The following is a 57,671-nucleotide window of genomic DNA, read 5'->3' as shown; positions in this document are numbered from 1 at the left end:
GTTGCGCGCCAGATCGTCGGACAGCTGCGGAATGCGCCAGGACGGGCGTCCCGTGCTCAACAAGGCGCGGCCAATGCCGGCGATGCCCGCCGACACGAAGATCGCCAGCACGAAACTGTGCAGCAGGTTGCCCAGGTCGTCGGACAGCGAATCGTTCCAGTCGAGGCCGCTGTAGATCAGGCGCGCGGCCAGGCCGTAGGTGACCATCGTGCTCAGTGCGATGAACACGGCCAGTGCGCTGCGCCGCAGGTGCCCGGCGGGCATGCGGTTGCTGGTCATCATCAGCAGGGCGCGCTCCAGCCAGCGCCGGCCGACCACGACCAGGGCGACCGCCACGACCAGACAGATGATCAACGGCATCCGCTGGCCTGGCTGCCACGCCGCGACGACTGCACTGCGGAACTCCGTGGCGAGTCCGCCGAGCCGACGCATGTCATCGGGCACGTTCTGCGCCAGTGATTTCCAGAAGGCGCTGCTGAGTGGCGACGCCGTGCGCTGGCTGATCTGCGCCTCGAACATCTGGCGTCGCAGCGCGGCGATCTGGGTCAGGATTTGCTGGGTTTCCAGGCTGATCGTCTGCGCCTGCTTCACCTGCGCGTCGACGTCGGCCTTGTCCTTGTTCAGCTGCTTGCGCTGCGCGGCGACTTCCGGCGCTTCGGCGGGCTGGCCTTTTTCCGGCACGGGACCCAGGACATCGAGCTTGGCCTTGAGTCCATCGGCCTGTGGCGTGAGGCTGGCGACGAACTGGTCGGCATCCTGTTGCAGGGACTGCGTCTTGCCGCGCAGGTTGACCAGGTCGGCATCGCCGAGCTTGTCCGTATTGGTCAGCCCTTGCTTGATCTGATCGAGGCGCCCATTGAGCTGGTCAAGGGTGACGGCAGGCTGCGTGGCCGGTGCGGCGGGGAGATTGTCCTGACCGAACGCCACCACAGGTGCGCCAAGGAGTACCAGCAGGAGCAGGAAGGAGCGGAGCAGGGTCGACATGGCCGGCATCATCCCGGCGTGCCCGTGCAGGGTCAATCAATCCTTGACGTGCCATTCAGACGCAGGAGGCGACCGTAACGGGATGAGCAACGCATTTCGATGGCCCGCGATGCCGCCCTGGGACGGCGATACGGCGTCGGCCCGGGCGCTTCAGCTGGCGCTGGCCCGGGAGGTGAGGCTGCAGGATGAGCTTCCGGACGTTCACTATCTGGCCGGCGTGGATGTCGGTTTCGAGGCCGGTGGCAGCATCACCCGGGCGGCGGCGGTCCTGCTCGATGCCGCAACGCTGCAGCCGCTGGCTCAGGAGGTTGCCCGGGTGCCGACCGCCATGCCTTATATCCCCGGTCTGCTGTCGTTCCGCGAATTGCCCGCGGTGCTTCAGGCACTCGCCCTGCTGCCGCGCCTGCCCGACCTGATCATGGTCGACGGGCAGGGCATTGCCCACCCGCGCGGCCTCGGCATCGCCGCACACCTGGGCGTGATGACGGATCTGCCGACGATTGGCGTCGCGAAAACCATCCTCGTCGGCGAGCACGAAGCGCTGGGGCCATCCCGCGGCGATCATGTGCCGCTGCACTATAAGGGTCGCGAGATCGGCGCCGTGTTGCGCACGCGCGAACGCGTAAAACCGCTGATCATTTCACCCGGGCACCGCGTCAGCGTCGACACGGCCGTGCACTGGGTCATGCAATGCTGCACGCGTTACCGGCTGCCGGAACCGACGCGACTGGCGGATCGCCTGGCGTCGCGTCGCGACATGTCGAGCGAAGAGCGACGTCGCTGAGTCAGCGTTCGGCGACGATTGTCACCCGCTACACATGCGCTTCGCGCACAATGCACGCTTGCCCGTGGTCCGCAGCATGGAATGGTCATGATCTTTCGCTGGTTCGAATCGCTGATCGATGCGTTCAAGGAGCCCGTCGACAGCATGCCGCCGCAACCGGTGTGGCGCTTCTACGTTTTCTATCTGCGCCAGGTCTGGCCCGTTTTCGCCGCGGCCATCGTGGTGGGTTTTGGCGTGGCTATCGTCGAAGTGTCGCTGTTTGCCTTCATTGGCAAGATCGTCGACCTCGCCAGGGGCGCGCCGTCGACGGACTTTTTCCGACAGCACGGGAATGAGTTGCTGTGGATGGGCTTCGTCGTGCTGATGGCGCGACCGGTCCTGATCGGCTTGCATGATCTGCTGGTCAATCAATCGATCGTGCCGAACCTCACCAGTCGCATCCGCTGGCAGAATCATCGCTACGTCATACGGCAGAGCCTGAGCTTCTTCCAGAACGATTACGCCGGTCGCATTGCCAATCGCATCATGCAGACGGGGGCGTCGCTGCGTGAGTCGGCGGTGCAGATCGTCGATGCGATCTGGTACGTCACCATCTATACCGGCAGCGCCATTGTCATGTTCGCTCACGCGGACTTCTGGCTGGCTGCGCCGCTGGTGGTCTGGCTGGTGCTGTACGTCGGCACGCTCGCGTATTTCGTGCCGCGCACCAAGGAGCGTTCGTGGCGCTCGTCCGAGGCGCGCTCGCGCCTGATGGGGCGCATCGTCGACGGCTACAGCAACATTCTCACGCTCAAGCTTTTTGCGCATACGCGGCGCGAAGAGGCGTACGTGGCCGAAGCCCTCGGTGAGCAGATCAACCGCACGCGGGCGATGACTCGCCTCACCACGGCCATGGACGCGACCATCACCACGCTCAACGGCTTCCTTATCGTGGGCACGTCGGCCTTGGCGATCTGGCTCTGGAGCCAGGGCAAGGTCACGGTCGGCGCCATTGCGCTGTCAACTGGCCTGGTCATTCGCATCAACAACATGTCCGGCTGGATCATGTGGGTGGTGAACGGCATCTTCGAGAATGTCGGCACCGTGCAGGACGGCATGGAAACCATTTCCCGCCCGCGCGTCGTGCAGGATGTGCCCGATGCACCTGATCTGCAGGTCAGTCGCGGCAAAGTGCATTTCGAAGACGTGCACTTCCACTACGGCAAGAAGGGCGGCGTGATCGCCGGGCTGGACCTCATCGTGCGGCCGGGCGAAAAGATCGGCCTGGTCGGCCCGTCCGGAGCGGGCAAATCGACCCTGGTGAACGTCATGCTGCGCCTGTATGACCTCGAAGGCGGACGCATCCTCATTGACGATCAGGACATTGCCCGGGTCACGCAGGAAAGCCTGCGCTCGCAGATTGGGGTGGTCACCCAGGACACCTCGTTGCTCCATCGCTCGATCCGGGACAACCTGCTGTACGGCCGCCCCGATGCTACCGACGCCCAGGTGTTCGACGCGGTGCGCAAAGCGCGCGCCGACGAGTTCATCCCCCAGTTGAGCGATGGGGAAGGGCGTGCTGGCTATGACGCGCTCGTCGGCGAACGCGGCGTCAAACTCAGCGGCGGCCAGCGCCAGCGCATCGCCATTGCGCGCGTGCTGCTCAAGGATGCGCCCATCCTGGTCCTCGACGAGGCCACCTCGGCGCTGGATTCCGAGGCCGAGGCGGCCATCCAGGAAAGCCTGGAGGTCCTCATGCAAGGCAAAACCGTCATCGCCATTGCCCATCGGTTGTCGACCATTGCCCGGATGGACCGGCTGGTCGTGATGGACAAGGGTGAGATCGTCGAGATGGGCTCCCATGCCGAGCTGGTGGCCAGGGGCGGACTCTATGCGCGGCTTTGGAAGCGGCAGACCGGCGGCTTCGTGGCGGCCGATGACGAAGTGGTCGCCTGAGCCCGACCGCCCCCCGCAACTTCCTGATTTCAGTCCCGGAGGCCTCCGCAAGCCGTTGCGACTCTGTGACCCCCTTCAGCTTTTCGCAAGGTCGCAAAGCCGTTTGTCGGCTTTTTGCTACCGCTCGTCTCGCAATAGCTTGATGCGCTAATTTACGATCCTAGAGTCGACGGGGGACTCAAGGGGAATCATCACATGCACATTCGTTCGCGCCAGCGAGGCATCTCGCTGATCGAAGTGCTTGTCGCGGTTGTGGTTTTTAGCGTTGGCGTAATGGGCTTGGCCCTCATGCAGGCCAAGGGCGCCCAGGCGACCAAGCAAGCCGGATCGCGAGGTTATGCGGTGGCCCAGGTGCGCAGCCTGATGGATGCCATGCGCGGCAACAACGCGGCCGCGGCGCTCCCGCGCACGGCGGTCGATCCGGCCAACCCGACCTCCGCCGAATGCCCGTATTGCTTCGATGGCAAGACGGCGCCCACCGTTACCGATTGCTCGTCGGCCACGTGCACCTCACAGCAGATGGCTGCCAACGACCTGGCCGAATGGCTGGACCGCCTGCGCGCTGCGGCGCCGGGACCGGTATCGGGGGTCATGGCGAACGTGGTGTGGAACGGTTCCCTCGGCATGTACACGATCACGGCGCGCTGGTCCGGCGGCGCGATGGATGGCAGCGCGCCCCAGGCGGGCGACGACCTGACCTACACGCTTAATTACCTGCCACCCCAGAACTGAAGGCTGGCCATGATTCGACGTCGACGTTTTTCGAGCCACGCCGGGCAGGGCGGTTTTTCGCTGGTGGAACTGCTGATCGCGGTTGCCCTTGGCCTGATCGTCGTGGCCGGCCTGATCAACCTGCTCATTTCCAACCGCAAGGCCTACCAGGTGCAGCAGGGCAACAACTACCTGCAGCAGAACCTGCGTTTCGCCAGCGATCGCATCAACTGGTCGCTGCGCATGGCGGATTTCTGGGGTGGCGTCGCCGCTCCCAACGTGGCCGGCGCCATGACCGATGGTACGGGCACCAGCGGCTGTAACGCGGCGTGGATCCTCGCAGGCCGTTCGGGCAACCTCGGCGGCGGCGTTTACGGTTATGACGGCGGCTCAAGCTTCCCGGTGGGCAGCTGCGTCGATACCCAGGACTACGTGAAGGGCAGCGATGTCCTCGTCGTTCGCTACGTCGATACCGATCCCTGCGCCGTCGACGACACCTCGGCCGTACTCGATACCACCGGGTGCCTGCCGGCGTCCTCCCATTACCTTGCGGCCAGCGCCGGCCAGATCGGCAACCTCTTCGCCAAGACTGCGGGCGTGCCCACGCTGACCGGCGCGAGCACGCGTCGCTACGTCTATCCCTATCGCGTCGAGATGTACTACCTCCAGCCGTGCAGCAATCGCGGCACGGGGCATTGCTCGTCCAGCAGCGACGGTGGCTCGCCGCAGTTCACGCTGATGCGCATGCGCCTGACCGACACCGGCATGCAGCGCGATGCCATCGTTGAAGGCATCGAGCAGTTGCAGTTCGAATACGGCCTGGAAAACACCGCCACGTCGAACGGCATCGTGCAGGAATATCGCAGCGCGACGGACATGGGTGCCGGTGACTGGTCGCACGTCGTGTCGGTACGTGTTTCGATGATCGCCCGCAGCCGCGAGCGCGACGTTGCCGTCCCGCACGGGGGCACCTTCGCCCTGACGGCGAACTGCAATTACGTCATTGCCAACGATGGCGCATTGACCCTCAACAGCGACAACACCGATTGCGATGGCTTCACCCTGAGCCAGACCGTCAAGCCGCAACAGTTCACGCGCGCACCGCTGACCCAGGTGGTGCAGGTGCGCAACCGAATCCGTCGACCGGGATAAGCCATGCACCGACGTCACATCTTCCCGCACCGCAGCGCGCAACAGGGCATTGCCCTGTTCGTCGGCCTGGTGTTCCTGGTGGTGCTTTCGCTGGTGGCCGTGGTCGCCATGCGCGGCACCTTGCTCGAACTGCGCATGGTCAACAACGTCGCGGCCCATGAGCGCGCGTTCGAAGTGTCCGAATCGCTGCGCGGCATTCCCGTGGCCATGTTCGACGATCACACGTTCAACCGTGGCTGGCCGACCGCCCTGATGGGCGGCAACGTCGCCGACACGGGCTTTGGCACCTTCCCCCATTGCAGTGGCACCAAGGCCGTCGGCTCCAAGGGACTGAGCTGCGACATGCTCGATGGCACCACGGTGCGTTCGGACGACAGCGGCCTGGTCAACCTTTACGAAATCGCCTTCAAGGATGGCGAGCATCCTTACGATCCGGCGACGTGGACGACGTCCACCGAGGACCTGACGGTCGAAGTCTGCAATAGCGGCGAGTGCACGTCGGGCGGCAAGGCACAGATCTGGATTCGTCCGGACGGCAGTGCGCTCAGTGCGGGCAATGGCGCCGCGCAGGCGGCCGGCTACCGCGGTGAGGGCAGTGGCTCGGCGACCGGCGGTGGCTCCATGTACTTCCAGATTCTCAGCCGCGGCAGTGCCAATGGCATGACCGCTACCACGCTGGCGCAATACCGCCAGCGCATCAGCAACTGATTTCATTGAGACGGAACCGCCTCATGATCCGACAGATCCGACATTCCTCCTGGCAGCGCGCACGCTCGGTGCTGACGCGCCTGGGCCTTGGCGCCCTGATCGCGTGTACTGCCACGTCCGCGCTGCATGCGCAGACGGTGGTGCCCGGCGATGCCATCGGCCTCAACAAAAACGGCAAGGTCGCAAGCGCGACCGACTACACCGCCTATCCCGCGTTGAATGCGAGCGCCGTAGCGCCGCTGGTAATGCTGGTGATGTCGCGCGATGAGCAGCTGTTCATCAAGGCGTATACGGATTACACCGACCTCGATGGCGATGGCCAGGTCGATGTGACCTACAACGACAACTTCAACTATTCGGGCTATTTCGACCCGAACATTTGCTACAAGTATGGATCTTCCCAGTTCAAGGGGAGTGCCGCGGCAACCGGCACCGGCGCCATCAAGCACAAGTGCGACGGCTCGTCGTGGAGCGGCAACTTCCTCAACTGGGTCACCATGAGCCGCCTGGATCTGGTGCGCTATGTGTTGTACGGCGGTTATCGCAGCACGGATACCGCCGCCAAGACCGTCCTTTCGCGCGCCGTCATTCCCAATGACTTGCACGCCTGGGCCAAGGTTTACACCGGTAGCGACGTCAACAAGTTCACGCCTTTCACCCAGGATGCGTCCAAGCCGGGCATCGCCTTCTGTAACGCCAGCACCGCGGCCGATGGCACGCCGCAGATGCGCGTGGCCAAGGGCAACTGGACGGAGTGGGCATCGACGGCAAGCCGTCAGTGTGACTGGAACGAAGACGCCGGCACCGAAGCCAAGCCGGACGTAGCTTCCAAATCCTCGGACGGCCTGGGCGACAAGAACTTCAACGTCGTGGTCGAAGTCTGCGATCCGTCCACCACCGCAACCGTGCGCGAAAGTTTCTGCCAGCGCTACGGCACCAGCACGACGAGCTTCAAGCCGGTGGGCCTGCTGCAGCGCTACGGCGAAAACGGCCAGATGCGTTTCGGCCTGATGACCGGCAGCTTCTCGGCGCCCCGTTCGGGCGGTGTCCTGCGCCGCAATATCGGCAAGCTTGCCGCGAACGGCACGCCGGGTTCGGACGGCACCTATTCCGGTTGTGTCAGCGGCGACGAAATCAACCTGGCCGACGGCACCTTCTGCAACCAGGCGGCGAGCAACGAAGGCATCATCAATACGCTCAATGGATTCGCGCTGACGCAGTGGAACTGGACGAACAACTGGACCGATTGCAACAACTACAGTATTTACAACCGCCAGGTTTCCGGCGAGTCGTCCAAGTCCTGGCTCAGCAATCCCGGCTCGACCACGTCGCTCAGCGGCTACAGCGGCACGCCGCAGAAATGCAGCGCCTGGGGCAATCCGCTCTCGGAAATGTACGCCGAGGCACTGCGCTACATTTCTGGCCAGGACAAGACCGCCGGCTTCACCGCGACGGGCGATCTCAGCGCGCTTCCCACGCCCGCCTGGCTTGACCCCTACGGCAAGCTGACCGACACCAGCGTGCGCAATCCTTATTGCGCCGGTTGCAGCATCATCGTGTTGTCGACGGGCCTGAACTCGTTCGACAGCGACGAAATTCCCTCGGTGTCGGCTTTCGGTACCACGACAGCCGAATCGGCCACCGATGATGTGGCCACTGCCGAAGGCATCTCCGGAAACTACGTGGTGGGTCGCGTCGGAACGACGCCCGTGGGCACGGCCATCAATACCCACGAAGACCTCTGTAAGTCGCAGGCGGTTTCGAAGCTTTCGCTGGTGCGCGGCATCTGTCCTGACATTCCGTCCATGGAAGGCAGCTACATGATCGCGGGTCTGGCCAACAAGGCCTGGACCCTTGATATGCGTCCGGGCCTGAAGACGCCGAAGGGTCTTGATCGTCCGCAGGTGTGCGATTCCGACGGCAAGAACTGCGTCGGCTACAAGAACAGGATCCAGACCTACGCCGTGGCGCTGGCGGAAAACCTGCCGAAGTTCACCATCCCGCTGGGCACGTCCGGCAGCATCACGTTGGCCCCGATGTGTCAGGCAAACAACTCTGGCACCGCAGCGATCAGCGGCACGGGCTGGCGTAGCTGCTACCTGGGCGCAGTCGGCATCGGCCCCAAGACGGCGACGGTGTCTCCGAAATACATCTACGGCCGCGATCTGCGCAGCGACGGCCTTGCAGGCAGCTTCTCGCTGGTGTGGGAAGACTCATTGTGGGGTAATGACCACGATAACGACGTGGTCAGCATCATGACCTACTGCGTGGGTGCGACCTGCAAGGACCCCCAGCAGACCGGCCGCAAGAACACCAACGGCACGGCCTATACCGGCTACGACATCTGCTGGCGCTCGGATTCGACCGTGTGCACCGGCGCAACCACCAAGAACCAGCCCGTCGTGGGTGACGACGAAGTGCTGGTGCGCATCGAAACGCTGTCGGCGTATGCAGGCAACGCGATGCTCTCCGGTTACTCGGTCACCGGTTCGAACGACGACGGCGTCAAGCGCCTGATCCTTCGTCCGGGTGACAAGAACGGCAGCTTCCTGACCGTCAATGGCGAGCCGACGACCAGCAACAATGAAGGCAAGTGGACGCTGCCCCAGGTGGCCAAGTACAAGGTGGGCAGTGGCGCGTCGGCGAAGCAGCTGGAAAACCCGCTGTTCTATGCCGCCAAGTACGGCGGCTTCACCGATGTCCTGATCAAGGGCACCAATACGATTGCCACCGGCCCCTGCGACCCGCCGAAGTGCGAAGTGTCGAACTGGGACCGCGTGGACAACAACACCGGACAGCCGCGCGCGGATGGCAAGGGCGACGGCCTGCCCGACACCTTCTTCGCCGTGCGCAACCCCGGCCAGCTGGGCGAGCGTCTCGCCGACGTGTTCAACAAGATCCTTGCCCGCTCCGGCTCCGGTACCTCGGCGGCGGTGGTGTCAAGCAGCGCCAACGGTGATGGTCTGACTTACCAGGCCTTGTACCAGGCGCAGCAGCAGAACAAGAGCGGTAGCCAGAAGGTGGGCTGGACCGGCTCGCTCAATGCCTTGTGGACCGATAACCAGGGACGCATGCGCATTGGCGGCTACAGCGTGAATGGCGTGCCCACCATGGGCGACATCACGCAGAGCAAGATCGTCATCTTCTGTACCACCACGGCGGGCGATTCGCGCTTCAAGACGTACGACAACGAAGGCGACCTGCCGCCCAACGGCGTCATTGCGCCGGCCGCCTGCGCGGGTGAAACGCTGGACAAGCTCACCCCGGTCTGGTCGGCCCAGAACAGTCTTTCCTCCACCAGTTTGGTGACCGACACGCAGCGCACCTACTCGGATGTCGCGAACAATGCCAATGGTCGCTACATCTTCACCTGGGTCGACGCCAACCATAACGGCGTCGTCGACGACGGCGAGCAGATCCCGTTCCTGTGGGGCACCAGCGCGTTCACCGGCACCGGCGATTGCTCGGTCGGGTCCACGGCCACCGGCAACTACCGTTTCCTCAATACGTGTAGCGCCGCGGGTGCGCAGAAACTGGTGAGCTGGGTTCGCGGTACCGAACCGGCTGCGGCCGACGCGGCCGCGTGGCGCACGCGCACCATCGATACCACCGTGCTGCGCCTGGGCGACATCATCAACTCGACGCCGCTGGCCGTGGGCACGCCGGCCGAAGCCTTCGACCTGCTTTATGGCGACAAGAGCTACGGCAGCTTCCGTCGCGTGTACCAGCAGCGCCGCCAGATGGTGTACGTGGGTGCGAACGACGGCATGCTGCATGCGTTCAATGGCGGCTTCTACGACGCTTCGGCGCACCAGCTCAATACGCAGCCGAAGACCTGCGATACCAAGGGTTGCAAGCTCAACAACAAGCTCACTGCACACCCGCTGGGCAGCGAAGTGTGGGCCTACGTGCCGGGTAATCTCCTGCCGCATCTGCGCTGGATGGCCGACCCCGCGTACGCGCACATGTTCTATGTCGACGGCTCGCCGATTTCGCAGGACGTGCGCATCTTCACCGGTGATAACAACTGCACCCTGGATGGCACCACCCAGTGCCATCCCGACGGCTGGGGCACCATCCTGATCGTGCCGTTCCGCTTCGGTGGCGGCGCCATTGGCGTGGATACCAAGCTGAAGGCGGGCACCACCAATATCACGGCGCAGAACTCGTTCTCCGCTTATGTGGTGCTGGACGTCACCAATCCCGAGGCGGCGCCGCGCGTGCTGGCCGAGCTGACCCAGGTCGACCTCAGCGGCACGACATGCAGCGCGAGCGTGGTCTCCTGCTCGGATATCACCAAGCTGGTGGCGACGTACACGTCGTCGGTGCCGGCGGTGGCGATGTTCCGTCCGAAGAACCAGACCAACCCGGATCCCAGCAAGTTCTTCCTGTTCACCGGCTCCGGCACCACCGACAACGGCGGCGTGGGCAAGGTGGAAGGCGGTTCGGCGGCCTCGACGGTGTCGGTCAAGATTCGCAGCTACGATCTCGCCAGCGTTGGCACGGCAGTGCCGGCCCGCACGCTGGACTTCGTCAACACGGGTAGCACCGGTGCGGGTGATACGAGCTTTGCCGGCGACCTGATTGCCTCCGACTTCGATCTCGATGGCGTGGCCGAATCGCTGTACTTCGGTAGCGTGAAGGGTGCGGCTGCACCGTTCGGCGGCAGCGTCTGGGCGATCGATTTTGGTGGCTCCGTGAAGCCCACCGACTGGACGCGTCGCTCCGTGATCAGTGGCCTCGACCGCCCGGTATCCGTGCGACCGACCCTGGGCATCAACGATGCGATGCAGAAGATGGTCTTCTTTGGCACGGGCCGCGCCTATACCAAGGGCGACATGGCCGACACCCAGCGTCAGCGTGTCGTGGGCGTGGTCGACAGCACGACGGCCGCGACTTATACGGGCCTGTTCGACGTGACCAACGTGGTGGTGGACACCAGTGGCAACGTGACGGGCCTGGGCTCCGATTCCACGATCAAGACCACCTTCGACCTGCAGAACAGCATTGGCTCGGGCCGCGGCTGGACGTATCAGCTGAGCAACACCAGCGGTACCACGACGATCCCGTCCGAACGCGTGATCAGTGCGCAGGCACTGTCGGCGGGTGTCTTGCTGACGACCAGCTACATACCGGGCACGGATACCTGCACCGATCAGGGCGATGGCTTCCTGTACGGCATGAACTACCGTACGGGTTCGCCTGACCCGGCGCTGGTGTCGTTCCTTGGCACTGTGTCCAGCACCTCCAACAAGCTCAACCGGAATGTCTCGCTTGGCGCCGGCCTGCCTTCGCAGCCCAGTCTGCATCGTGGCGGCACGGGTGAGGGTGGCAAGGACAAACTGCGCGTCTGCGTGCAGACGTCCAGTGGCGCCATCATCTGCTACGACGTGAAGGGCCTGCAGGGCGTCAACAGCGGTGAAATTTCCTGGCGCGAGCCCCTGACCAAGTGAACGGATATCCCATGAAGCGCCAGCAAGGTTTCAGCCTGATCGAATTGATGGTGGTGGTGATGATCATCGCCATCCTCGTCGCCGTCGCATTGCCGTCGTACCGCAAGTACGTCGTGCGCACGCATCGCACCGATGCCCAGCGCGCCTTGCTTGATCTGGCCACGCGCCAGGAGCAGTACTTCTACTCGCACAACGCCTATGCGACGGCGATCGCAGACCTGGGTGCATCGTCGACGGTGCAGGGTGGCCTGTACCAGATCACCACCCCGATCGCCGCTTCGAGCACCGACTACACCATCGTGGCGACCGCCGTAGGTACGCAGCAGCGCGATGACGCTCCATGCCAGTCGATGTCCATGAACCGTGCCGGTGTGCAGACCTCGACGGGCACGACAGCCAACAATCCCGTGTGCTGGGGGAAATAAGCATGCGTAGCCTGGCGCGAAGCGGTGCGTGGTTGATCGCCATGGGCATGGTGACGGCAGTGATGACAACGGCGGTATCAGCGCAGGAGGTCTACAAGTGGACCGACGCCGCCGGTACGGTGCATTACGGCCAGCAGCCACCCCCGACGGGTGCATCCAAGATGACGCTTCGTGGCGGCGTGACGACCACGCAGCCGGCCCAGGTTCCGACCCAGGGTGACGAGCCGAAGAAGAGCATGGAAGAAGTCAATTCGGCGAAGCTCAAGGAGCTTTGCCAGACGGCGAGGCGCAACCTGGAGCTCGTGGACAGCCAGTCGATGATCGTGGGGCAGGGGGACATCGGCAACGCGACCCAGGTGAGTGGCGAAGCCAGGACCAAGGCGCGGGCAGATGCCCAGGCTAACATCGGGGAGTACTGCCATGGTTAAGGTAATGGCCGGGCGTCACTCGCGAAGCCATCAGTCGGGCTACACAGTGGTCGAGCTCATGCTCGGCATCATCATCCTTAGCATCCTGTCCGTCATTGCCTTGCCGAACCTGCGCGACTTCATGCGGCGCAATGCTGTCATCGCGCAATCCAACAGTCTCCTTGGTGATCTCCAGTACGCGCGCAGCGAGGCCATCACCCGCCGCGGACTGGTTTCAGTCTGCCCCCGCGCTTCGGATGCCGGTGAGGCAGCAACGGCTTGTGCGACGGGTGGCAGCGCGAGTTTCGATGGTGGCTGGCTGATCTACGTAACGCCGACGGCCAATACGGATTACAACGCTGCGAATGCCGCTTATCAGCTTCTGCGCGTGACGTCGACCAACGGCACGGTGTCGCTGAGAGCCTCGGGCAATACCATGATGACTTTCAACGCACGCGGGGAACTGACTCCCCTGGCCGACGCGAGTCTTTCCGTCTGCACCAAGGCCGGTGGCAGCAGCATGAGCAACACCAAGGTGCCAGGCAAAAACCTGACCGTGGAGAGCAGCGGTCGCGCCGCGATCAGCAACCTCGACGGCGGTTCGTGCACGCCCTAGCCCCGGCGCGAGGCCCATCCCGGATGCAAGAGAACGAAAAGAGCGGCCCAGGCCGCTCTTTTCTTGTTTGGGTGAGGGGCCACCCACGGGTCAGTCGTCGCCTGCCAGGCGTTCGGCCAGTCCGGAATGCCGCGACACCCTCTGCCGGATGGTTTCGCCCAGCATGGCCGCAGGTGCGATCAGGCTGAATTTCGAGCGGGCACGGGTGATTCCGGTATAGAGCAACTCTCGGGTGGCGACGGCACTGCGTCGTCCGGGCAGGATGAGAGCGGTGTGATCGAATTCCGAGCCCTGTGACTTATGGACGGTCATCGCGAATACCGATTCGAGCGCTCCCAATCGCGAGGGCAGCACGCATCGGATGGTGTCAACGCGTCCCCGGCGAGGGTCGCTGACCAGGAAGACCACGCGCAGCACCGTCTCACCCTCGTCATTGGGCATGCGCAGCGTCAGGCCGACATCGCCATTCATCAGGCCCAGTGCGTAATCATTGCGGGTGACCAGGACGGGACGCCCTTCGTACCAGGCATGACTGGCATCGACGAGGCCTTCGCGTTGCAGGATTTCCTCCACGCGCTGGTTGATCCGGCCCGTGCCCTCCTCGCCGTGGCGCACCGCACACAGCAATTGGAACCGGCCAAAAGCATGCAGTGCTTCGCGAGCCCAGGCTTCGAATGCGTCCGGGGCGGCGCCGGCCGGAGGACGGTCACGATGTATGACGTCGAGATAGGCGCGGTAGCCGGCCCCGCTTTCGCCAAGTACGAGTTCGCGCAAGGTCCGCAGGTCGCATGCGCCATCGGTCCATGCCAGGCCGGCATGCTGGCTTTCCAGCAAGGATTGCGCATGGCCTGCATCGCCCGTATTCACAGCGTGTGCCAGTCGACCGATGCCGCTGTCGGCGTCGAAGCGATGGCTGTGCCTTAGCATCACGATGTGCTGATCGAGCGGGCGCGCATCCTCGCTTACCCAGGGCTGGATATCGTCGCCCGTCGTCGCGGCGATCCAGCGTGCGGTCGTCGTCGTGTAGTGCCCCGCATCGGCGCGACGGCACAAGTCACCCAGGACGGCGCCGGCCTCCACGGACGACAGCTGATCTTTGTCACCCAGCAGGATCAGGCGCGCGGTGTCGGGCAACGCCGCCAGCACGGCGGCCATCATCTCCAGGTCGACCATCGAAGCCTCGTCGATGACCAGCACATCGAGGGCGAGTGGACGTCGTGCGTGATAGGCAAACGCACGCGTGTCAGGACGCGCGCCCAGCAGGCGATGCAGCGTCTCGACCTGCGAAGGGATCGCGGCGCGCACCGAAGGGTCGACGGGCAGCGTCGACAGCTGGCCCTCGATGGAGGCCGTCAGTCGTGCGGCGGCCTTGCCGGTTGGGGCAGCGAGCCGAATGCGCAGCGGTCCCGTTCCGGATGCGAGCTGCCGGGCCTGCAAAATCGCGAGCAAGCGAACGACCGTGGTTGTCTTGCCGGTGCCCGGGCCGCCCGTGATGACCGTGAAGGCGCCCTGGCATGCAATGGCAGCGGCGACGCGCGACCAGTCGGGCGCCCGCGCATCGGTAAACAGTGCGCCGATGGTCTGTTCCAGTGCGGCGGACGAATGGGTATCCGTGCCCAGTCGCAGCCCGATCGCCCGTGCGACGGTACGCTCGTGATCCCAATAGCGACGCAAGTAGAGTCGCGTGCCGTCGCGAACCACCGGAGCGTGGCCGGTCCCGTCCGAAAGCCAGGCCGGCGCAGGCTGCCCGCTTGTACGCCTTATGGCATCGCGCCAGGCGGGCGGCCAGGCCTGTTCCTCGGCCGCGCGCATCCATTGAGCCAGATCCATGCAAAGGTGCCCGTCGGCCAGCTGCCTGCTCAGAAGGGCAGCGAGCAGCAGCCAGTCCGCGCTCGCCGCGGCATCCATGGAGGCGAGGAAGCGGGCGAAAGCGAGATCGAGCGCGCGCAGATGCGTTTTTGCTTCATCGCTGAGGGTCCACTGGAGGCGTGCATCGTCATGCATGCGTCGGGGCCTCCTGTCCGGCAAACAGTGCATCCATGGCTTCGACCAGTGCATAAGGCAGGCGCTCCTGGTGAATGCCGCCACAGGGGCCATCGATGCCGCGAAGGTACAGGTACATGACACCGCCCACGTGCCGCTCGTAGTCGTAGTCCGGCAGGCGCACGCGCAACTGTCGATGCAAGGCGAGGGTGTAGATGGCGTACTGGAGATCGTATCGTTCGCGCAGCACGGAGTCGCGCACCGCATCGGCGGTGTACGACGTCGCATCGGCGCCGAGCTTGTTGGATTTGTAGTCGACCACGTAGTAGCGGCCTTCGTGTTCGAACAGCAGGTCGATGAATCCCTTGAGCATGCCGTTGAGCTGGTCGCGCAACAGCGGGACGCGAGGTCGTGCGCCAAGCGTATGTGCGCAGACGAGTCGGTCCAGGGCGAGCGTGTCGACATGATCGACGCTGAACCAGAATTCCAGCTCCGCGCGATAGGCAGGAGAGGGTGGCAACTGCCCGAGACTTGTCGGCTCGCCGTGAACGGGCAGCGGCGCATGGAGCCAGTCTTGCAGCCAATGGCGCAGGGTTTCGACATGGAGGCCATAATCACGGCGCTCCGCGCGACGGGCGATTTCTTCTGCCGCGAGCGCCGGGTCGGCGGCGACTGCGGCGAAACCTTGCGCAGCCACCCACTCCAGCAAGTCATGCAGGAACGTGCCCGGCACCGCACCGGCAGGGAAAGCGTGAATGCCCGCGGCTACCGCAGGCGACGGCTCGGGCGGCGCGGGCGCCAGTTCGGCGATACGGGCCTGCGTTGCCGTCTCCGGTGCCGGTATGTCGGTCGGTAGGACCTCTTCGCTGTAGCGCAACGCGGTATAGCTGGCGATCCACCAGCGTGACTGCGGTTTGCCGGCATAGTGGCGTGCCGTCCGGGCGTTTGCATGGGCATCGCGCGCCGGCGGAAGCGCAGTCGTTGAAGGGTCGCGTGGCAGTGCGCGCACGCTGGCGTCGGGGGATCCGGCGGTGGCCTCGGAGAGCAACGCCGGCAACTGCGCGGCATCGATCGACTCGCCGCCGTGGAGCAGGTAACCCACCGCCGTGTCGTGCAGGCAAGAGGACTTGCTGCGGTTCTGGTTGATGGCGGCGACACCAATCCAGCAGGCATAGCGCGGACGGGTCAGTGCCACGTAGAGCAGGCGAAGGTCTTCCTGGAGGCTCTCGCGAGCGTTCTTTAGTCGGGCTTCGTCGCTGGGCAACAGATCCATGAGCGTACTGCCATCGTCGGCATGCCAGACGACGGTGTCCGAAGCCCTGGCCGGCGCGCTGGCAAAAGGCAGCAACACCAGCGGGTATTCGAGACCCTTGGATTTATGGATGGTGACGACCTTGATCAGATCGGCCTCGCTTTCGAGTCGCACGATCTGTTCCTCGGCCGTGTCCATCTGGCCGGCCGCAGCATCAGCGATCTGTTCGGCGAGGTAGCGAATCAGTGCATGCTGCCCGTCCAGCGTAGTCGATGCGTGCTGCAGGAGCTCGGCCAGGTGGAGGAGATTGGTCAGCGCGCGCTCGCCATCGACGCGGGCGAGCCATCGCGCCGGCACATCGAAGGCATGCAGGACATCGTGCAGCATGGCGAGCACGCCGTGATGCAACCACGTGTCGTGGAAGGCCTGGAAGCGCTGACCCATCGCCTCCCAATGCGCCTCGTCGCTGTTGAGGCGATCCAGCCCGGCGTAATCCATGCCGAGCCCCGGGGTTGCCAGCGCCGCGCGCATGGCGCGGTCGGAGGCGGGCTCCGCGCACGCACGCAGCCAAAGCGACAGGTCCTGCGCTTCGGCGGCGGCAAACACGGAATCGCGATCGGACAGGTAGACGCTTTTCAGTCCGCGCTGCGAGAGCGCATGTCGCATCGCCGATGCCTCGGCGCCCTTGCGCACCAGGATCGCGATGTCCGATGGCTGCAAGGCGCGCAAGTCACCTTGCTCCGACGCGAAGCCGCAGCGGCCCTCACGCGCCGCCGCCAGAAGTTCGACCAGCCAGGCGGCCGCGTGGGCCGCCATGTGTTCGCGATAGCGCGTGCTGCCGACCAGTTGACCCGGTTCCAGCAACGCCCACTGCAGGGCTGGCATGTCCTCGCCATCCAGGGTCAGGCGATCGTCACGTCCGCGCGCAAGCGCCGGCTGGAAGGGCAAGCCCGATGCGCCGTGACCGAAACCGAAGGCGCCTGCCGGAAACGCATCCGCGCGCGCGAAGACGTGGTTGACCGCCTGCACGAGGGAGGCTGTCGACCGGTAGTTGGTCTGCAGTGTCCACATCGGTCGGTCAGCGTGTTCGCGCGCGCGCAGGTAGGTGTGGATGTCCGCACCGCGAAAGCCGTAGATCGCCTGCTTGGGATCGCCGATGAGCAGGAGACCGAGTTCGGGCCGATCGGCATAGAGACGGCTGAAGATGCGCCACTGCAGGGGATCGGTGTCCTGGAATTCGTCGATCAGTGCGATCGGATACTGGGTAGTGACCGTTGCGGCCAGACGATGGCCGCTGATGCCCTGCAGCGCCTGGTCGAAGCGCTTGAGCATGTCATCGAAGCCCAGCTGCGCGCGTCGCTGCTTGGTGTCATCGATGCGATGGGCGAGCCAGGGGATCGCGTGGGCGAGGATGCGTGGCGCCAGATCGCCGAGCGCCTGTTCGCATTCAAGCAGGGCTTCGATCCGTGCGAAGGCTTCGTGCTCCGGCGTCGTCGCACCCTTCCGGGTGGCGCGGGCCAGTTTGGAAGACTGGAAACGCTCCAGTACCGACGCATCGATTGGCGCGCCTTCGCTCCAGTTCGCCATATCGCCGAGATCGGACGGCAGGCGCGCTGGTTTGTACGAGTTGGCGTTGAGTGACGACTGCTCCGTGGCCTGCCACATAAGCTGTTCGATCGAATGACGATGCTCGCGCCAACAACCCCGCGCCTGCGCCTCGGCGGCGGTGCGCGCGTCGATGGCGCTCGCCAGCAGCTCCCGAATGCTCGCCGATGCCGGCAATGGCTTGCCATCCAGTCGCCACTGGGCCTCCGGTTTACGGACCCAGTCACGCACGTCCCGCTGCAAATCTTCCGGTGACGCCCACCAGCGCTGGAGTTGCGCGGCGCTGTGGCGGTCGAGCGTCAGGCATTCGAGGCGCCAGTAGTCGCGTACGGCTTCGGCGAGCAACTCGCTTTCGTCGATATCGGTGTCCTGGTCGAAGGCGTGGCCGCTGTCGAAAGCGTGCTGAACCAGCATGCGCTGTGACCAGCCGTGGATGGTGTGAATCGCCGCCTCGTCCATCCATTGCGCCGCCAGTTCCAGCTGGCGCGCTGCCAGGGCGCGGGCCGCGGGATCCGGATAAGCGGCCATCAAGTCGCGCAGGAAGGGGTCGGCATCTTCCGGATGGCGGAACGCCAGCGCCGCTTCCGCCAGTCGCGCGCGAATGCGATCACGCAGTTCGGCGGTGGACGCCTTGGTAAAGGTCAGCACGAGGATCTGGGACGGCAACAGCGGCATCGCCGTGCCGTGGCCAAGCACCAGACGCAAGTAGAGCGCGGTGATGGTCCAGGTCTTGCCGGTGCCGGCGCTTGCTTCAATGAGCTGGATGCCACGCAGCGGCAACTGCAGTGGGGCGAGCGCTTGCATGCTCATGCCTCGCCTCCCTGACGCCATGCCGCGACGAGCGGTCGATACAGCGGGAGCCAGGCGTCGAAGCCGGCGGATCGCATCGCCTCGAACTGCGGCCACGCCCGTGCAAGGTAGGGGTCTTCGTCGATCTCCGCGCGGTGGTAGCGATCCCCTTCGTTGCGGTCAAACTGCTTGCGTGCGGCCTCTTCGGCGTCCTTGCCCTCGCTTTCGGCAAGCAACCAGGCGATGGCTGTCTTGCGGGCGACAGGCAGTGGCGCATCCAGGCCACGTCGCAAGGCACGCAGGAGATCGTCCAGCAGGGCCCGTGCATGCCCCGCGGGTAAGGGTGCGAACTGCGACAGGCCGTCGTGCGCCACGATGAAGGTGTGCATGCGCACGTCGCAGGCATGCGCCAGGAGGTGAGTGACCCAGGCCGGAATCAACTTTTCCAGGCGTGGTGATTTCGCCTTGGCAAATTCGCCCTGGATCAGCTCGACGCGTACAAGTTCGCCCGCTTCGTTACGGCGCAGGTCGGCCAGCCATTCCTCGACCACCAGGCCGTGTGCTTCATAGCGCAGCTCGAACTTGTCGTTCACGCGCGGGCAGTCGGCGGTCACCGCCGACCAGGCGCGCAAGAGGTGCTGTGCTTCGCGCGCGATCGCCTCCGCCCACAGCGGTCCGAACCCGCCGGGTGGCAATCGGCCTTCGGCGATCCAGCGCTGCGCCGAAGCGGCCACCCTTGCCGTGGTGTCGTCGCCTTCGTCGGCGCCCATGGCTTCGTCCAGGATCTCCCGCACGGCGGCGTACGTGGAGAGGCGATCCAGGGTGAATGGCTCGTCGTTGACCGTGTCCGCCTGCTCGCCGCCAAAGTTCACTTTCAGGCGCTGACGGAAAAAGAAACGCACCGGGCGCGCCAGGAAATCCTGGAGATGGCCCAGGCTCAGTGCGGCTTCCGGTTGCCAGGGCTCCAGCGGGGACGGCGCCGTTACGTCGGGCGCAACATGGGCGCGTTGCCACTCGTGCGCATAAGTGAAGATGTGCGGGTCCGCACTGGCTTCAAAATAGCGTGCACTGAATGGCTGCAACGGGTACTCGGTCGTCATCGCGGAGAGCAGGTCACCGTCCGGTTGCCCTGCGAGGAACCAGCCCGCGCCCAGGTAATCACGCAGCTGGCTGACCAGCACCGACGGCGGCAGCACGGCGTTGTCGCGCGCGCTGCGGCCCACCCAGCTGACATGCAGCGCATCGCGCGCTGACAGCATGGCCTCCAGAAACAGGTAGCGGTCGTCTTCGCGCCGCGAACGATCACCGGGGCAGCCGTGGCCCGGCAAGGCCATCAGATCGAAGTCCGCCGGCATCTGGCGACGCGGATAATCGTCATCGTTCATGCCCAGGAGGCAGACCACGCGGAACGGGATCGCACGCATCGGCATGAGGGTGCCAAAGCTCACCGCGCCGCCCATGAAACGCTGCGACAGGCGCGCTTCGTCGACGGTCGACAACCAGTGCTCGCGGACGATGTTGAGCGGCAACGGCTGCACCAGCCTCGCCTCGTCGCAGGCGTCGAGCCAGGTGTCGAGGGCGTCGTCCAGGCGCACCAGCCGGTCGCTGTCGCCCTGTTCCTCGGCATCGAAGAAGTCGCGCAGCAGGCGGCGCAGTCGTTCCACCCAGGCGTGTGGCGTCGCAGGTTCGCCCAGGTTGCGCCAGCTGGCTTCCAGCGCATCGATCAGCTGGCTCAAGGGGCCGAGCAGGGCCGCATCCAGGCCGCCCACATCGCCATGGGGCGCGATGCCTTCCCAGATGTCGCCATAGCCGGTGGCGTAGCCCAGCAACATGCGACGCAATCCGAAGCGCCAGCTGTTCTGCGGCTCGGGCGGAAGTCCCAGTGTGGCCTTTTGGGCGCCATCGAGTCCCCAGCGGATGCCGCAGTCCTCGATCCAGCGGCGCAGGGTCGGAAGGCTCGCTTCGTCGAATCCGAAACGCTGGCGCAGCGATGGCACGTCGAGCAGATCAAGTATGTCGCTCACCGTGAAGCGCGATTCCGGCAACGACAGCAATTGCTCCAGCGCCACGAGCAAGGGCACGGTGCCCCGGTCGGGCTGGTCGGCGAGCGAGTAGGGCAGGTGGCGTGGGTCGTCGCGCGGGATGCGACCGAACACCGCCTGCACATGCGGCGCATAGGTCTGGATGTCAGGCACCATCACGATGACGTCACGTGCGCTCAGCGGGCTGCCCTCCCGCGCGGCGCGCTCGAACATCGCCAGCAGGTGATCGTGCAGGATTTCGACTTCGCGTTGCGGACTGTGGGCTATGTGAAAGCGGATCGACGGATCGTCCGCATGCCATGGCTGCCGCTGCGCGGGATCACGCGGCAGCGGTTCGAGGTCGAGTACTGCCTGCTGCACCTGTTCGAGCAAGTTGGCGCGCCGGGTATCCTCAAAAAGATCGATGCCGCGCTGCCAGGCGGCGAACTGCGGGCGATAGCGCTCCGGTCGATCGAAGGCATCGAGCAGGCGAATGTAGTCACGGCCTTGTTTGCCCCATGCGGCCAGCAAGGGGTTGGCATGAAGATGCATCTCTTCGAAGTTGAGCGCGGCGGGGAGGCCGGGTTTGCCGGCATGACGCTTCTGATCCGCACGCAGGAGTTCGCGATCCTCGATGATGTCGGCCCAGTAGTGGCGGCAGGGATTGGCGACCACCAGGAAGATCTGGCAGTGATCGGCCAGCGCGGTCAGCGCCTCCAGCGTCTGTTGCGGCAAGGACGAGATGCCGAACACGACCACGCGTCGCGGCAGGCCCGCCGGTCGGCTCCGCAGTTGCCGCGCCGCCTCCATGAAGCGCAGGTGCACCGCGGCGCGATGGGTGTCGCGCTCACCGGGCCCGACGTCTTCGAGCAGCAGGCGCCACAGGGCAGGTTGCCAGCGCTGGTCGTCGGTCAGCGGCGTGCTGCGTCCGCGCCAGTCATCCGGAAGTGCATCCTCGCCACGTTCCCATGCATCCAGCCAGTGCGATCGGTAGACCTGGTACTGGTCGAACAGGTCGGCGATACGCGAGGCGAGCTGGAAGCGTTTGCGCCAGTCAGGATCATCACCAAGGAAGTCGCACAACGGCCGAAAGGCGGGTTCGTCCCGATGCGCGGGGATCAGGCGTAACAGCCGCCAGGTGAGGCGCGCCTTGTCAAAGGGCGACGTTGGCGGCACCGCGTCGTGACCGAGCACGGCGCGGTAGGCCAGCCAGAGAAATCGTCCCGGCAGCTCGACATCGACCGCCGCGCTGATGCCCAGGCCACCCTGTGACGCCGGTCGCGCCAATGCCAGCTTCAGCCACTGGGCGATGCCGTTGCTTTGCACGAGCATCAGTTCGCTTTCCAGCGGGCGCAGCGGTGCGCGCGAAAGCCAGGCGGTGAGCAGGTCACGCAGATCCTCCAGGCGATTGCCATGGATAACCATCAGGCCTGGTTCGATCGGCGTCGTGAAGGGGAGGGGCAGTGACGATGTCACGGCGAAAGGAGGGCGGTTGCGCGCATGGACGGATTGTCCATGACTGGGAGCCGGGTGGCGAGGGGAGGTCCTCCGACCGTGCCGCCGCATGTCGAAACATGCGGCGGCAGGGGCTGGTCGGTGCCGATATTTCCGGCGGGGACAAGCGGTGTTGCTGGCAGTGGGCCGGACGCCTTGAAGCGTTGGGCGCGCCATTTGTTGCATCGTAAGAGCTTCATGTCAATACTTCGCGCGTCGAGGGACTCCGCAAATGGACGTCCAAATGCGTACGGGGGGTCACGAATGCAGCGGATAAGGCACGCTTTGGTGGTGTTCGTGATGCTGCTGATAACGGCATGCGCATCGTCTGCGCCAGCATCGCGCAGCACGCTCTCAGCGGTTGATACAGCTTCCGGGGGTGGCGCGCCGATCTGGTTTGAGACCCGCCTTTATTTCGGCGTGGGTCCGGCAGACGGTCATTCGGCGGCGGACGACGAAGCCCGCTGGCGCCGCTTCCTGGACGACGTGGTCACACCGCGCTTCCCGGCCGGACTCAGCGTCGTCGACGTTTACGGACAGTGGAAGGAGCCCGGCGAAGCGTCCCCCGAACGCCTCCGTTCCAAGGAATTGCTGATCATCCATCGCAACACCCCCGCCGACCGCGCCGGCATCGAGGCCATTCGCGATGCCTGGAAGCAGCGTACAGGCGACCATTCCGTTCTGCGCGTGACGCAGGCGGTCGACGCGTCTTTCTGACCTCCATCCACAGGATTGCCTGGTGACCACTTCATCCCCGAACCGCTGGCTGACACCCGGCGATCTCAACGGCTTCCTCGGCCTGGTCGTGGACAATCTGTCCATCATGGCTTTCCTGGCCACCGCGCTGATCGGTATTTTCGGATTCCCCGCCGACATCGTGTTCCTGCACATGTTTCCCGGCACCGCATTCGGCGTGCTGCTGGGCAATCTGGCTTACACCTGGATGGCGCGACGGCTTGCCCGACGCACGGGGCGCAGCGACGTAACTGCGATGCCGCTGGGCCTCGACGCACCCACCAGCATCGGCATGGCCTTGCTGGTGCTCGGGCCGGCTTTCGTCAACTTCAAGCAAGCTGGCATGGATGATCACGCCGCCGGTGTGGCGACCTGGCAACTGGGCATGGCGTCGTTGCTGGTGATGGGCTTGCTGAAGTTCGTGCTCTCGTTCTTCGGCGCAGCGGTGCAGCGGCACGTGCCGCGCGCGGGTTTGCTCGGTTCGATCGCGGGCATCGCACTCGTGCTGATGGGATTCCTGCCGCTGGTCGAAATCCTGAAGGTGCCTGTGGTCGGTCTGGCCGGGCTGGGCATCGTGTTGTACGCATTGGTCGCGCACGGTCGTCTGCCGTGGAATCTGCCTGGCGTCCTGGTCGCCTTCGTGGTGGGTGCGGTTCTGTATTACGTGCTCGGCCCGCTGGGCTTGCTTGGATCGGGTTACCACGCGCCGACCGGCTGGCAGTGGCGCATCGCCTGGCCGGTACCGACACTGCAGGGCTTCGAGGGCCTGGCGTACATCGTGCCCTATCTGCCGCTCATCCTCCCGTTCGGATTGCTGATGGTCGTTGGCGGCATCAACGTCAACGAAAGCGCGCGCGCTGCCGGCGACGATTACCCGACGCGCGACATCCTGCTGGTTGAGGCGCTTGCCACCCTTGTTGCCGGGTTCTGCGGCGGCGTCGCGCAGACCACGCCTTACATCGGTCAGCCGTCGTACAAGGCCATGGGTGCGCGCACCGGATACACGTTGCTGACCGGCATCGTGATCGGCCTGGGCGGTGTCCTCGGCTATCTGTCGAACCTGGTCGAGCTCGTGCCGCTCTCGGTACTGGCGCCGATCCTGGTGTTCGTGGCCATTGGCATCACCGTGCAGGCCTTCGAAGCCACGCCCGTCCGTTACGCCGCTGCCGTGGTGTTCAGTTTCTTTCCGGCGATCAGTCGCATGGTGACGATCAAGCTCAGCGATCCCACGTATGTCCCGCCGGACCGTTTCGCGCAGCTCTACCATGCTGGCGGTCACGGGCTGTCCGAGCTGGCCGTCATCACCATGCTGGGCAACGGCTTCATCATCACGTCGATGATCTGGGCCAGCTTCGTGGTGGCGATGATTGACGGCAAGACGCTGCGTGCCTCGTGGATCCTCCTGCTGGGTGCGGCGCTGACGTCCTTCGGCCTGATCCACTCCGCCGATCCGTCGGGTGGCGTCTATCTGCCGTGGCGGCTGGAGCCGGCACTGCGCGACATGGTGTGGCAGTTCACGGGTGCGTATGTCGGCCTGGCCGTCGTGCTGGCCCTGTTGTCGTGGCAGGGGCAGCGGCCGGCGTCAGAACGGGCTGCACACTGATTCGACATTTGGCACGCGTAACATGGGCCACTCGTTGACCGCCCCCGAGAGTCGTTCATGAAGCGCTTTCTGTTGATCCTGGCGATGTGCCTGCTGGCCGCGATGGCGCAGGCCGCCGTCCCCGTATGGGGCGCACGCGAATCGAGCCCGGCGGATACGCCTGCGCTGGACCTCAAGCCCGGCCAGTGGATATGGGGTGGCGACAACAAGAAGATGGGGCCGATGGCCCTGGTGGTGAGCCTCACCGAGCAACGCGCCTATGCCTACCGCAATGGCGTCCTGATCGGTGTCACCACCATCAGCAGCGGCAAGCACGGTTACGAAACGCCGACGGGTGTATTCACCATCCTGCAGAAGGACAAGGATCACCACTCCAACAAGTACGACAACGCACCCATGCCGTACCAGCAACGCCTGACCTGGAGCGGGGTGGCGCTGCATGCCGGTGGCTTGCCGGGTTATCCGGAATCGCACGGGTGCGTGCACCTGCCCACGCGCTTCGCCGAGAAACTGTTCGATTCCACCAACATGGGCATGACGGTAGTGGTTTCCGAAGAGGGTGCGTCGCCGCCCAGCGTGGTGCATCCGCGAGCCATCTTGCCGATTGATCCGCACTCCGGCACGCAGTCTGGCGATCTTCGCCTTGCTGACGACCAGGAGTTCAGCTGGCATCCGGAGTCCTCGCCCGAGGGTCCGGTGTCGATGGTGCTCAGCGCTGCCGACGAACGCATCGTCGTCCTGCGCAATGGCGTCGAGATCGGGCGCTCGCGCATCGTGGTGAACGACAAGACAGCGCACGGCACGCATGCCTACATCGTGGCGGCCGGTTACCTGCCCGGTGACAACCCGCTGCTGCCCGGCACGCCCATGCCCAACTGGATCACCATCGGCATCCCCGGTCACGATGACGAGAAGGGCCACGTCGTCACCGACCAGGACATCCGCCGCGTCAGCATCCCGCCGGCCTTCATGGCCAACCTCATGCCCTTGCTGACACCCGGCGTCGTGCTGCTCACGACCGACGTGCCCGTGCTGCCGGAAACCACCGGCAAGAAACTCGAAGTGCTCGATTCGAACCCGCCTGAAGTGGCCGGGGCGCAGACGCTGCCGGGTGCGGACAAAGGCAAAGCGGGCAGCTGATAGCCGTCGTCTACTCGACGTACTCATCGGCGTGCCGGTCCTGGATTTCCGGATGGTCCGGGATCCTGGCGGCGGGCAGCAGTGCGATCCAGCCGTTGGCCAGTCGCACCGAATCGACTGCATCGGCGGGAGCGCGACCGTGGCTCGAATAGTCGATCACGAAACCCTGCGGATTGGCCTGGGCCCATTCCCGAAGCTGGGTTGACTGGGGGATCGGTGTCGCCTGCCGACCAAGGTACGTGAGCATGCCCGGTTCATTGGGCGTGCGAACCACCGGCACGCCATGCGCACGTAAACCGGCCACCCGGCTCGCGAGTTCACTCGGATCGATCGGGCCGATGACCTGCGCCCGCAGGATCGGCAACAGCGCCGCCGTCAGCAGCAACGACGCGACGCATGCGGCGGGCAACGCACAGCTTCGCCGACCCACCCGGACCCAGGCGGCGCACGCCAGAACGAGAGCCAAAGCAAGCGCATGCGACCAAAGGTCCTCAGGCGCGCGTCGACAGGAGAGGATAACGCCCGCACCGACCAGGACGACGGACACCCACCATCGCCGCAAGGGAAACAGATCGACGACCTGTCGCTGCCATGCCCCGAAAATGAGGCAGGCGCCCGGCATCAGCGGCAACAGGTAATGCACCTGCTTGCCACTGACGACGCAGAACGCGATGAATGCGGGCGCTGAGGCGCACAGGCCGAAGCGCATGGCCGGGTCCTTCATGCCACGCAGCGCGGCGCCGGGAAGAGCACGCCAGCGCCATATCGCGATCCAGGGCAGCATCAGTGCGGGCAGGAACGGCAGGTACCACCACAGCGAACGGTTATGGGCGAAGCTCTGCACGACGCGCCCGGTGGTTTGGTGGATGAGCAGATAGTGCGCCTCACCGGGGTTCAGTCCTCGCAGTGCGAGCCATGCCCAGGCCAGCACAGGCAAGCCTCCCGCGATCGCGGTGAGCAGCAGGGTGACTACGCTTCGCCACGATATCGCCGTTGCCCCGCGAGACCACCACGGCGACAGCAGGATGGGGCCGCCCAGGTGAAGCATTACCACCGGGCCCTTGGCGAACGTGCCGAGGCAGGATGCAACGAACAGAAGCAGCAAGGCGCGCCGGGAACCGCTCTGCACATAATCGACGACCGCGAGAAATGCGAGCAGCACGAACAGGCACAGCGCGACATCGAACATCAGCACGCCACTGAATAGTGCGAAGAACAGTGAGCCCGCGAGCAGCCACGCGGCGGGTGTCCCTTCATCTCCCGCAAGCCGCTTTTCGAGCACGCCGCAAAGCATGACGCCCAGCGCGCCGCAGACCAGTGACACCATGCGCGCCGACCACAGCGACGGGCCGGTTATGCGCCACATCAGATTGACCAGCCAGAACAACAGGGGAGGTTTGTCGAAGTAGGGTGCGCCATTCAAATGCGGCGTGATCCACGCGCCTGATTGGCGCATTTCCCATGCCACGCTCAGGTAGCGCGTTTCATCAATGGGAACCGCGGGTAGCACCAGCAACATGGGCGACAGGCATAGCAGGGCGAATGCCGGCCACCATGAGTTTCGCAAGTGCGGGCTCAACCAGGGCGTCATGCCGCGATTGTGCGAACCCTTCACTTACAGAGTTCTTAGTCCATGTCAGTGCGCACTATGTTGCATGTCGAAGGTTTGGCGACAGCGTGAACGCGATCAGTCGTGGCAGCGCGACGAGGACCAGCGGGTACTGCAAGGCAAGGCCCGCAATGATCGCAATCGCCAGCGGTTGCTGGATGCCCGAGCCTTCACCGATGGCCAGGGCGAGCGGCAACAGTGTGAGGATGGCGGTCAGCGCCGTCATCGTAATCGGGCGCAGGCGATTCCTGCTTGCCTGCCGGAGTGCCTCGTCGGGCGGAAGGCTCTGTTCGAGTGCTGTGTACTCGGAGACGAAAAAGATGGCCATTTCCGTGCTCATGCCGACGATCATGGTGAGGCCCATCATTGCGGTGATGTTGAGATCGACGCCGGTCAGCCAAAGCGCAATGAAGACCGCCAGCGTCGAAAGCAGCGAACAGCTCATCACGACGACGGCGAGCCACGTGCGGCCATACAGAAAAAGCAACAAGACCAGCTCGGCGACAAGTGCCATCGCAAAGACCTTGGCCAATCCGATAAAGGCGGTTTGCTGCTGTTGGTAGAGGCCGCCCAGTTCATAGCGCGTGCCGGGTGAAAGCATGCCGGGCTTCGCCAGTTGCGCCTTGACGTCATTCACCGCTGCACTCATGCCGCGGCCTTCGATACGCGCAGTGACCGCGATCATCGGTTGAAGGTCTTCGCGCGAGATCTGCGGCTGTCCGCTGACGGCTTCGATCGAGGCGACGCGTGCGAGGGGAAAGACATGGCCGTCGGGCGCGCGCACCGGCAGCGCCGAGAGATCGGGGATGCGCCAGGGCGACGCCGGGGTCGCGCGAACCCGCACGCCCACGCTTTTGGTCAGCTCGGGCAACTGGGTTGCCACGACGCCCGTCAGGGCATCCTGCGCCGCCTGCGTGATCGCATCGATGCTCATGCCTTCGGTGGCCGCCTTGTCACTGTCGATGCGCACGTTGAGTGCGTCGCCGGCCAGCTGGATACCATCCTTGATGTCGACCACGCCGGGTACGCGGGCGATGGCCGCCGCGATTCGCCTGGCCTGGGGTGCCAGTGCGGCGGGATCCTCGCCAAAGAGCTTGATCTCGATCGGCTGCGGCACTGCCGTCAGATCGCCGATCAGGTCCTCCATGAGTTGCGCCAGTTCAACTTGTACGCCCGGCACGTCACGCGCCACGCGTTCTCGCACGGCGTTCATCACCTCTTCGGTGGCCCGCGCGTGGGGGCGCTTCAGTCGTACGAAGAAGTCCCCGTGGTAAGACTGTCCCAGGTCGCCGCCCAGGCCGGTGCCCAGGCGACGCGAGAAGGTGTCGACTTCGGGCGTCTCGCGCAGGATGCGCTCGACTTCGGCTACCTGACGATCCGATTCAACAAGCGACGTGCCAGGCGTCGTGTAGTAATCCATCACGAAGCCACTTTCATCCACGGCAGGCATGAAACCCGTCGTTACGCGCGACCACGCCAGTGCGCCAAAGGCCAGCAAAGGCACCAGAACCAGTACCAGCCACGCCGGTCGGCGCGCTACGCGTTCGTAGAGGGCGTTGTGCGTTCGCGCCAGCCAACCCTGGTGATCCACCCCCGGGTCATGCCATGCCTGGAAGTCGACCCAGCGCCGCAGCAGCGGCGGCACGACCCATGCGGTCACCATCCAGGACACGATCAAAGTCGTCGCCATGGTGACGGACAAAGCCTTCGCGAAGGCGCCCGTCACGCCACTCAACAAGCCCAATGGCACGAAGACGATCAGTGTTGCCAGGCTCGAGCCGGTCAGCGGCGCCATGAATTCCTGCGCGGCGGGAAGCACCGCATGCGCGCCCGGTGGCGCGTCGCCAGCGTGGTGCATGCCGGCGCGACGCGCGACATGCTCGACCATCACGATCACGTCATCGATGACCAGGCCCACGGCCGCGGCAATACCGCCCAGGGTCATGATGTTGAAACTCAGGCCTAGCCAGCGCAGCAACAGCACGCTGATGGCAAGCGTCAGCGGTACCATGCACATGGCAATGAGCGTGACGCGTACGCTGCGCAGGAAAACCCACAGCACCAGCCCGGCCAGCAGGAGGCCGATCAGCACGGCATCGCGCACGCTGTGCGCCGATGTCACGACCAGGTCGCTCTGGTCATACCAGTTGCGCAGGGTCACGCCGCGAGGCAGGGCGAAAGTTGACAATCGTGCGCGCACGTCGGCGGCAATCTGCACGGCATTGCCATCGGGTTGCGTGTAGACATTCAGCAGTACGGCTGACTTGCCGTCTTCGCTGACCTTGACCCATTGCGGGGTATAGCCCGGCGACACCGTGGCCACGTCGCTCAGCTTGATGCGTCCGTGGGTATCGCTCTTCACCGTGACATCGCTGATGGCATCGAGCTGGTGCATAGGGTGGTCGCCGACGACGAGGTAGAGCTTGTCGTGATCCTGCACGCGCCCGATCACGCGCAGCTGATTGGCGCCGGCAATGGCCTTGCTCAGGTCATCCAGGCTCAGTCCACGAGCGGCCAGTCGGTGCACATCGGCAACGACCTCGTACTCAGCCGTCTCGCCCCCCTGGACATCCACCCGGGCCAGGCCCGGCACGGACGCCAGCAAGGGCACCATGCGGTACTGCGCGAGGTCCCGCAGTTGCACCGGGGAAAGCGTGTCCGATTGCAGTGCGTACGAAATGATGGGGAAGACGGAGGGGTCCATCCGGCGCACGCGATATGTCGTTCCCGCAGGCAGGTCCGGAATCACGCGGGCGATCGCCGCATCGACCAGCAGCGTCGATGCCGTCATGTCACGGCCCCAGCCAAAGTCCACCGACAGCTGTGCCGAGCCGCGCGTCGTCTCCGAGCGGAGGTTCGCGACGCCCGGAACGGTACGCACGGCCTCTTCGATGGGGCGTGTCACCAGCAGCGCGGTTTCGTCGGCAGGCCGGTCGCCCGCATCAAGATCCACGACCACGCGCGGGAAGTCGACTTGCGGAAAAAGACCCACCGGCATCGACAGCGTGCTCACCAGGCCCGCCAGTGCGAGCGCCGCTGCCACCACGCCAATGGCCCGCGCATGGCGGGCGAGCCATGAGGCAGCACTCATGGCGTGTCGGCTCGCGGAAGGGCGCGCACCAGCATGCCGTCGTCGAGTTGGGCCGCGCCAGTGGTGACCACAGGCAGATCCGCCTGGATCGGCCCCTTGATCGCGCTGGTGTCACCGTTCTCACCGATGACGGCCACGATCACCTCGTGCGCCTTGCCGTGCTCGACCTGGAAGACGTGGCGGTCCGGACCTTCGCCCAGGACAGCATCGCGCGGCACCAGCCAGCCATGCCAGTCGCCTGCATGGATATCGGCCCGGAACGACTCGCCGGCCATGGGGGGATGTTCGGGCCGGATGTCGATGTCGACAAGTCGCGTCGAGGCATTCAGGGCCTGGCTGACGCGCAGTAACTGGCCCGGCTGGGTGGCGCCACCATCGAGCGGTGTCAGTTCAACGCTTTCACCCGCCTGCAATCGGTCGGCGTCCGCACGTTCGGCGCCTGCCCGCACGATCAAGCCGGACGACTGCACGAGCGACAGCAGGCGGGTGCCTGGCGCCACGTTGGCGCCGGTCGACGTGTCGATGCTTGCCACCCGGCCATCGAACGGCGACGTCACGTCGACGTTCGGACCTTGCGGGTGAGGGAGTGCATCGAACGTTGCCTGCGCGTCCTTCAATGCCTTGTCCGCCTGCGCAAGTTGCTCGCGCGTGGCCAGCTGCTGGCCCAGGAGTTTCTGCGTGCTGTCACGCTGCTCGCGTGCCAGCTCAAGTGCGCTCCCGGCTTGCTGCCAGGTCGACTGCGCGGCCGGCGAAAGCACAAAACGCAACAGCAACTGACCGCGCTTGACCGCGCTGCCCGGCGTCACGGCCCAATGCGCGACGTGTCCTTCGAAGGGCAAGCTCATGTCGAGCGAATCATCGAGGGCCGGCTCGGCGGTGCCATAGGCGCGAACCATGCGCGGCAGGTCACCCTGGCGCACCTGTACCAGCACGACGGCGGCACTGGGGGTGCTTTCGGTCGGCGAAGGTTCGCTGCAGGCGCTGCACAGCAAGGCCAGGGCGCAGATGAGCAACTTGGCTTTCATGGGGAGGTGTCTTCCATGGCTAAGGTCGTCGGCATGCCGCGACCCAGGAGGAGGTCGAGCGCGACCTCTTGTTCGAGCAGGCGCTGATCGAGCGCGACAAGGGCAGACTGTCGCGACAAAGCCGCGACTTCCAGGTCCGTCGCCGTGCGGATATCGATGCCGCCGCCGTCGACAGCGTCACGGGCCATGCGTGCGGCGGCGAGATCACCATCCAGCGCCTGTGCCTGCGCGTCGCGCTGGTCAGCGGCCTGCCGATGTGCGGCGACAAGCGCGCGCACCTCGTCTTGTGCGGAGGCGACGCGGGCGGCGTATTCATCGTGGAGTTGCTGGCGCGTTGCCGTGGCCTCGTCAACCGCGTTGCGATGGCGATCGAACAAAGGCAGTTCGAGCGTGATGGCCGGGCCGCCGTTGCGGACACGGCTATTGTCCTGCGAGGCGTCGTAGCCAAGGCTCAGCGCCGGGAATTGCGCCAGGACAGCTGCGCGCACGTTGGCCTCCTGTGCGCGATAGCCCAGTTGCAGCGCGACCAGGTCGGGGCGGTTGTCCTTGATGTGCCCGGCTCGCTCCAGCGCATGGCCGGCGTCGACGCCTTGCGGCCGCAGGTCCGTCGCCAAAGGAAGGTCGGCGTCGGGCGACAGGCCCATCAGCGCCGCCAGTTGCTGTCGATGATCAAGCCATCGCTGCTGAAGGTCGTTCAACGCGGTGTGGGCGTCGACGGCGGCAAGCAAGTCCGGCGCGACGGAGGCACGGTCGAGCTGACCCGCGGCGATCGCCTGGCGAAGTCGTTCGGCACGTCGATCCAGTGCGTCGACCGCCGTGCGCTGGAAGGTCAGCTGGCGCGTTTCCTCGATGACATCGACCGTAAGCAGTCGCGCCTTGCCCGACACCTGCCACGCCTCCCACAGAAGGCCGGCGTCAACCGCATCGGCGGTCGCGTCGGCCGACTCGCGTCGTGGTGACAAGGTGATGAGTGCGGTGATGTCCTGGCTGAGGCTGGCGGTCCATGCGGTCGAGTCGCCCACGCCCGACAGCAGGTAGCCGATGCTGCCGCCGAGTACCGGATTGGGTATGGCCTTCGACCGTGCGGCCTGCGCACGTGCGACGGCATGTCGGGCAGCGCGCGTCCTCAGATCGGGATTGTTGAGCAGTACCAACCGCTGCACGTCGTCCGGTCCCAGGGGCATGTGCGCGTCGGCGGCGCCGTGCAATGCCTGCACATTCGCCGCCGTGGAAGCCTGGTCGGGCAGCGGGAGCGGGTGATACGTGGCGCAACCGGCAAGCGTGCCCATGCCCAGGCAAAGCGCCGCCGTGCGCCGGAGAAATGTGTGCGGAGGGTGAAGCAGCAAGGACACCGTCGCTCCTTGGAGAGGTAAGCGCACAGGCTACGAGTATCCCCTTAGCGGCGACTTTTGACAGCACTCAAAGGGCAGGTGGGGAGCGCACGATCATGGGTACCCTCACGCGCACGCGAAGGCCATGGCCCATGGGCGAATCGAGCAGGGCGATATCGGCGTCATGCAGTTGCGCGGCACGCTGGACGATCGACAGGCCCAGTCCATAACCGTCGCCGCGACTGCCAGCCTCCCGATGGAAACGTGCAAATACCGCCTCCCGCCGCTCGGGCGGGATGCCCTCGCCGTTGTCGATCACGTCGATCTCGGCCACGCCGTCGCTGGCGGCCATGGACAGCTGCACCGAACCGCCGTCCGGCACGTGGCGCAAGGCGTTTTCCAGCAGGTTGCGCAGCAAGGCCGCCATGGCCGCTTCGTAACCGGTCATGGGCAAGGGGTGCCGCGGGAGATCCACGGTCAGTTCGACCTTGCTGTCGACAATGAGTGGCGCCAGTTCCTCGATAACCGAACCGGCCACAGCCACCAGGTCCATGGGGCGTCGCTCGCCCGCCTGCGAGCTCGACTCGAGACGCGCCAGGGCCAGCAGTTGTTCGACGCGCCGGGCCAGCGCCGCCACGCTGCGACGCGCGCCGTCGAGCGCGGCTTCGGTTTCGGAAGGTTCCTGGTGCGCCTGGATGTTTTCCAGGTTGATGATCGTGCTGGCCAGCGGCGTGCGCAGCTCATGGGCCACGTCAGCACTGAATCGCCGCTCGCGTTCCAGTGTGTTTTCCAGTCGCGCGAACTGCTCGTTGAGTGCGCTGATGACGGGGGCGAGTTCGGCGGGCGCGCGCCGGATCTCCAGCGGTTCACGACTGCCGACGCGGCGCGTGGAAAGTCGCTGCGCCAGTTCCTGCAATGGGCGCAGCCCACGCGTCACTGCCCATCCCACAAGCAGGCCAAGGATGGGCATTCCCAGCAGCAAGGGCAGGCTGTGCTCGATCCACAGGGCCTGCATGATGTCGTGGCGACTGTCGTAACGCTCGCCCGAACGGATCACCACGCCTTCGGCATCGGGCGGCAAGGTGAAAATTCGCCAGCGGTAGTCGCCCTGGCGCGTGTCGCGAAAACCCGCATCGGTCGGACGCGGTGGCGGGAGATCGCCCAGGCTTGCCGTCGTCAGCAACACCTTGCCGTCGCTGTCGACCACCTGGAATCCCACTTCGGACTCGTAGGTGTGACCATGGACCAGGATGCCCTGGGCCGCATGACCGGTGATGGGCACAACGATGCTGGATTGCCCCTGGCTGCCGCGGATGGCGGGCAAGCCCGCATGCTCGATCAGCACCTGTAGCGTACGCGCGGACTGAGCGAGTCGCCCGTCGGACAGCTCATCCACTTCCTTGACCGTGCGCTGGAAGCTGTAAATGCCCAGCGGGACAAGCACCAGCGCAAGCGCCGCCAGGATCAGCCAGATCAGACGTGCGCGCAGGCTGCTCGCCCTCATTCCGGATTCCGCGGGATCATGTAACCGAAGCCGCGAACATTGCGGATGGTGTCGAAGCTGAGTTTGCGCCGCAGCGTATGTACCAGCACTTCGAGGGCGTTGTTGCCCACGACGTGGTCGATGCCGTACAGCGTGTTTTCGAGGCTTTCGCGTCTTACGAGGCGGCCGGCGTTCTCGATCAGCGCCTGCAGCAGGGAGAATTCACGGCGCGTCAGGTCGATGGGCTTGCCATGGAACGTCACTTCGGACGTACCCAGATCGATGCTGAGCGCGCCGGCTTCGACGCGATTGGCCGCAAAGCCGCGTGCCCTCCGACACAGAGAGCGAATGCGGGCAGCCAGTTCGTCCACGTGGAAAGGCTTCACCAGGTAATCGTCGGCACCGGCATCCAGCCCGTCGATGCGGGCGTGTAACCCGTCGCGCGCCGTCATCACCAGCACGGGGGTGGTGACGTGTGCGCGGCGGGCTTCCACCAACACATCGAGCCCGTCCTTGCCCGGGAGCCCAAGGTCGAGCAGGACCAGGTCGGCGGTCTGGTCGCGCATGGCCAGCAAGGCCGACTTGCCGTCGCGCAGCCAGGACACCGTGTAGCCAAAGCGGTCCAGGGCGCGCTGGATCGCGGCGCCCAGGTCCAGGTCATCTTCCACCAGCAGGACGTGCACGAGCGATGCGCTCCAAGTAGCCGTTAAAACTGCATTTTTGTGCCGCGTAATTATCGGCTGGCTTGCTTACGAAGCCCTTATCCATGGCCTGTCGGTTCAGCCAATGGCAGGCTGGAACCTGACTGGTCGTCGGGCCGTCTGTTGTGGCCGGCCCGGCACTGGATAAGAATCCGACGGCTGGCAGGATGCCGGCAGGGGAGTGACGAGGGCGTCGCATCGGACGGGCGGGCGCGGAGCGCCTGGATGCAAAGATCGCCCCCTGGATGCACGGACGGAATCTGTCTGTCCGATCAGAGAGAACAAAAAGCATGACCACTGCGCTGTTGATCATCGATATCCAGCAAGCCTTGTGTTTTGGCGAACTTCCCACCTTCGATTTCGACGGTGTGCTGAAGCGCATCAACGCACTGGCCAGCCGTGCCCGCGAACTCGGCGTGCCGGTCATCCTGGTGCAGCACGAGGAAGGCAAGGGACCACTGCAATTCGGTACCGACGGCTGGCAGTTCGCTGCCGGGTTCAATGCGGATCCCGCCGACCGTCGCGTGCGCAAGACTACGCCCGATTCGTTTCACCAGACCGACCTTGACGACATCCTGCGCGAGCAGGGTACGCGGCATGTGGTGGTGTGTGGCCTGCAGACCGATTTCTGCATTGATACGTCAGTGCGGCGCGGACTGGCCCTTGGCTACGACGTCACGCTGGTGTCCGACGGCCATTCGACAACGGCCAACGATGTGCTGACGGCGCAACAGATCATTGCGCATCACAACGCGACGCTGCGATACCTCAACAGCTTCGGCGGGCGCATGGCGGTGGTTCCGGCGGGGCAGGTGGCATTGTCGCTGGCTACCGCTTAGCGAGTTGCCATGCATGGTGGCGAACGAACGCATCCATGCCATGGCAAGTGAACGCATGCCCATGCTGCATAGCGTCTACCGGCCCTTCACCTTCCCCCTTACACTGCCCTGACAAGCCGTTTCCACGGCCAGGTCCGGAGTGTTTGGCGCATGGCAACTTCGCTGGATGTCGCTCAGTTGGCGGGGGTTTCCCAGTCCACGGTGTCGCGTGCACTGCGCGGCGACCCGATGGTCAATGAAAAGACCCGCGAGCGGATTCGTGAGATTGCGCGCAAGCTCGATTACACCGTCGACAAGAACGCGTCCAATTTGAGGACGCAGCAAACGCGCACGCTGGCGCTTCTGTTTTTTGAAGATCCAACGCCTGACGAGTCAAATATCAATCCGTTCTTCATGTCGATGCAGGGATGGATTGCCCGCGTCTGCTCTGAGCGAGGCTACGACCTTCTCGTTTCGTTTCAGCAAATGTCGCGCAACTGGCATGCCGAGTACACGGGTAGTCACAAGGCCGATGGACTGATCCTGCTGGGGTACGGCGATTTCCTGGCCTATCGCAGCAAGCTCGATGCGCTGGCGCAGTCGGGTACGCGTTTCGTGCGCTGGGGTTCATTGCTGCTGGACCAGCCGGGCATTGCCATCGGTAGCGACAACCAGCTCGGAGGCCGGATGGTGACGGAACATCTGGTCGCCCAGGGCCGGCGTCGCGTGGCCTTCATCGGGTCACCGGAGCATTCGCCCGAAGTCATGGAGCGCTATCGCGGATATCAGGCGGCGCTGCGTGCGGCGGGGATCGACCTGGACCCTGCATTGCGCGTTGATGCGGTAACGAGCCAGCAGTCCGGGCACGACGCGGTGCTCGCCTTGCTGGACAAAGGCCTGACATTCGATGCCGTTTTTGGGGCAAGTGATCTGATTGCCATCGGTGCCATGCGCGCACTGATCCGACGCGGGCTCAAGGTGCCGGAGCAGGTGGCCGTGGCGGGATTCGACGATATCGCCATGGCCGGCAACGTCAGCCCTTCGCTCACCACCGTGGCGCAGGACACCCGGCGTGCCGGGCGTCTCCTGGTGGAAGCCCTGATCGCGCTGATCGAAGGCAAGCCGGTGCAGAGCACGTGTCTTCCCGCCCATCTGGTCGTGCGGGAATCCAGCGTTACGGCTTGAGCTCCAGGACCACCAGCCCCTGGGGTGGAATCTCAATGCTCAGTTTCCCGTCGTGCATCGATTGGGTTTCCGCAGGGGCCATGCTTCCCGCCTGCTGCAACGTCTTGATCTGATCGATGCCCGGATACGCCGGGCGCCCCATGGCATCGAACGCGGTGTTGGCGTTGCCATGCCCGGCATCCAGTCGCCACAGCGTGGCCGCGGTACCTGTGGGCAGATGAGCCACGGTCACGTCGAAGCGTTTTGGCGTGGCGACGGAGCCGTCTGGCTTGGCATGGGCCGGGCGAGCATAGTTCCAGAGCGCAATCACCACCGTGCCATCCTCGCGACGCGTGGCGAGCACCGGTCCGTCGCCCGCTGGCAGACGTTGTTCACCCAGCTTGTGCAGCATGGCGAAGGCGTTGAACGAGGGCTTCGGAATGCCGCGCTCCGCGATCAGTCCGTAGCCACCGTAGAACGGAGTCTTCACTACACCCTGTTCTTCAAATACGTCCGAAAATGTCCAGAAGCTCATCATGTCGACCAGGCCGGCACAGTCGCGAATGGTGCTGGCGAGGTAGGGGCCCATATAGGGGGCGTCGGTGATGTCGGTACGCGTATAGATGGTGGCGTTGAATTCGCTGAGGATGAAAGGGAGCGCGGGATAGGCCGATGACGCGATTTGCTCGCGCACCTTCTTCACATCAGGACAGACATTGCCGTAGGCGTGCGTGCTGACGAAATCCACGGGGGACTTGCGGGCATGCACGTGCTGCAGGAATTCGGGAATCCACGCAACGGCTGACGTGGCCGGCCCGCCAACGCGCAGTCGGGGGTCGACCGACTTCAGGGCGCGCGCCGTGTGATCGTAAAGTTTGAAATACGTGGCCTGGGCAGGTTTGCCGTTCCAGAACGGAATGTCCGGCTCGTTCCACACTTCGAAGTACCAGCTCGCGACTTCATCGATGCCGTAACGGTCGACAAGATGCTGCGCGAAGGCTTTGATCAGGCCATCCCACAGTGCGTAGTTCCTGGGCGGCGACGCGCGAAGCTTGTAGAAGAAGACCTTCTGGGCATGGGGCTTGCTGTCGAGTGCCTCGGGCATGAAACCGAGCTCGACAAAAGGCTTGACGCCCCGCGCCAGCAAGCCGTCGTAGATCTGGTCAACGTAAGAGAAGTTGTAGACCGGCTTGCCTTGCTTATCGAGCTCGAACACACCCAGTTCGTCGTTGAAGATGCCGTGCGCACGCACATAGCGAACGCCGGTTGCCTGCCGGAGCATGTCCAGGTCGCGCCGGTAATCGTCGCGCAGGGCAAGCACCGCGTGCCCGGACCCGAACATCTGTTCCCAAAAGTGTGGAAACGGCGTGCCGCTGGCCCGTGCATCCATCGCAATGGCCACGGTTTCTGTCTCGGCCCACGCAGCCGGGGCAAGCGCCAGCAGACCTGCAAGCAGCCCCGTCGCGAGTCGGCGGCCCTTCTTCATGTGCATGCATCGTTTCCAGGAAATAAGCGGGGTTGGCGTTGCGTGCAACGCGCAACCCCGTGGACTCAGAACTTCAGGCTGACGCCGGCATAGATCGTGCGGCCGAAGTACTGGATGGTGCTCGTCTGCGTCGAGTTGCCGAAGTACGTGCGCGTTGGCTGGTCCGTCAGGTTGAGTACCTGGAACAGGCCGCTGACATAGTCGTTGAACTTGTACGACGCCTGGTAATCGAGGACCTTTTCGGACGCGAAATACACGGTCTGGAAGGTGAACGACACCTGCGCGGCGGACACGAACGGCGAGCGGTAGTTGGCGGCCAGGCGCGTGGAGAACCTGCCTCCATCGTAGAAGAGGGCAGCGCTGGCCACGTTCTTCGACAGCCCGGGCAAACCCTGTTCCTGCGGGAAGCCGCCGAGGTTGGATTCCACCTTGGTGCCGCTTTCCGTGTAGGCATAGTTGACGCTGAAGCCCAGGCCGGACCAGGGGCCGGGCAGGAAATGCGTCCGCATGAACTGCAGTTCGACGCCCCGCACGTAACCACCCTTGGTGTTGTTGTAGGCAGTCTGGAAGGTGCCGTTGAGGTAGGGCTGGCCGGTCTGCGGATTGATCGGGACGATGTAGCCGTGCGCGGCAAAGTCGTAGTTCGGGTCAGTGACTGTCTGCACGAACGAGTCAATGTGTTTGTAAAACACATCGGCGGCGAACACGCCGGTGGAGTCCGGGAAGTAGTGCGCGAATACCAGGTCGTACTGCTTGGCGTACATCGGATCGAGCATCGGATTCGTGCCGCTCGTCAGATTGTAGGTGCCATTGAAGATGTACGAGGCCACGCCGGACTTCAGCATGTCGATCGGCGGGCGCGCCATGACCTTGGCCGCTGCAAAGCGAAGCTGGTTCTCGTCGTCCAGTTCCAGATTGAGGTTCAGCGAGGGCAGGTAATCGGTGTAGCTCTGGCCCGGATTGACGTGGACGTAGTCCTTGCTGATCACGCCGTGGCCATCGGCGATGGGCTCGCCTGCGCCATTGCCCACCTGCTGCAGGCCTGGGCTGAACTGGGAGGTATGCACGACGCGCAGGCCGACGTTGCCGGAGAGCGCGCGGTCGAACACGGTGGTTTCGATATCGGCTTGCACGAAGGCATCGCGGATCTTGACGTTGACGTCGCCGCTCTGGGTCTCGGTCCAGTTCTGCGACCAATCCTTCTGCGGATTGGGCGTGACACCGTGCGCGGCCAGAATCGCGTTCGCGTTCAGGCCAAGGAAGCAAGGGAAGTTCTTGAACTGGCTGCTCTTCCAGCAGGTCTTGACCGCGTTGGAGCTGTCCAGCGTCAGCGGAGGCTGGTTCGGCGTGGACAGCCAGTACTGTCCCCAGGCCGAGCCGTAAAGCCATACCGCGCGATCGGCGCTGTATTTCTGGTTGCTCAGATAGACGCCGCCTTCCAGGCCGGCGAACACCGGGTTGTCCGTGAACTCGTAGCGCACCGACGAGCGGAATGCCTTGCGGTCGTCGCGGTAGGTTGTCGGATACATGCCGTAGCTCGACAACGCCATCTTGCTCAGGTCGGTATACGAGCCTGGGTTGGCGACCGAAAAATCGCCGACATTGAGCCCGTGCAGCAGGAATGAGACCGACTGGTCCGCGATGAGGGGTAAGCCGCTGCCCAGGCCGTTGTAGACGTCCGCCGTGACATCGGAACCCACCGTGTGGCTGTTGGCGCGCGATGCGGATACGTCCGCCATGACCTTCCACGGCCCGTTCTTCCACACAGCGTTCAGGCCGCCTGAAAACACGTTGGCGTTGTTCGATTGATCGTTTGCCGTGGTCGCGACCGAAAAGGCTTGCAGGCCGTTGATGCCCCAGAATCCGCCCGGAATGCTGCTGGCCGTGCCACCAATCAGGGCGCCATTGGACGAGACAACCGGGTCGGTGATGACCGCGCCGCCGTTGGTAAACAGTTGCGCGCGCATGCCGCGCTGGAACGACGTGTTGTCGTACTTCGAATAGAAGCCGTTGCCGGTCAGCTTGAACGCGTCGTTGGGTTGCCAAACGACCGTGCCCATATAGCCATGCCGACGTTCCGTGCCACCGTTTTGACTGATCTGCACGCCGGTGTTGATGTAGGTAGGCTTGCCATTGAGCATGGTTGGCGAGGTCGAGTAGGACTCGTTGATGTACTGCTCGGCGACATGCGGCTGGTACATCTGTGCGTAGCCCAGGCCCACGCCCAACGTGTTGTCCAGGAACTTGCCCTGGTAGGCGGCGCTGATGCGGAAGGCGCGCGGATTCGCACCATAGACGCCATTGGCGCGCGAGTTGTAGCTACCGCGCGTATCCAGGTTGAACGTCTGGTCTTTCTTGTTATCCAGCGGGTTCGCCGTTTCCATGGCGATGGTGCCGCCGACGCCACCTTCGATGACATTGGCCTGCGAGGACTTGTAGACCGATACCTGATGAATCAGCTCGGACGGATAGTCGTCGAACTGGATGTAGTTGCTTCCACTGGTCGACGGCTGCTCACGACCATTGAGCGTGGTCTGGATGAAGTTACCCGGAAGTCCGCGCAGGTTGATCTGCGACGCCTGGCCACCAATGCGTTGTGCCGCCACGCCGGGCAGCTGGGTGAGGGCGTCCGCGATCGACTGGTCGGGCAGGCCGCCGATGTCGGCCGCGGTCACGACGTTCTCGATCTTGTCTGAGTAGCGCTGGATGTCGGCGGAGGTCGCTGCGCTGCGGCTGTAACCGGTGACGGTGACGGCACTCAGCGTCTGGGCGAGTTTTTCCTCTTTGGTCTGCTTCTTTTCGCCGTCCTTGTTGTCCGCGGCGGTCGATCCGGTTTGGGACGATGTGTCTTTGGCTTGCGTGTTGGCCTTTGTGTTGTCTTGCGGGGTGGCGCCCATGGGCGCGTCCGTGGCCAGGACGTCGCCTGCCATGCCGATACCCGCCGACGCCATCGCCAGCACCAGAATCCTGCGCTTGAAACTCATGACAGCACGCCCTCCCGTTTCGTCATGACGAACTTCTCTTGTAGGTGATCGGCCCGTGTCGCTCGCTTCGCTTGAAGCGCGTGCCCCCAGGGACCTTGTGAATTCGATGCTAGAGCGGCCTTCCGATGGCGAACAGCGTCCGCATACGTATGTGACGTATGAATACGTTTGTGGGTTTTCGCCGTTGGCCGACACATTGGGATGGCACGGTGCTGAGTTGATCAGCCGTCCGGGGGCAAGCCGAGGGAGTCGCGTCATCGGATTCTTGCGAGGCAGCACGAGCCCACGCACAGATCCACCAACGACTTAAGTCACCCGCCCGGGGATTTGTTTCGTACTGCAGCAATTCACTGCGTTGCGCACGTTTTGCCACGAAATCAGTTTTCTCGATGAATACGTTTGTGACGACTGCTCGCTAGTTCGAAGGTCACGTAGGCTTGCGCCGTCCGTCGCACGGCGCAACACGCGTTGCGCATCCGTCGCGCGCTTCATTCCCAACCGGAGACACCCATGAGTGACGCCCCCTGGTGGCGCGGTGCAGTCATCTATCAAATCTATCCGCGCAGCTTCCAGGACAGTGACGGCGATGGCGTGGGTGACCTGCCGGGCATCATCGCGCGTCTGGACTATGTCGCCAGCCTCGGCGTGGACGCCATCTGGATCTCGCCGTTCTTCACCTCGCCGATGGCCGATTACGGATACGACATCGCGGATTTCTGCGACGTGGACCCAGTGTTCGGCACACTTGCCGATTTCGACCGCTTGCTGGAAAAAGCGCACGCGCTTGGTCTGAAGGTGTTGATCGACCAGGTGCCCAGTCACACGTCGAACCAGCACGCATGGTTCGAGGAAAGCCGCCGCAGCCGCGATAATCCCAAGGCTGACTGGTACGTGTGGGCCGATCCGCGCGAGGACGGCACGCCGCCCAATAACTGGCTGTCCATCTTTGGTGGCCCGGCCTGGCAATGGGAGCCGCGCCGCAGCCAGTACTACCTGCACAATTTCCTGCCCGAACAGCCCGATCTCAACTTCCACCATCCGGAGGTTCCCGACGCGGCGCTCGGGCATCTTCGGTTCTGGCTCGACCGCGGCGTGGACGGCTTCCGCCTGGATTCGATCAACTTCTGTTTCCACGATCGGCAGTTGCGCGACAACCCGGCCAAGCCCGCCGACCAGCGCGTCGGGCGGGGATTCTCACCCGACAGTCCCTATGCGTATCAGCGTCATCTCTACAACAACACACGGCCGGAGAACCTGCCGTTCCTGAAGCGATTGCGCGCTTTGCTGGACGCGTACCCGGATCGCGTGGCGCTGGGCGAAGTGTCGTCCGAAGACTCCCTGGCCACCATGGCCGAGTACACCGGTGACGGACTTCTGCATACCAGCTACAGCTTCGAATTGCTGAGCGCAGAGCACTCCGCCCGGTACATCCGCGGCACCGTGGGCGCGCTGGAGCGGGGGATGCCGCACGGTTGGCCGTGCTGGGCGATCTCCAACCATGACTCGATGCGGGTGCGCACGCGTTGGGCGGAGCCGGACGCGCCCGATCACGTGGCCAGTCTTTTCAGCGCGCTCGCGTGCACCCTGCGCGGTTCGGTATGCGTCTATCAGGGCGAGGAGTTGGGTTTGCCGGAGGCGGATGTTCCATTCGAGGCGCTGCGCGATCCTTATGGCATCACCTTCTGGCCGGATTCCAAAGGGCGTGACGGTTGTCGTACGCCGATGCCCTGGCGTGACGCGCGTCAGGGCGGATTCTCGGCGGGGACTCCCTGGTTGCCCCTCGACACCCGGCATCGTCGGTTGAACGTCGAGGCTCAGGAAGGTGAGGCTGGCTCACCCTTGAACCGCTTCCGCCGCTTCCTGCATTGGCGCAAACAGCGACCCGCGATGAAGTGGGGCGACATCCGCCTGCTCGACGCTCCGGAACCGCTGCTGGTGATCGAACGTCGCCTGGGTGACGATATCGTGCTGGCCGTGTTCAATCTCGGTGGTGCGCCGGCCAACTTGCCACTGGCCGTCGGAAGCGCCCGTGTTTGCGACGATCACGGGTTGCCCGGCGGACGATTCGAAAACGGTGCGATCCGGTTACCGGCTTATGGCGTGTTGTTCGCCGAGCTGGATCTGCCACTGGAGGCACAGCACATCGGCGGTTTGACTGACATGGTCATGGGGGCCTGAGGATGGAAACGAGCGAGATGCTGAGGCGGGCACCGTTCCTGGCGGCGCTGATGTTCGGCCTGCTGGCCGCATGCGTACCGATTCGTGCCGCGGACGCACCGCCAGCCCAGGTGGCGACGGTGGGCAAGACGGAGCATCTCGCACGATTCCCCTCCCAGTACGTGGCACCCCATGACATTGATGTCTGGCTCCCTCCCGACTATCCCAGGCATGCGCCTTACGCCGTCCTCTACATGTTCGACGGACAGAACCTGTTCGGTGAGCGTGAGGCCGGAAAGTTGCCGAGCTGGCAGGCGGATGCGATGGCCGCGAAGCTGATGGCGCAAGGCAAGACACGATCCTTCATCATCGTGGGCATCGCCAATGCGGCGACGGAGCGCATGAGCGAGTACTTCCCGCAGAAACCCTGGGAAGCGCTGTCGCCCGAACAACGACGCACCCTGTTTTCGCAGCAGCTGGGCAACTTCCAGATCATGCCCGTCGCCCCGTTCTCGGACGCGTTCCTGAAGTTCGTGACGCAGGAGCTGAAGCCCGTCATCGACCAGCGCTTCGCCGTGGATGTCAGGCCTGCATCGACCTTCGTCATGGGCTCCAGCATGGGCGGATTGATGGCCTGGTACGCCATGGCTGAATACCCGGATGTCTTCGGTGGCGCAGCGGCCTTGTCGACGCACTGGCCCGGTCCTTATCTCACCCTGGATGCCACCACGGACGACCCCGCGCCGGATGCCTTCGTCGAGTACATCAAGCATCACTTCCCTTCGCCCGGGGGACATCGCGTCTATTTCGATCACGGCACGAAGACGCTCGATGCGAACTATGCGCCGACGCAGCAGCGCGTTGACCAATGGCTTAAGGCAAACGGTTGGAAGGGCGCGCAATTCGAAAGCCGGGTCTTCGACGGTGCCGAGCACAGCGAGCGTTCCTGGGCGGCGCGACTGGCCATTCCGATGACTTTCCTGCTGGCACCGCCGGCGAAGTAAGCGAGTGTCAGCGCGGGTGGGAGGCGAGTCCGGTGCGCCGGTACTCGCCGGGCGTCAGGCCGAAGCGCTGCAGGAAGAGTTCGCCGAAGTGCGAGGGCGTGGCGAAGCCGAGCCCGGCGGCGATGGCGGCAACCGTCTGATCGGTCTCCAGCAGGCGGCGGCTGGCCAGATGCAGGCGATGGGTGCGCACGTAGTCGCTCCAGCTCATGCCCACCTGTTGCTTGAAGCGACGACTGAAATAGGCGGCTGACATCGCGCATAACGCCGCGGCCTGGTCGGCGCCTGGTGCGTCGGCTGGCCGCAGACGCAATCGGTCGATCGCCGGGCGCAGTCGATGCAAACCGCGGGCGTGGGCCGTGAGTCGCTTTCCTTCGACCGCCGGCGCTTCGACCGCCGCGCGCAGCAGCAGTTCGGTGATTGGCAAGGCGAGGGGATCGAGTGGATGCAGGTCCAGCAGCCAGTCGGCGAGCTCCTGCAGGCGAGCTCTCAGCGACCGGCCGGGGCGTGTGCAGAATGGTTCACGCAGGCGTTCCATGCCAGGACGCCGAAGCAGCGATTCACCCGCGGCGGCATCCATCTGCAGAAGTATCCAGTCGCGCGGACCTGCTCCAAGCGCAAAGTCGTGCGGATGCATGGAGGGGATGAAGGCGATGCATCCGGACGTTAACGTGTAACGTCGATCCTCGATGTCGCAGTGTCCGGTGACGCGCCCAAACAACACCAGCTCATGTACATCGTGGAAATGCACGAACGGCTCGCTGGCCGTCGCATGGCGGCCCTGACGGATGCGCTCAATGCGCACCGGCGCGGCCGGCGGGAGTTCCACCGGCTCGCAGATCGGGCGATCGAGGTGTGGCAGTGCCATGACGATGAGCCGGCTTAGCGTGATCCCAGGATACGCACCTGCAGGGGTTCAAGCACGGCGTCAGTCGTGCCGGGCTTGTCGTCATCAAGCAGGTCGGTCCAGGCCGTGCCGGATGGAAGCGACGTGCCCAGCGACGGGCGTGCCGCGGTCTTGCCAAGGTTCACCAATACCAATGTTTTTTGACCGCCCTGTTCGCGAAGGAGGCACAGCATCGCGCTATCGTCGTCGCAGAGCACGCGCTGGTCGCCGCTGCCGATTTCCGGTCGCGCGTGACGGATGGCGAGCAGTCTGGCGTACCAGCGGTAGAGCGAGTCGGGGCAGTTTTCTTCTTCCTGCAGCGAGACACCGTCGTTCGAACGACTGAAACGTGCGTCCCAGAAAGTCGCGTTGCGGCGATACCAGGTCGCGGAACCCGGTGCGTCGAGATGGGCCTTCCAGCGGAACGCCTCGCGCACCGGAATGCCGATGGCATCCGTCAGGGGCATGCCGCCAGAGGTGCCGACGTTCTTCGGCTGCATGCCGCGCATGCCCAGTTCCTGACCGTAATAGATCAGCGGATCGCCTTTGAGCATGAGCGCGATGGCAGCGCCAGCCCGGGCCCGGGCGGGATCGTCGTGCACTTCCGACATGTATCGGTCGAGGTCGTGGTTCTCCAGGAAGATCACCTGGACCTTGCCTGCTGGCGTGGCCTTGTCGGTGGCGTGAATCGTGTTGACGATCTGGCGCTTGTCGAGGGACACCAGGGCGCCACGCATCGGAAAGGCAAAGACAGCATCCGCATGGCCGTCGGTCAGCCACGCGGTGCCGAAACCCCAGTCAGCCTGCTCGGCAAGGATGCCCAGGTTCGGGCGGCGCGCCTTCAGCGCCTGGAAGATGGGATGCCAGAAGTCGGCAAAGAGGTGCTTCTGCAGGCCCTTGTGATCGAGGTCGTCCATCATGTGATCGATGCGGATGCCGTCGATGCCGTCGCGGCCACTGGCGTCACCGTGAGGATCGGCCCAGTAGAGCAATAGATCCTGGAAGTACTGGCGCACCTTCGGGTTGGACAGGTTCACCATGGCGATGCCGACGTTGCGACCGTCGTAGCCCTCCCATTTCGCCTTGTTGAGGAAAGGCTCGGCTTCGCAATGCTTCGCATCCTTCCAGATCAGATAGTCGGCGTACTTCGACCCGGGGTTGCACTGCGCGTCGCGCCACCAGGGATGGCCCTCGGCGACGTACTGGAACTCCTGGTCCAGGTAGACCTTGAGGCCTTGCGCGTGTGCCGCGCGGACAAAGGCGAAGTAGTCATCCATCGTGCCGTAGGCCGGATCGATGGCCTTGAACTCGGTGGCGAAGTAATTGTGGTAGTACGGCGACGGTTGCAGGGGTGTCAGCAGGATGGTCGTCGCACCCAGCTGCCTGATGTAGCCAAGCTTCGAGGTGAGGCCCTTGAGGTCGCCGATGCGGTCGCCGTTGGAATCATGAAAGCTGCGGAAGAAAATCTGGTAATAGACCTGGCTGTCCTTCGGCGACGGCGTGGCGGCCTGCGTCGCGGCGGCAATGAATGCGGCAAGCAGGGCCAGTGCCGCGAGAAGCGAACGTGCGGGTTTCATGTTTTGTCCTCCGTGGCGTGCAGCGCCTCGCCAAAGAAGCGCAGGGTGTGTTCGAGCGCGGTCGTCCAGTAATCCCAGTCGTGGCCGCCGCGTGCTTCCGCGTAGTCGTGCGCGATGCCGGCCCGCCGCAGTTCACGATGCAGGCTGCGATTGGCTTCGAGGTAGGCGTCGTCCAGTCCGCAGTCGATGCGCAGCGGCGGCAGGGGTGCCTGGGCGCCGGTGAGTGCGGAAAGTACGTCGATGTCGGCGACATGCTTGCGCCAGCCGGTGCGGTTCTCTTCGATCAGCGCATCGAACTGGGATGCGTTCGTCACGGCGGAAAGCGCGGCTGCTGCAGCGATGCGGCGCGGGTACTTGCCGGCCAGGCGCAGGGCGCCAAAGCCGCCCATGCTCAGGCCGGCGACCAGGAGTGGCGAACGTTCACTGCAACTGGCGATGACGTCTTGTGCGAGTTTGGGCATCTCGTCGACGATCCAGCGTTCGGCATCGTGATCGGCATGGGCGACATAGCCCGAGCCGTCGCCCCACAGACCGTCGGACGGCATGAGCAGGGCAACCGGAGGCAAGGCACCTTCGGCCATCAGGCGGGCCGCGGTGAGATGGGCGCGCCCCTTCAGGGCCCAGGCCCAGTGCGATCCGTACACGCCGTGCAGCAGCACGACGACGGGCAGATCGGGCACGACGAGGGCCGATGGCGGCACATAGAGCGTGACATCCGCACGCCGGCGCAAGGCGCGGCTTTTGACGGTCACGAAGGTGAGGCCGTCTGCCGATATGGCCGGATTGGAGGTTTCAATGGTGCGGAAGGCGTCGTCGTTCATGCGATGTGCAAAACCCCTTTGCTGCTGCGTCCGTTGAGCATGTCGTCGAACGCGAGGTCCAGCGCTTCCATCGGGTAGCGGTGGCTGATCAGCCCGGCGATCTCCAGTTGCCCCTGTTCGATCCAATCGAACAATCGGGGGAAGTCGCGCGACGGTACGCAAGCGCCGTACAGCGGCGTCAAGTAGCGTTTGTTCCAGAACAGATCCGTGAGTGTCAGCGTGGCGGCGCCATGTGCTCCACTCACCTGCAAGGCGTTGCCCCCGTTACGCACCAGTTTCAGAGGCAGAAACGCGAGCGCAGGAACCCCGGTGGCTTCAAAGGCGTGGTCGGCGCCGCGACCTTCGGTAAGGGCGCTCACCTGGGCGATCAGATGTGCGTGATCGCTGTCTTCGGCATGCGGCATGATCGCGTGAGTTGCGCCTAGTGCCGTCGCGCGTTCCAGCCGGGTCGGTACGCGGTCGATGGCAATGATCGTGCGCGCGCCGGCAATGCGTGCGCCCTGTATGACGTTGAGGCCGACACCGCCACAGCCAAGCACCGCCACCGTGTCACCGGGGGCTATCGCCGCCACGTTGATCGCCGAGCCGACGCCTGTCATGACTGCGCAGCCGAGAATGCAGGCGGTGTCGAGCGCAAGGGTACGCGGCAGAGGCGTGACGGCCTCGGCGCGCACGAGCGCGTGCTTCGAAAACGTACCCAGGTGAAAGGAGCGTTCGATGGCCTGCCCGCGAAAGCGCGTCGCACCGGTGTGCGCGCGGCTGTTGCCGAGCTTCGGTACGTCCAGTTCATGCGTGCGTTCGCATAGCGAGGCGGCGCCGTGGCCGCACTGGAAACAGTGGCCGCAGGGCATGGCCCAGTTGAGCAGGACAGGCTGACCAATCTCGAGCGCTTCGACACCTTCGCCGATGGCTTCGACATAGCCCGCGCCTTCATGCCCCATCACCCGCGGCCCCGGCCAGTGGAGCGAGGCGTGGTCGGTATGGCAAACCCCTGCAGCGACCATGGCGACGCGCACCTCGCCGGAGGCGGGCGGATCCACCTCGATGGTTTCCAGGCTGAACCCGCCGCTGCCATCGGCGAGGATCGCTTTGCCAACCGCGACGCCGGCCGTCATGCGTTCACCGCACCCTCGAACAGTACGGGATTCTTCGGTGTGTCGATGATGTCGCCCACCGTCGCGCCCGGACACCAGCGTTCCCAGTCGGCACGTTGCATGTGATTGTCGGGTGCCTTCAGGTGCACATCGCGATCCATGTAGATCACGGTCATGACAGAGCGCGGCCGAGCCGATCGATTGGGGCCGGCGCGATGGAAGGTCCAACCCGAATGGAAGCTCACTTCGCCCAGGTCGAATGGCTCATCGACTTCGCGGAAGCCATGCGCCTGCATGTTCGCGGTGATGGCTTGCTCGCTTTCGTCGGAGATTTCGAGGTCACGCCCGAACTCGATGTGCTGGCTACCGGCGAAAAAGGCCAGCGGCCCCATGTCCTTCGGCACGGCCTGCAGCGGCACCCATGCCGTGATGGTGCGATCGGTATCCAGCGGCCAGTAGTACTGGTCGGCGTGGGCCGGCGTGATGCCGCCGCTGGGTTCCTTGTAGAGCGACTGGTCGTGATAGAGCCGCACGCCATCGACTTCCATCAACGCAGCGGCGATCCCGGCAAGGCGGCGCCCGAAGACGAACTCGCGCGCCGTGTCGCTTTCCTCCCACAGATTCATGACCTGGAGAAAGGCGCGGTCGTAAGTGGTGCGTTCCTCCAGTGGCAACGTCTGCGTGTTCAGTGCAATGGTGAGGCGGGTGATCTCTGCACCGTAGTGGGCGAGTTCCTCGGCGTTGAACACTTGCTTGAGCTTGATGAAGCCGTCGCGACGGTAGTCGGCGATCTGTTGCGCGGTGAGGGGGTAGGGGCGGTCGAGGTCGATGGCCATGTCGGGTTCCTGCGCGTTTTTGATGCGTCCCAGCCGGTGTTCCGGTGCGGGCGGTAAAGCGTGATGGTAGGAACCACTGTCGCCAGTAGCATCGGCGTGGCTTGTCCAATGCGAGGGAGAGACTGTCGGATTCATGACCTGTCGCCATCTTCCGGCAGGCGCACTCGCAGCGTGCACAGGCCAGCGATAAACAGACTGACGCCACCCGTGGCCAGCGCCCATACCGGCTGGCCGTGGAAGCAACGTTTAAGCAGTTCGCCCAGCACGCTTGCCGCGAGGAGCTGTGGGATCACGATGGAAAAATTGAAGATGCCCATGTAGACGCCCATCTTCGCGGCGGGCAGGTTGTCCGAGAGCATGGCGTAGGGAAGCGACAGGATGGATGCCCATGCGAAGCCGACGCCGACCATCGGCAGCAACAACCCGTGCGGGTCGCGGACGATCAGAAAGGCGAGCAGACCCAGTCCGCCCAGCCACAGGTTGATCAGGTGGCTGGCACGCAAACCCCAGCGACGCACCATCCAGGGGATGACAAATGCAGCCCCGGCGGCGCAGGCGTTGTAGACGCCGAACAGCACGCCCACCCAGTTCGCCGCTTCGTTGTACTGCGCGGAGTGCGCATCCGTGACGCCGAATTGCTCCTGCGCCACGGCGGACGTGGCATAGATCCACATCGAGAACAGCGCGAACCAGGAAAACAGCTGCACCCAGGCGAGCTGGCGCATGGCCGTCGGCATGGTGTGGAGATCGCCCAGGACATGGCCGATCAGGCCGCGCCGCTGATCCAGCAAGGGGCGCAGTTGCAACGCGAGGTTGTAGCCGATGAGCAGCAAGCCGTAGAGCGCCAGGCTGGCGGCCAGCAGATACATTTCCGGACGCAGGTCGAAGCGTTCGATCAGGGCCATCATCGCGAGGCCCGCCATGAGCCAGGCTGCGCCGTTGCGCCAGAGTCCGTGCAGATCCGGTAACGCCAGAGGCGCTGATGCGGTTTCAAAGGCGCGCAGTTGCTCCGGTGGGTATTCGCGCGTGCTGATAACTGTCCAGGTCACGGCGCCCAGCAACGTCAGGCCTCCCACGTAGAACGCGTACTTCACCGTATCGGGAATGACGCCCGGCGGCGCGACATTGCTGACGCCAAGATGGGTGAGTATCCACGGCAACATCGAGGCGATGACCGCTCCCATGCCGATGAAGAAGCTCTGCAGCAGATAACCCTGCGGGCGCTGGCGCTCCGGCAGCTGGTCAGCGACGAACGCGCGGAACGGTTCCATCGCCACGTTGAAGGTGGCATCCATCATCCAAAGCAGGATCGCTGCCATCCATAAGGTGCCGGCGTTGGGCATCCACACCAGGGCCACGGTGGCCAGCAACGCGCCCGCGAGGAAGTACGGGCGGCGGCGACCCAGGCGGGTCCACGTATGGTCGGAGCAGTAGCCAATGATGGGCTGGACGATCAATCCGGTGATCGGCGCAGCCACCCAAAGTGCGGGTATCTGTTCGAGCGAGGCGCCCAGCGTCTGGAAGATTCGGCTGACGTCAGCGGTTTGAAGTGCGAAGCCGAACTGGATGCCGAGGAACCCGAAACACATGTTCCAGATCTGCCGGAACGAGAGCTCGGGTCGTGCGACGGGGCGCGTGCCCGTTGGCGAATGCGAAGTAGGGGACGTCAAGCACCAATTCCTGCGTGAAGCGACTCACGCAAGGTTAGGCAGCATCGCAGTGCAGCAACCAGTGTTCACAAACGTATTCAGTGGAAATGATGGGGCCATTCGAACTCACGCCTGGGAAAGGACAGGGTGAGGGGCGCCTTATGGGGTCCGGCGGGCGTGCCTTCGCCTTTGCGTATCTCTAGGTGGCAAAACGAAAAAGGCCACTCGTGGGAGTGGCCTTTTTGCTGCCCGAGGGCAGAAATTCGGTGGTGGGCGGTACAAGGATCGAACTTGTGACACCTGCCGTGTGAAGGCAGTGCTCTACCGCTGAGCTAACCGCCCGCCGAGAGCGCGCAAATATACGGGGTGTGAAGGTTCCGGTCAATGCCCCGGAGGGAAAAATCTGGGTTGGGCGGGGCGAGGGCGCCATCTGCCGGGGTTCGGCGATCTCATGGCGCGCGCGAAACAGAGGCCGTTGAAAGGCTTGGATTGATAGAATGCGCCGTTTTCCACGTAAGCGGCGTATCACCATGGATCATCTCCTGAGCGAACTGTCCCACATCCTCGGCGCCATCCAGCGCTTCGAGCTGACCCCCTGGAAGGTGGTCGGTTTCATGGGCTCGATCATGTTCACCAGCCGCTGGTTCGTGCAGATGTACTACACGCGCAAGCTCAAGCGCGTGGTGATGCCGCTGGCGTTCTGGTGGTTGTCGGTGATCGGCAGTGCGTTGTTGCTGGCCTATTTCATCTTCGGCAAGAACGACTCCGTTGGCATCCTGTCCAACTTCTTCCCGGCCTTCGTATCGGTCTACAACCTCTTCGTGCACATGCGAGAGGTCAAGCGTCGCCAGCTGGTGGAAAGCGAAGTCTGAAGACGATCCATGGCGTGGCATCAGGAGCCTGATGCCACGGGCGTATCCCGACCTTAGTCGGGATCGTAATCGAGGTTGGGAGCCAGCCACCGCTCGGCTTCTTCGCGCGTCCAGCCCTTGCGCTTGGCATAGTCGTCAACCTGCTCGCGCGTGACGCGGCCCACGACGAAATACTGGCTGTCCGGGTGCGAGAAGTACCAGCCGGACACCGCAGCCGTCGGGAACATCGCCATGCCTTCGGTCAGTTCGATACCGGCGTTGTGCTGGGCATCGAGCAGTCGGAAGAGCGTGGTTTTCTCGGTGTGGTCCGGACAGGCCGGATAGCCCGGTGCCGGACGGATGCCCTGGTACTTCTCGTCGATCAGCGCCTCGTTATCGAGCGATTCGTCGGGCACATAGCCCCAGAACTCGCGGCGGACGCGCTGGTGCATGCGCTCGGCGAAGGCTTCGGCCAGGCGGTCGGCGAGCGCCTTGAGCAGAATGGCGTTGTAGTCGTCGTGCGTGGCTTCGAAGCGCGCTACATGCTCGTCAATGCCGATGCCGGCCGTGACGGCGAAGGCGCCAACCCAGTCCTGCTTGCCGGCGTCCTTCGGTGCGATGAAGTCGCCGAGCGCGAAATCGGGGCGCTCCACCGGCTTGTCCACTTGCTGGCGCAGGTGATGCAGGACCGCGATGGTCTTGCCATCGTCGCCATACACTTCGGTGTCATCGCCGACCTGGGCGGCGCGCCAGAGGCCGATGACGGCGCGCGCGATCAGCCACTTTTCGGCAATGACGCGATCGAGCATCGCCTGCGCGTCGCGGAACAGTTCCGTTGCCTGCGGGCCGACGACTTCGTCCGTCAGGATCGCCGGATACCGTCCGGCCAGTTCCCAGGCGGAGAAGAACGGCGTCCAGTCGATGTATTCGCGCAGTTCGGCCAGGTCGTACTGGTCGAACACGGAGATGCCGGGCTGGCGTGGCTGCGGCGGCTCGTACGAAGCCCAGTCGCAGCTGAAACGCTGCCCACGCGCCTTCTCCAGCGACACCAGCTGCTTGCCGCTGCCGCGGTTTTTGTGGCGCTCGCGTACCTCCGCGTACTCGGCGCGGATCTTGGCCATGAAGTTGTCGACCAGCTCCTTCGACACCAGTGACTGGGCGACGCCGACGGCGCGCGATGCATCTTTCACCCACACCGTGGGCGACTTGTAGTGCGGTTCGATCTTGAGCGCGGTGTGGGCACGCGACGTGGTCGCGCCGCCGATCAGCAGCGGAATGGTGAAGTCCTGGCGCTGCATTTCGCGCGCCACCTGGCTCATTTCTTCCAGTGACGGCGTGATCAGGCCGGACAGGCCAATGATGTCGGCCTTGTGCTCACGCGCCGCGTCGAGGATTTTCTGCGTGGGCACCATCACGCCAAGGTCGATGACGTCGAAATTGTTGCAACGGAGAACGACGCCGACGATGTTCTTGCCGATGTCGTGCACGTCGCCCTTCACGGTCGCCATGATGATGGTGCCGTTGTTCTTGCCGGTATCGCCGGTACGCGCCTTTTCTTCTTCGATGTAGGGCAGGAGGTAGGCCACGGCTTTCTTCATCACGCGCGCGGATTTCACCACCTGCGGCAGGAACATCTTGCCAGCGCCAAACAGGTCGCCAACGACGTTCATGCCGTCCATCAGCGGGCCTTCGATCACATCGAGCGGGCGCCTGGAGAGCTGGCGTGCCTCCTCGGTGTCGATCTCGGCGTACTGGTCGATGCCATGGACCAGGGCATGGCTGAGGCGTTCGTGCACGGGCTTTTCGCGCCAGGCGAGGTTTTCGACGACGACTTCGCCTTTCTTCGCCTTGAACTTGTCCGCCACTTCGAGCAGGCGCTCGGTGGCGTCGGCACGCCGATTGAGTACAACGTCTTCGACACGCTCGCGCAGTTCTTCGGGCACATCGTCATAGATCATCAGTGCGCCGGCGTTGACGATGCCCATGTCCATGCCCGCCTTGATGGCGTGGTAGAGGAACACCGAGTGGATCGCCTCGCGCACCGTGTTGTTGCCGCGGAACGAGAACGACACGTTGGATACGCCGCCTGAGACATGCGTCTCCGGGAAGCGGCGCTTAATCTCGCGCGTGGCTTCGATGAAATCCACGGCGTAGTTGTTGTGTTCTTCGATGCCGGTGGCGATGGCGAAGATGTTCGGATCGAAAATAATGTCTTCGGGCGGGAAATCGAGTCGCGTCGTCAGCAGTTCATAGGCACGCGAACAGATCTCGATTTTCCGTTCGCACGTGTCGGCCTGGCCGACTTCATCGAATGCCATGACCACCACGGCCGCGCCGTACTGGCGCACTTTGCGCGCGTGCTCGAGGAAGGTCGCTTCGCCTTCCTTGAGCGAGATGGAGTTGACGATGCCTTTGCCCTGAAGGCAGCGCAGGCCGGCCTCGATCACGGTCCATTTCGACGAGTCGACCATCACCGGAACGCGCGCGATGTCCGGCTCGGCGGCGATCAGGTTGAGATAGCGGGTCATCGCCGCTTCCGAATCGATCAGGCCTTCGTCCATGTTGACGTCGATGATCTGCGCGCCGTTGGCGACCTGCTGGCGCGCGACGTCGACCGCTTCTTCGTAGCGGTCTTCCTTGATCAGCTTCTTGAACTGTGCCGACCCCGTGACGTTGGTGCGTTCGCCGACGTTGACGAACAGCAGGTCCGGCGTAATGACCAGGGGTTCGAGTCCGGAAAGTCGGGTGTGGCGCAAGGTGCTCATGGGCGATGCTTTTGTTCTTTGAATGGGGTGTGCAGCGGGTGCGACGAGATCAGGCGGCTTGTTCGGTGACCTGCGCGGGGTTGCGCGGTGCACATTTGCTCACGGCCTCGGCAATGGCGCGGATGTGATCCGGCGTCGTGCCGCAGCAGCCGCCGACGAAGTTCAGCAGGCCGTCGCGTGCGAAGCCGCCAATCACGGATGCCATCTGCTCGGGCGTTTCGTCGTACTCGCCAAACGCGTTCGGCAGGCCGGCGTTGGGATGGGTGCTGACGAAACACTCGGCGATGTTCGAAAGGGTCATGACGTGCGGGCGAAGATCCGCCGCACCCAGCGCGCAGTTGAGGCCGACGGCCAGCGGGCGCGCGTGCGACACCGAGTAGTAGAACGCTTCGGCGGTTTGGCCCGAGAGGGTGCGACCCGAACGATCGGTGATGGTGCCGGAAATCATGATCGGTAGCCGCGCGCCGCGCGTATGGAACACTTCGCTGATGGCAAAGAGCGCGGCCTTGGCGTTGAGCGTGTCGAAGATGGTTTCCACCATCAGGATGTCAGCACCGCCATCAATCAGGCCATTGGCTGCCTCGGTGTAGTTGGCGGCCAGTTCTTCGAAGGTGACGTTGCGGAAGCCCGGGTCGTTGACGTCAGGCGACAGCGACGCGGTGCGGCTTGTCGGTCCGAGTACGCCGATGACGAAGCGGGGCTTTTCCGGCGTTTTCGACGTCCAGTCATTGCAGGCGGCACGTGCAAGCGCGGCGCCTTCGCGATTGAGTTCATAAGCCAGGTGCTCCAGGTGGTAATCCGCCTGGCTGATGCGCGTGGCATTGAACGTGTTCGTTTCGACCAGGTCGGCACCCGCCTCGAGGTAGGCTTCGTGCACGCCCTGGATGACGTCGGGCTTGGTCAGCGTGAGCAGATCGTTGTTGCCCTTGAGATCGCAGGGGCCGTCGTGATCGTGGCCATGATCATGCTGGCTGTCGTGGCCGTCGACGAAGCGATCACCACGGAAGCTGGTTTCGTCCAGCTTGTGTTTTTGCAGCATGGTGCCCATGCCGCCATCCAGGATGAGGATGCGCTTGCGCAGCGCGTCTTCGAGCAGGGCGACGCGATCGGGATGCAGCCAGGGGAGGGCGCTCATGGGGATTCCTCAGGGTTTGCGTGCCAGCAGGCTGACGACTTCGAAGTGCGGCGCCTTGCGCTCGCGGCTGACGCGGTTGCAGGAAAGCACTTCGAGGCCGGCAGCCTTGGCGAAGCCGGCGAGTTCGTCGTGGGAAAAGCCAAGGTTGCGGTGATCGAAGGGTTCGACGGCGGCACGGTGGTCGTGCTTGCCCAGCGTGACGGCGAGCAGGCGTCCACCCTTGCGCAGCAGGCGCGACGCTTCGGCCACGGCCTTGGCGGGGAATTCGGCGTAGGTGAGGGCGTGCAGCATCAACACAAGATCGAAGCGGCGATCGCCCAGGTCCAGGTCGTGCATATCGCCCTGGCGCACGTCGACGTTGGTGAAGGGCTTCAGGCGGGCAGCCGCGGCTTCGACGACGCGGTCACTGGAATCGACACAGACGATCGAGCGGGCGTGCGGTGCCAGCAGCTCGGCGGTGATGCCGTCGCCCGAGGCGATGTCCAGCACGTCGCCGGTTTCAAGCAGCTGGAGCAGTGAGCGCGCCAGGGTTTCCCAGGTGCGGCCCGGCGAGTAGTGGCGCTCCATGTCGCCGGCGACGGTGTCGGCCCAGCCTTCTTCACGGGCGCGCTGGGCGAGGACCGCCGGCAGGCGCTCGGCATCTTCGCGTAGCAGGGCGTCATCGATGCTTTCGCGGAGCGAGCGGATCAGGCTGTGCTGGTGCTCATCGCCTTCGCTGTTGGCGCGGTAATAGGCCTGGACACCGGCGCGCCGGTCCCGGACCAGCTCGGCTTCCTTGAGCTTCGCCAGGTGCGTGGAAACGCGGGGTTGGGCCAGATGGAGCACGGCAGCCAGCTCGGCGACCGTCAATTCTTCGCGTTCGAGCAGGGCGAGCAGGCGCACGCGGGTCGGGTCCGCCAGGAGCCGTAACACGCTGGAGGCGGTTGCCAGATCCATGTGCATCCTTTTATCGCGATAGAGAGATGGGAAGGGTAGGCGCGAGGCGGGTCAGAGTCAACCTGGCGGAGGCGTCGCGCACCCGGTTGAGAACCGGGCGGCTCACCATTCTGCTGCGTCTGCACAAGGGTTTTTTAGGGGGCGCGATACAATAGTCGGCTTGCTAAAACGCCCCGGAGCTCTCCCATGGATTTCAGCTTTACCGAAGACCAGTTGTCGATTCAGTCCATCGCCCGTGACTTCGCGCAGAAGCGCATTGCCCCGGTGGCGGCCGAGCTCGACGCCAAGGGCGAGTTCCCTCTCGAGAACATCCGCGAGATGGGCCAGCTTGGTCTGATGGGCATCGAAGTGCCGGAGTCGTACGGCGGTGCGGGCATGGACCCGGTGGCCTATGTCCTGGCGATGATCGAAATCGCTGCGGCCGATGCAGCCACGTCCACGATCATGTCGGTGAACAATTCGCTGTTCTGCAAC

At 64.4% G+C, this 57,671-nt stretch carries 39 protein-coding genes and 1 tRNA gene (2 of these 40 running past the window's edge); 18 read left to right on the top strand and 22 right to left on the bottom strand.

Annotated features, from left to right (window positions below; all coding sequences use genetic code 11):
* A protein-coding gene (locus EYV96_RS06115) for a DUF3772 domain-containing protein (RefSeq protein ID WP_131150561.1) crosses the window boundary here: on the bottom strand, positions 1-984 show its 5' end (the start). 1,431 nt of this gene lie to the left of the window's left edge; the window shows 984 of its 2,415 coding nt (coding positions 1-984); its start codon is at positions 982-984; the stop codon falls past the left edge of the window.
* 82 nt (positions 985-1,066) lie between these two features.
* Here EYV96_RS06115 and nfi point away from each other — a divergent pair, with 82 nt between their 5' ends.
* The 9 genes from nfi (at position 1,067) to EYV96_RS06070 (ending at position 13,175) form a co-directional block, all read left to right on the top strand.
* Entirely contained in the window at positions 1,067-1,768 is a 702-nt protein-coding gene (gene nfi / locus EYV96_RS06110; RefSeq protein WP_131150560.1) for a deoxyribonuclease V, read from the top strand.
* 90 nt (positions 1,769-1,858) lie between these two features.
* A complete protein-coding gene (locus EYV96_RS06105; protein WP_131151517.1) occupies positions 1,859-3,703 on the top strand; it encodes an ABC transporter ATP-binding protein in 1,845 nt (614 codons plus the stop codon).
* A 195-nt stretch (positions 3,704-3,898) separates the two neighbouring features.
* Positions 3,899-4,435, top strand: a complete 537-nt coding sequence (gene pilV / locus EYV96_RS06100) for a type IV pilus modification protein PilV (protein ID WP_131150559.1) — start codon at positions 3,899-3,901, stop codon at positions 4,433-4,435.
* A 9-nt stretch (positions 4,436-4,444) separates the two neighbouring features.
* Positions 4,445-5,566, top strand: coding sequence for a PilW family protein (locus tag EYV96_RS06095; RefSeq protein ID WP_131150558.1), 1,122 nt, complete (start codon positions 4,445-4,447; stop codon positions 5,564-5,566).
* Positions 5,567-5,569: 3 nt separating this feature from the next.
* The gene (locus EYV96_RS06090; protein ID WP_131150557.1) at positions 5,570-6,274 is read left to right on the top strand and encodes a PilX N-terminal domain-containing pilus assembly protein; all 705 of its coding nucleotides are present in this window, start codon (positions 5,570-5,572) and stop codon (positions 6,272-6,274) included.
* Between the two features lie 23 nt (positions 6,275-6,297).
* Positions 6,298-11,727 (top strand): pilus assembly protein, encoded by a 5,430-nt coding sequence (locus EYV96_RS06085; RefSeq protein WP_131150556.1) that lies wholly within the window; start codon positions 6,298-6,300, stop codon positions 11,725-11,727.
* 11 nt (positions 11,728-11,738) lie between these two features.
* The gene (locus EYV96_RS06080; RefSeq protein WP_131150555.1) at positions 11,739-12,152 is read left to right on the top strand and encodes a type IV pilin protein; all 414 of its coding nucleotides are present in this window, start codon (positions 11,739-11,741) and stop codon (positions 12,150-12,152) included.
* A gap of 2 nt (positions 12,153-12,154) precedes the next feature.
* Positions 12,155-12,580: a DUF4124 domain-containing protein gene (locus EYV96_RS06075; RefSeq protein WP_165488606.1), complete on the top strand. Its 426-nt coding sequence runs from the start codon at positions 12,155-12,157 to the stop codon at positions 12,578-12,580.
* Positions 12,573-13,175, top strand: a complete 603-nt coding sequence (locus tag EYV96_RS06070) for a GspH/FimT family pseudopilin (RefSeq protein ID WP_165488660.1) — start codon at positions 12,573-12,575, stop codon at positions 13,173-13,175. The genes EYV96_RS06075 and EYV96_RS06070 overlap by 8 nt, the downstream gene beginning before the upstream one ends.
* A gap of 90 nt (positions 13,176-13,265) precedes the next feature.
* Here EYV96_RS06070 and recD read toward each other — a convergent pair whose 3' ends face one another.
* Genes recD through recC form a run of 3 tightly spaced genes read right to left on the bottom strand, consistent with a single transcriptional unit; the run spans position 13,266 to position 22,250 of the window.
* Positions 13,266-15,179: an exodeoxyribonuclease V subunit alpha gene (gene recD / locus EYV96_RS06065; protein ID WP_205746099.1), complete on the bottom strand. Its 1,914-nt coding sequence runs from the start codon at positions 15,177-15,179 to the stop codon at positions 13,266-13,268.
* Positions 15,172-18,819, bottom strand: coding sequence for an exodeoxyribonuclease V subunit beta (gene recB / locus EYV96_RS06060; RefSeq protein ID WP_131151516.1), 3,648 nt, complete (start codon positions 18,817-18,819; stop codon positions 15,172-15,174). The genes recD and recB overlap by 8 nt, the downstream gene beginning before the upstream one ends.
* Positions 18,820-18,821: 2 nt before the next feature.
* The gene (recC, locus tag EYV96_RS06055; protein ID WP_240732350.1) at positions 18,822-22,250 is read right to left on the bottom strand and encodes an exodeoxyribonuclease V subunit gamma; all 3,429 of its coding nucleotides are present in this window, start codon (positions 22,248-22,250) and stop codon (positions 18,822-18,824) included.
* Between the two features lie 369 nt (positions 22,251-22,619).
* On the opposite strand from recC, the gene EYV96_RS06050 reads away from it, so the two are divergent.
* The 3 genes from EYV96_RS06050 to EYV96_RS06040 are packed head-to-tail and all read left to right on the top strand — an operon-like array spanning position 22,620 to position 25,797.
* A complete protein-coding gene (locus tag EYV96_RS06050) occupies positions 22,620-23,036 on the top strand; it encodes a DUF3574 domain-containing protein (RefSeq protein WP_240732427.1) in 417 nt (138 codons plus the stop codon).
* Between the two features lie 22 nt (positions 23,037-23,058).
* Positions 23,059-24,657: a SulP family inorganic anion transporter gene (locus EYV96_RS06045; protein WP_131150549.1), complete on the top strand. Its 1,599-nt coding sequence runs from the start codon at positions 23,059-23,061 to the stop codon at positions 24,655-24,657.
* A 57-nt stretch (positions 24,658-24,714) separates the two neighbouring features.
* Positions 24,715-25,797, top strand: coding sequence for a L,D-transpeptidase (locus EYV96_RS06040; RefSeq protein ID WP_131150548.1), 1,083 nt, complete (start codon positions 24,715-24,717; stop codon positions 25,795-25,797).
* 10 nt (positions 25,798-25,807) lie between these two features.
* Here the strand turns inward: EYV96_RS06040 and EYV96_RS06035 are convergent, their stop codons facing one another.
* The 6 genes from EYV96_RS06035 to EYV96_RS06010 form a co-directional block, all read right to left on the bottom strand.
* Entirely contained in the window at positions 25,808-27,364 is a 1,557-nt protein-coding gene (locus EYV96_RS06035; protein WP_165488605.1) for an ArnT family glycosyltransferase, read from the bottom strand.
* A gap of 79 nt (positions 27,365-27,443) precedes the next feature.
* Positions 27,444-30,497, bottom strand: a complete 3,054-nt coding sequence (locus EYV96_RS06030; protein ID WP_131150546.1) for an efflux RND transporter permease subunit — start codon at positions 30,495-30,497, stop codon at positions 27,444-27,446.
* Positions 30,494-31,522 (bottom strand): efflux RND transporter periplasmic adaptor subunit, encoded by a 1,029-nt coding sequence (locus EYV96_RS06025; RefSeq protein WP_131150545.1) that lies wholly within the window; start codon positions 31,520-31,522, stop codon positions 30,494-30,496. Before EYV96_RS06025 ends, EYV96_RS06030 begins: the two co-directional genes overlap by 4 nt.
* A complete protein-coding gene (locus tag EYV96_RS06020) occupies positions 31,519-32,874 on the bottom strand; it encodes a TolC family protein (protein WP_131150544.1) in 1,356 nt (451 codons plus the stop codon). Before EYV96_RS06020 ends, EYV96_RS06025 begins: the two co-directional genes overlap by 4 nt.
* Before the next feature lie 67 nt (positions 32,875-32,941).
* The gene (locus EYV96_RS06015) at positions 32,942-34,357 is read right to left on the bottom strand and encodes an ATP-binding protein (protein WP_131150543.1); all 1,416 of its coding nucleotides are present in this window, start codon (positions 34,355-34,357) and stop codon (positions 32,942-32,944) included.
* A complete protein-coding gene (locus tag EYV96_RS06010; protein ID WP_131150542.1) occupies positions 34,354-35,019 on the bottom strand; it encodes a response regulator in 666 nt (221 codons plus the stop codon). The genes EYV96_RS06015 and EYV96_RS06010 overlap by 4 nt, the downstream gene beginning before the upstream one ends.
* Positions 35,020-35,327: 308 nt before the next feature.
* Between EYV96_RS06010 and EYV96_RS06005 the strand changes: the two genes are divergently transcribed.
* Positions 35,328-35,876 (top strand): cysteine hydrolase family protein, encoded by a 549-nt coding sequence (locus EYV96_RS06005; protein WP_131150541.1) that lies wholly within the window; start codon positions 35,328-35,330, stop codon positions 35,874-35,876.
* Between the two features lie 150 nt (positions 35,877-36,026).
* Positions 36,027-37,040, top strand: coding sequence for a LacI family DNA-binding transcriptional regulator (locus EYV96_RS06000; RefSeq protein WP_131150540.1), 1,014 nt, complete (start codon positions 36,027-36,029; stop codon positions 37,038-37,040).
* Here the strand turns inward: EYV96_RS06000 and EYV96_RS05995 are convergent.
* Positions 37,030-38,511: a GH39 family glycosyl hydrolase gene (locus EYV96_RS05995; protein ID WP_205746098.1), complete on the bottom strand. Its 1,482-nt coding sequence runs from the start codon at positions 38,509-38,511 to the stop codon at positions 37,030-37,032. The genes EYV96_RS06000 and EYV96_RS05995 overlap by 11 nt on opposite strands.
* A gap of 59 nt (positions 38,512-38,570) precedes the next feature.
* Positions 38,571-41,489 carry a TonB-dependent receptor gene (locus EYV96_RS05990; protein ID WP_165488604.1) on the bottom strand — a complete coding sequence of 973 codons (2,919 nt, stop codon included), beginning with the start codon at positions 41,487-41,489 and terminating at the stop codon, positions 38,571-38,573.
* Positions 41,490-41,999: 510 nt separating this feature from the next.
* Between EYV96_RS05990 and EYV96_RS05985 the strand changes: the two genes are divergently transcribed.
* Complete coding sequence (locus tag EYV96_RS05985) at positions 42,000-43,667, top strand: alpha-amylase family glycosyl hydrolase (RefSeq protein ID WP_131150537.1); 1,668 nt, start codon at positions 42,000-42,002, stop codon at positions 43,665-43,667.
* Positions 43,668-43,684: 17 nt separating this feature from the next.
* Complete coding sequence (locus tag EYV96_RS05980; protein ID WP_165488603.1) at positions 43,685-44,650, top strand: alpha/beta hydrolase; 966 nt, start codon at positions 43,685-43,687, stop codon at positions 44,648-44,650.
* Positions 44,651-44,657: 7 nt separating this feature from the next.
* Here EYV96_RS05980 and EYV96_RS05975 read toward each other — a convergent pair whose 3' ends face one another.
* The 7 genes from EYV96_RS05975 to EYV96_RS05945 form a co-directional block, all read right to left on the bottom strand.
* Positions 44,658-45,515, bottom strand: a complete 858-nt coding sequence (locus EYV96_RS05975) for an AraC family transcriptional regulator (protein WP_131150535.1) — start codon at positions 45,513-45,515, stop codon at positions 44,658-44,660.
* Positions 45,516-45,529: 14 nt separating this feature from the next.
* The gene (locus EYV96_RS05970; RefSeq protein ID WP_131150534.1) at positions 45,530-47,110 is read right to left on the bottom strand and encodes an alpha-amylase family glycosyl hydrolase; all 1,581 of its coding nucleotides are present in this window, start codon (positions 47,108-47,110) and stop codon (positions 45,530-45,532) included.
* Positions 47,107-47,931: an alpha/beta hydrolase gene (locus tag EYV96_RS05965; RefSeq protein ID WP_131150533.1), complete on the bottom strand. Its 825-nt coding sequence runs from the start codon at positions 47,929-47,931 to the stop codon at positions 47,107-47,109. The genes EYV96_RS05970 and EYV96_RS05965 overlap by 4 nt, the downstream gene beginning before the upstream one ends.
* On the bottom strand, positions 47,928-49,046 hold the full coding sequence (locus tag EYV96_RS05960; protein ID WP_131150532.1) for a zinc-binding dehydrogenase: 1,119 nt from the start codon (positions 49,044-49,046) through the stop codon (positions 47,928-47,930). Before EYV96_RS05960 ends, EYV96_RS05965 begins: the two co-directional genes overlap by 4 nt.
* Positions 49,043-49,861: a phytanoyl-CoA dioxygenase family protein gene (locus EYV96_RS05955; protein ID WP_131150531.1), complete on the bottom strand. Its 819-nt coding sequence runs from the start codon at positions 49,859-49,861 to the stop codon at positions 49,043-49,045. Before EYV96_RS05955 ends, EYV96_RS05960 begins: the two co-directional genes overlap by 4 nt.
* Positions 49,862-49,992: 131 nt before the next feature.
* Positions 49,993-51,450 (bottom strand): MFS transporter, encoded by a 1,458-nt coding sequence (locus tag EYV96_RS05950; RefSeq protein ID WP_131151515.1) that lies wholly within the window; start codon positions 51,448-51,450, stop codon positions 49,993-49,995.
* 327 nt (positions 51,451-51,777) lie between these two features.
* Positions 51,778-51,852, bottom strand: a tRNA-Val gene (locus EYV96_RS05945).
* A 188-nt stretch (positions 51,853-52,040) separates the two neighbouring features.
* Between EYV96_RS05945 and EYV96_RS05940 the strand changes: the two genes are divergently transcribed.
* The gene (locus EYV96_RS05940) at positions 52,041-52,382 is read left to right on the top strand and encodes a lipid-A-disaccharide synthase N-terminal domain-containing protein (protein ID WP_131150530.1); all 342 of its coding nucleotides are present in this window, start codon (positions 52,041-52,043) and stop codon (positions 52,380-52,382) included.
* Between the two features lie 53 nt (positions 52,383-52,435).
* On the opposite strand, the gene metH is transcribed toward EYV96_RS05940, so the two are convergent.
* Genes metH through EYV96_RS05925 form a run of 3 tightly spaced genes read right to left on the bottom strand, consistent with a single transcriptional unit; the run spans position 52,436 to position 57,197 of the window.
* The gene (gene metH, locus EYV96_RS05935) at positions 52,436-55,219 is read right to left on the bottom strand and encodes a methionine synthase (RefSeq protein WP_205746097.1); all 2,784 of its coding nucleotides are present in this window, start codon (positions 55,217-55,219) and stop codon (positions 52,436-52,438) included.
* The gene (locus EYV96_RS05930) at positions 55,176-56,261 is read right to left on the bottom strand and encodes a homocysteine S-methyltransferase family protein (protein ID WP_131150529.1); all 1,086 of its coding nucleotides are present in this window, start codon (positions 56,259-56,261) and stop codon (positions 55,176-55,178) included. Before EYV96_RS05930 ends, metH begins: the two co-directional genes overlap by 44 nt.
* A 9-nt stretch (positions 56,262-56,270) precedes the next feature.
* Positions 56,271-57,197 carry an ArsR/SmtB family transcription factor gene (locus EYV96_RS05925; RefSeq protein ID WP_131150528.1) on the bottom strand — a complete coding sequence of 309 codons (927 nt, stop codon included), beginning with the start codon at positions 57,195-57,197 and terminating at the stop codon, positions 56,271-56,273.
* 186 nt (positions 57,198-57,383) lie between these two features.
* Between EYV96_RS05925 and EYV96_RS05920 the strand changes: the two genes are divergently transcribed.
* On the top strand, positions 57,384-57,671 hold the start of the coding sequence (locus EYV96_RS05920) for an acyl-CoA dehydrogenase family protein (protein WP_131150527.1). Its footprint extends 873 nt past the window's final position; 288 of the gene's 1,161 nt are visible here — the first part of the coding sequence; the start codon lies at positions 57,384-57,386; its stop codon lies beyond the right edge, outside the window.

It is taken from the genome of Dyella terrae (assembly GCF_004322705.1).
Lineage (GTDB): Bacteria > Pseudomonadota > Gammaproteobacteria > Xanthomonadales > Rhodanobacteraceae > Dyella_D > Dyella_D terrae.
This window is presented reverse-complemented; position numbering and strand designations above follow the sequence as displayed.

Coding starts and splice junctions, on each gene's coding strand:
- pilV (WP_131150559.1), top strand. CDS start 3,899: ATGCACATTCGTTCGCGCCAGCGAGGCATCTCGCTGATCGAAGTGCTT.
- EYV96_RS05960 (WP_131150532.1), bottom strand. CDS start 49,046: ATGACGGCCGGCGTCGCGGTTGGCAAAGCGATCCTCGCCGATGGCAGC.
- EYV96_RS05925 (WP_131150528.1), bottom strand. CDS start 57,197: ATGGATCTGGCAACCGCCTCCAGCGTGTTACGGCTCCTGGCGGACCCG.
- EYV96_RS05930 (WP_131150529.1), bottom strand. CDS start 56,261: ATGAGCGCCCTCCCCTGGCTGCATCCCGATCGCGTCGCCCTGCTCGAA.
- EYV96_RS05950 (WP_131151515.1), bottom strand. CDS start 51,450: ATGTGTTTCGGGTTCCTCGGCATCCAGTTCGGCTTCGCACTTCAAACC.
- EYV96_RS05985 (WP_131150537.1), top strand. CDS start 42,000: ATGAGTGACGCCCCCTGGTGGCGCGGTGCAGTCATCTATCAAATCTAT.
- EYV96_RS06040 (WP_131150548.1), top strand. CDS start 24,715: ATGAAGCGCTTTCTGTTGATCCTGGCGATGTGCCTGCTGGCCGCGATG.
- EYV96_RS05940 (WP_131150530.1), top strand. CDS start 52,041: ATGGATCATCTCCTGAGCGAACTGTCCCACATCCTCGGCGCCATCCAG.
- EYV96_RS05970 (WP_131150534.1), bottom strand. CDS start 47,110: ATGAAACCCGCACGTTCGCTTCTCGCGGCACTGGCCCTGCTTGCCGCA.
- EYV96_RS05990 (WP_165488604.1), bottom strand. CDS start 41,489: ATGAGTTTCAAGCGCAGGATTCTGGTGCTGGCGATGGCGTCGGCGGGT.
- EYV96_RS05995 (WP_205746098.1), bottom strand. CDS start 38,511: ATGCACATGAAGAAGGGCCGCCGACTCGCGACGGGGCTGCTTGCAGGT.
- EYV96_RS06050 (WP_240732427.1), top strand. CDS start 22,620: ATGCTGCTGATAACGGCATGCGCATCGTCTGCGCCAGCATCGCGCAGC.
- EYV96_RS06075 (WP_165488606.1), top strand. CDS start 12,155: ATGCGTAGCCTGGCGCGAAGCGGTGCGTGGTTGATCGCCATGGGCATG.
- recB (WP_131151516.1), bottom strand. CDS start 18,819: ATGCAAGCGCTCGCCCCACTGCAGTTGCCGCTGCGTGGCATCCAGCTC.
- EYV96_RS06000 (WP_131150540.1), top strand. CDS start 36,027: ATGGCAACTTCGCTGGATGTCGCTCAGTTGGCGGGGGTTTCCCAGTCC.
- EYV96_RS06085 (WP_131150556.1), top strand. CDS start 6,298: ATGATCCGACAGATCCGACATTCCTCCTGGCAGCGCGCACGCTCGGTG.
- EYV96_RS06015 (WP_131150543.1), bottom strand. CDS start 34,357: ATGAGGGCGAGCAGCCTGCGCGCACGTCTGATCTGGCTGATCCTGGCG.
- EYV96_RS05955 (WP_131150531.1), bottom strand. CDS start 49,861: ATGGCCATCGACCTCGACCGCCCCTACCCCCTCACCGCGCAACAGATC.
- EYV96_RS05975 (WP_131150535.1), bottom strand. CDS start 45,515: ATGGCACTGCCACACCTCGATCGCCCGATCTGCGAGCCGGTGGAACTC.
- EYV96_RS05980 (WP_165488603.1), top strand. CDS start 43,685: ATGCTGAGGCGGGCACCGTTCCTGGCGGCGCTGATGTTCGGCCTGCTG.
- recC (WP_240732350.1), bottom strand. CDS start 22,250: ATGGTTATCCATGGCAATCGCCTGGAGGATCTGCGTGACCTGCTCACC.
- EYV96_RS06005 (WP_131150541.1), top strand. CDS start 35,328: ATGACCACTGCGCTGTTGATCATCGATATCCAGCAAGCCTTGTGTTTT.
- EYV96_RS06090 (WP_131150557.1), top strand. CDS start 5,570: ATGCACCGACGTCACATCTTCCCGCACCGCAGCGCGCAACAGGGCATT.
- EYV96_RS06095 (WP_131150558.1), top strand. CDS start 4,445: ATGATTCGACGTCGACGTTTTTCGAGCCACGCCGGGCAGGGCGGTTTT.
- EYV96_RS06070 (WP_165488660.1), top strand. CDS start 12,573: ATGGTTAAGGTAATGGCCGGGCGTCACTCGCGAAGCCATCAGTCGGGC.
- EYV96_RS06025 (WP_131150545.1), bottom strand. CDS start 31,522: ATGAAAGCCAAGTTGCTCATCTGCGCCCTGGCCTTGCTGTGCAGCGCC.
- nfi (WP_131150560.1), top strand. CDS start 1,067: ATGAGCAACGCATTTCGATGGCCCGCGATGCCGCCCTGGGACGGCGAT.
- EYV96_RS05965 (WP_131150533.1), bottom strand. CDS start 47,931: ATGAACGACGACGCCTTCCGCACCATTGAAACCTCCAATCCGGCCATA.
- EYV96_RS06030 (WP_131150546.1), bottom strand. CDS start 30,497: ATGAGTGCTGCCTCATGGCTCGCCCGCCATGCGCGGGCCATTGGCGTG.
- EYV96_RS06080 (WP_131150555.1), top strand. CDS start 11,739: ATGAAGCGCCAGCAAGGTTTCAGCCTGATCGAATTGATGGTGGTGGTG.
- recD (WP_205746099.1), bottom strand. CDS start 15,179: ATGCATGACGATGCACGCCTCCAGTGGACCCTCAGCGATGAAGCAAAA.